Below are 57671 nucleotides of genomic sequence, written 5' to 3' on the forward strand. Positions count from 1 at the left end.
GCTATCGTAGAACGGGAAGATTTTCTCGGTGGTATTCTAATGCAATGCATCCATGCTGGTTTTGGGCTTAAGGTGTTTAAAGAGGAACTTACGGGCCCCGAATTTGCCGAGCGTTTTATAGAAGCGGTCCTGCAGTCCTCGATTGCAGTGTACCTTGGAACCACCGTCACCAAACTGGTACCCTGGACCGCAACCAACGGAGGAGGGGATCTGGGACGGGAACAGGAAAAGGGTGTTTCCACATCTCCATTTCCTCGCTGGGAACTCTTCTGTGTGTCCCCCGAGGTCGGGGTGTTTCGGATTCTTACCCGGGCGGTGGTTCTTGCCATGGGATGCCGGGAACGGAACCGGGGCAATATTCGGATTCCGGGCTCTCGCCCCGCGGGGATTTACACCGCCGGCCTGGCCCAGCGGCTTGTAAACATCGAAGGCTACATTCCGGGCCGAAACATCGTTATCATCGGTTCTGGGGATATCGGGCTTATCATGGCCCGTCGCATGAGCTGGATCGGCTGTACTGTCCAGGCGGTGGTTGAAATCATGCCCTATCCCTCGGGCCTTACCCGGAATATCGTCCAGTGCCTTGATGACTTTGGCATTCCTCTCTACCTTTCTTCTCAGGTAACTAACATTTTTGGGAACCATAGGGTGGAAGGAGTGGAAGTTACCCCCATGGAACGGGGGGTTCTGATACGGGAAAAGGCCTTTCGTCTTTCCTGCGATACGGTACTGCTCTCGGTGGGCCTTGTGCCAGAAAATGAGCTTTCTCGCACGGCGGGAGTAGAACTCCATCCTTCCACGGGAGGTCCTGTGGTGGATTCCCGCTTGATGACCAATTTGCCCGGCATCTTTGCCTGTGGTAATGTACTCCACGTACATGACCTTGTGGACTGGGTCACCGAAGAAGCATCTTTCTGTGGAAAGCAGGTAACCCAGTGGCTAGCAGGAAAGATGGTGCTGCGGCAAGTTCCCTGCCGGGCCGGGGCGAATGTTCGTTCGGTAACGCCGAATAAATTGAATGTGGAAGAGGACAATCCCCTCTATCTTCGTTCGATGATAGTGGCCAACGAAACGGATCTGGAGGTTCGCCTGGATAATCGGGTCATCAAGCGGATTCAGAAGAGTCATGTGCAACCTTCGGAGATGATTACCCTTTCGCTGGGGAAAAAAGAGTTGGAGGGGGTCCGGGAGGATTCGGTGGTGGAACTTGCCCTCCTTCCACATCAATAAATGGGGAGGTGGCAAACCGGTTCTCGCGGTAGTAAGCCGCTTCCTTTTGTGGGGTACCATGAAAACCGTCAATAAAATAGGAAACAACGCGAGATATGAAGTTACTGTTCCCCAAGGGAGGAGATATCTATGAAAGAGTTTACCTGCATTGTCTGTCCCCAGGGATGTCACCTGGTGATTCAAGAGGATGCGGAGGGGCGCCTTCTTGTATCAGGGAATCGCTGTCCCCGGGGGGCTCTCTATGCTCAGGAAGAACTTACAATGCCTAAACGTCTAGTAACCGCCACGTGCCGTCTAGAACGAAGGTCCCAGGATGTTTCAGGGGAAAAGCCCGCGGTACGGAAAGAGAACTTGCCCCCTCTGTCTCGTTTGCTCCTGGAAAAGGGGATGCGGCCGGGGCTTTGCATGCCCCAGCGGCTTCCTGTACGGACGACAGCGCCCTGTCCGCGGGAACATATCCCCGAACTCCTTAAGGATATCTACGCCCTTTCGGTGACCCCGCCGGTATGCCGGGGCCAGGTGCTCCTGCGCAATTGGCGAAACCTGGGGATAGACGTAATCGCAAGCCGTACCGTACAATAATCCTATGAACCAGGCAGAAATAGACGCATTTTGGCAAAACTATGCTCGGTCGTTAGGAGAACCAATTTTGGCCCATAGCCTGGGCTGTTATGTACAGGGATGGTTCGAAGGGCAAGTCCCCCTTCGGGGTCCCCTGTGGGGGCTCCTCATGGTAACAAAAGGAAAACTCCACTTCCATCATTTTCCCCAGGAAAGCTGGCTGGATTTCCTTAACCGAGCCTCAGGCACAAAAAACCCCTCGAGCCAGGAAATTGTGTTTACCCTGGAGCGAAAGAATATCCTCTCAGTGGAGTATTATCGCCCCCAATCCTGGTGGGCCCGTCTTTTTTCGAGTGCTCCCCCCTATCTTCGCATTGTGTACGGCGACGAAACGGGAAAGGAACAAACCCTTGTTATCGAGGTAGATAAAGGGGCAGAGCCCCTGGTAACGCTCCTTCGTCCTTCCGCATCGTCGTAAACCTCAAAGGCATGGAACGCCTTGCCGCAGATACCGATACCTTACCGGCCATCCTGGATTATCCTTATAGGTAGATGATGCGGGCGGTAGTGAGTACTTCGGGACCCTGTTCGGTAAGGAGAATATCGTTTTCAAGACGGCAGCCCCCCTGTTTAGGGTCGTACAGTCCCGGCTCAATGGTGAAGATCATGCCGGGGTGAAGGACCCACTCGTTATCGGCCCGGCTGCGAAGCGCGGGGCCCTCATGGGCTTCCAGGCCGATACCATGGCCCAACGCATGGGGCATGAGCTTTTTGTTCTTTTCGAAGAAGTTGTCCACCGCCAGGGCCACAAGGCGGCTTTCTACCCCCGGCTTTATGAGGGAAAGGGCGAGATTATAGGCCTTTTCTACGAGGGAGAGCATTCGTTTTTGAGAGGGAGAAAGGGGCTCCCGGGCGATGGTTAGGGTTACGTCGGTGGTGTAGCCTTGGTAGGATAGGCCAAAGTCCAGAATGGAAAGTCCCGGTTCGGCAAAAGCCTCGGCAGTAAAGGTAGGAAAGGCGTGAATTCCCCAACTTCGTCGGGGCCCTGCGGCCAGGGTTTCAAAGCCGGTGCCTTCACAACCGGCCCGGCGGGCTTCCGCTTCTATAAAAAGGGCCACCTCGATTTCGGTCCTCAGGGAGCCTTCTTTCAATTTGGTTTCCAGTAGATCGATGAGGTGGTTTGTAATCCGGGCCGCTTCTCGATACAGGGCAATTTCCTCTTCATCCTTTATGGCCCGCAGGTGTTGCACCTCCTCAGCGGCTCCTCCCTCCCGGCAAACCACGTCATAATCCTGAAGAGCCTCGATAAACCGCAAGAATTGCGGATAGGCTGTTACCGGCGGGATCTCGATGCGGGATCCGTAGGGAATCTGGAGCCCGCTGGTTATGGCTTTAATAGCCCGGAGGGGGTGGCGTTCAAATTCGGTATACGGAATGATTTTATCGGCCTGGGCATACGAAGAAGCCATGTTGATATCCCAGGGTACCAGCACAGCCTCCCGATCTACCGATAAGAAAAGCAGCGCATCCCCTGGCTGACCGGTAAGATATCGAATTGAAGGATCTCGCCGCCCTTCGGTATCTTCAAACATCACGAGGGCAATCCCTTCCCGGGCCATCCAGTCATACACATAATTTCGCCGTTTTTCGTAGGCCTGCGTATTCATAGAGATTTTCCTTTTCGCTGTAATGTTTCGTAGTAGAGTTCTTCAAACTGGCCGGCTATGGTGTTCCAATCATAATGAGAAAACACATAGGCCTGCCCCTGTTCTGCCCGGTACCGTAATTCCCGGGGATTGCGAAGAGCCTGGGCTAATTGATCTGCCAACGCCGGGGGATCCCGTGGGGGTACCAGGTAGCCACCCTGACTCTTTCGGACCACTTCGTTTACCCCGGGAATATCGGAAACGATGACGGGGGTCCCCATCGCAAGGGCTTCCAATTGCACGATCCCAAAGGCCTCGAGTCGCACAAAGGAGGGAAGTACCAGCACTGCCGCTCGTTTATAATAGTGTAACAGCTCGTTATCTTCGACCTTACCGGCAAAATAAACCTGCTTTTCAAGATCGTAGGTGTGGACCAGCAATTTTAAACTGAGAAGATCCTCCCCGGTGCCTACAATCGTGAGCGTAAAGGATTCGCCCGCATCCCGCAGTAGTTTTGCCGCCTCAATAAGGAACACCAGGCCCTTAGATGCCACAAGACGCCCCACATATAGGATTTCCCGTTCATTCCTCTGAATTTTCTGGATCTCCGGCTGTTCCAGGGCCTTGCGAAATCGTTCCCCATGGATACCCAGGGGGATTACCCGATACGGATAGTTCCGCAGGAGGGGAGAGGTTTCTGCGTATGAGTGGGTCGTCGCCACGATTTGGTCTACCTTTTTCAGGTGAATTTCGGTGGTTTTCCGAAAATAGGTGTCTAATAGATATTTTGATTTGCCGGGGAGTTTAAAAACCCCAAGTTGTTCAGGAATCTCGATATCACAATGATAGGTGAGAACGTGGGGAATTTTTTTGATTCGGGAGACCTGATTGGTAAAATAAAAGGGCGGAGCATGGGAATGCATGATATCCTGTCGACGGAGTTGGGATTCAGGAAGCCATGCGAGGTAGGGGCTATAGAAGGGTCCCCAGAGGGAGGGAACCCGTACTACCCGTACCGGTTCAGTTTCATATTTCCCAGCAGGGCCTGGGTAATGGGAAAATATGGTGACCTCGTGGCCCCGTTTTGCAAGGGCGTGGGAGAGATCATGCACATACCGTTCGGTTCCCCCCTTATGAGGAAAGTAGTACGAAGAAAGCATCGCAATCTTTAAAGGGTTCATCATAGGCACCTCATTATGTTTTCAAAAAAGGGGAAGTGCTTTTTCTTTGTTGATGCGTCCCCCAGATCTTTTTCGATACAATAGGAAAAAAAGAAGCCCGAAGAATACGTGGAGATAGTATGTGGCAAAACGCCATATCAGGATAGCCACGGTGGTTGCCGCAGGGTTATTATTCATCCCTGAAAAAACCCACACATAAGAGCCTTCGATACTTCCACTGGCTCCTGGGGTGGGAACATAGTATACCACGAGATTAATGATTACGAAGGTAATCATAATATGCACATAGGATGTGTGAATAGGGGTAATCCGATGAAGCACATAGGCAAGAGAAAAGGCCTGGAGGGCTAGGTTCAGAAAGCCAAGAAAAATATCTAAGAGCATTACCAACAGTTTTTCTGACCAGAGAAAGGCCACTTCGGTTCTGAGGGTCTTGGTCCATTGGGAAAGAAGTTCTCCCCAGTTATCTTTCCGGCTCAGTTTCCCAATCAACCGTCCAAAACGGGTGTGTTCCAGACGGATAATGACCTGGCTCAACATGTCCGGTCGAATCAAAGAGAAGAGAATAAAGAAACTGGAAAAGATGGTTACTCCAAAACCTATAAAGAGGGGTTCCCGGCCAATGTGCATGGAATTAATGAGTCCGAGGGCAGTAGGTATACTCAAAAGAAATATTCCGAAGCAGGTAAAAAGAAACTCCACGTAGCGGGACAATACTACATTGGTGGCCCGACTACTATCGATACCAATACTGGTAAGGTGCATGATCTGGAAGGGCTGTCCCCCAGAAGCAAAGGGGGTGATGTTGGAAAAGAGAATACTAATCACACTGTTGTAAAAACATTCCCCGAAGGTAAGGCGATCGCCAAATTGGCGGAGCACCACATACAGCCGCAATGAATCGATAAAATAGATAAGGAAATAGGAAACAAAGGGCACTAAAATCACCACAATGTTTATTTTTCTAAGGGTTTCATAAATCGTATCGGCATCCATGAAGAAGGCAATGCCCAGGTTAACACAGAGCCCAATGACAATGGCGAGTCCAATGGGTTTTGCAAATGAAAAGGTACTTTTATCGGACATGATGCTGTAGTATAGTAATCCCGCTGGATAATTGCAAGAAAGCCCTATATATCGGGAGGGGCCCTGCCGCCTCCTAAGAGGGATTGCCCAGGCAATTCCAGCGACTAAAACCCAAAAACAAAGGGTATACCCTACAGGGGAGGTATGAATCATGATACGGCGTCGAGACGAGATGCGCTTAGAACTCAAAGAGCGGATGCGGGATGGAGAGGGAACGGTAAGCCTGTTGCACTTAGTCGAAGGAAGTACCATGAAGAATGCCCGGCTCCTCTCGGAAGTAACTATCCCTCCAGGAGCCTCTATCGGGGAACATCGACACGATGCGGAAACAGAGTACTATATCATCCTGGAAGGGGAGGGGACCGTTATCGATAATGGTGTCCCCCAGACGGTCCATGCGGGTGACGTGGTGATTACCGGCGACGGGGCAAGTCACAGCATAAAAAACACCGGGGCTGTCCCCCTCAAGCTGCTCGCGGTGATAATTACCTACTGAGCAACGCCTGGATCATATCCATTCGGTAGCAAGAAACCGTTCTATTTCTTTCAAAAGGTCCGAATGGCTATCCACGCAGGGAAGGTCTTCGCAACTGGTGCGGATAGCCTCGGGGGCCCGGAAGAGGCAGCCCCGGTGGGCTTCGCGGATCATGGCTAAATCATTGTACGAGTCACCGGCGGCGAAGACCTGCATGTTAATGCTTTTCAGCGCCCGAACGGCCTCTCGTTTGCCGTTCTGCTGGCGGAGCCGGTAATCGGTAACGGTTCCGTCGGGGGCCACCACGAGGCTATTGCAGAATAACGTAGGGTAGCCTAGTTTTGCCATGAGGGGCCGGGCAAATTCTTCAAAGGTATCGGAAAGGATGATAAGCTGGGTCTGTTCCCGCAGGGCCTGGACAAATTCAATGGCCCCCGGCAGGGGATCCATGGTGCCAATCACCCGCTGGATGTCCTGAAGCCGTAGGCCCCGTTCTTTCAATAAGGAAAGGCGAAAGCGCATCAGTTTATCGTAGTCCGGCTCATCCCGGGTGGTTCGACGTAATTCGGGGATGCCGGTGGCTTCCGAGAAGGCTATCCATATTTCGGGAACGAGGACCCCTTCTAAATCAAGACAGACCAGGTGCATGGAAGGCTCCTTTACCTTTACAGAGGGTATTTATTTCTTAGTGATCCGGTCAAAGCCACAATACGGGACGAGCCGTCTCGGAATACGAACTGAACCGTCGGCCTCCTGGAAATTTTCGAGGATTGCGATGATGGCCCGGCTTATGGCAATGGCGGTTCCGTTGAGCATATGGACATACTTGTTCTTGCCATCGTCATCCTTGTATTTAATGTTGAGCCGCCGGGCCTGGTAATCGGTACAGTTAGAGGTAGAGGTAATCTCTCCCCATTCGCCACCATTACGGCCAGGCATCCAGGCTTCCAGGTCCCATTTGCGGTAGGCCGGTGCTCCGAGGTCTCCGGTACAGGTATCTACCACCCGGAAGGGTATTTCGAGGCCCGCGAAGATTTCTTCTTCTATGCTTCGCAGTTCTTCGTGCATCCGATCCGACTCTTCCGGAAGGCAGTAAATGAACATTTCCACCTTGGTAAATTGATGGACCCGATACAACCCCTTGGAAAATTGCCCCGCCGCTCCTGCTTCCCGCCGAAAGCAGTGGGAAAGCCCTGCCATGCGCAGGGGAAGCTGTTCTTTTGGGAGAATGGTCCCCGAATAGTAGCCCCCCAGGGTAATTTCGGCGGTTCCTACGAGGCAGGTTCCTTCTCCTTCCAGGGTGTATACGTTGGATTCAGAGCCCCGGGGGTTAAACCCTATACCTTCAAGAATTTCTTCTTTCGCAATATCGGGGGTAATGAAGGGAGTAAAACCTTTTTGTTGCAGGATATCCAGGGCATACCGAATAAGCCCCAGTTCAAGAAATACCCCCTCATTCTTTAAATAATAGAATTTGGTACCTGACACTTTCGTGGCCGTATCAAAATCGATGATATCAAGTTCCTGGCCAAGCTGTACGTGATCCTTCGGGGGAAAATCGAAGCGAGTAGGCTCGCCAACCCGTTTTATTTCCAGGTTATCCTTATCTTCTTTCCCGATGGGAGCCGCCGGATGGGCCATGTTGGGAATCCGGCGTGCTTCGGTTTCCAGTTCCTCTTCTGTTTTTTGAAGTTCCGCTTCCATGGCGGCAATGGCATCTTTTAATTTTTTCCCTTCCTCGATGAGGGTCTGCCGTTCCTCAGGGCTGAGTTTCCCCTTCATTGCCTGAGCATTGGCGTTCCGTTTTTGTTGCAAATTCTGAAGTTCCGTTACCAGGTTAGTGCGACGATCGTAAAGGGCGACCACCCGATCCGCGTCGGCCTTCATGTTTCGATTGATAATATTCTGCTTAACCGCATCCAGGTTATCTTTGATGAATTTATAGTCCAGCATGGAACCTAGTGTACCCCTAAAGACGGCGGCTTCACAAGAGGGCAGATGAAAATCGTATTTCTCCACTTACAAAACTCTGGGGTATCCCATCGAAAGAACGGAGCAGGAGTGCCCCGTCGGGGCTCACCCCTTCCAGGATTCCTTCCACGGCAGGGCCCGTATCGGGAAGGCCAGGGACAAAGCTGACTATCTCTCCCCGTTTATAGAGGCGCCGTTCTACTTCTCGTTGCCAGGATGCCTCGGGAGACAGCACCTCTTTTAGTGCTTCCAGAATGCGGGAAAGAATGCTGTTTCGGTCAAGGGCTAAGGGAGTGGCTGAGGTTCCCGTCTGCATGTCCTGGATGATAGCAAGACTCGTGGCCCGGGATGCCAGTTCTGGGGGAAAGTCGCGCTGATGGATGTTAAGGCCAATGCCAATTAAAAGAGCGGTTCCCGCCCCTTCACAGAGAATCCCACAGACCTTTTTATCCTGTAGTATGACATCATTGGGCCACTTAATGTACACCGGGATGGATACGTATGGTTCGATTGCCCGGGCTACTGCGAGGCCGACCCGGATGCTAGCGGCGGGAGGAAAATCGGTAAGGCTCTGATACTGAAGAATAATCGTACAGAGGAGATTTTCTCCGGGGGGGGCTTGCCAGGAACGGCCCTGCCCTCGTCCCCTGCCGGCAGACTGATAATCGGTGAGCACCACTGTCCCGTTAGGGGTTCCTGCTGCAACGAGCCGACGGGCCTCGTCCTGGGTGCTAGAAGTTTCTCGTAGATAGTACACGGGACCCCCGAAAGGGTTGGACAACGGTATAAGTTCCATGATGGAGTTACCATATCGGTGGCGCCAATCGCGGTCAAGGTATGATAGGTGGTATAGCACATCGAATCAGAAAAATTGAAGTACCCCTGAAAGGACCCTTTAATCATATCTTAACAATGAATTGTTTCTCTTGCTCTAGGAAAATATCTGCCACCTATGAGATACTCTCTTACACGTAAGGATGGTAAGATATGAGGGAGCACAATCGTAATTTCCATTCAGGGCGTTTTATTGCGCTCATGATAAGTCTTATAGCTGTCATTCTTTGCGGGGCGGTGATGAAGGTTACTACCCCTGTTCTTGTGCCGCTGGTAGTAGCAATCCTCCTTTCCTTCGCTTTGGAACCGTTGGTCCAACTCCTTGAGAAAATTCGTGTTCCCCGTCTTGTGGCGATACTCGTTGGGATTATTAGTGTGGCTGGAGTGTTTTACTTGTTTGGTGTTATTCTTATTTCAAGTGCCAGTACTATTTCCCGGGTATATCCCAAATACGAAAGACGGTTTCTGGAAATATATGCCTCTATCGCGGGGCTGTTGGGGCTTCCCTTTGATGCGGAAAAAAGTTTTTTGATGAACCTCTGGAGCCAATTAGGAATTCGCTCCCTGGTGGGTGATATGGCACTCAAGCTTTCCAGTATCCTGGTCTCATTCCTTTCTAACCTCATATTGGTAATGATTTTTGTGATTTTTTTTATGGCCGAATCGGCCCACTTTTTTCATAAAGTGGAACTGGCTTTTATGGGGAAAGTAGAGGGGAAAATAAAAAAAATGACCACCACTATTATTAACCAGGTAAGTCGTTACCTGTTTATAAAGTTTTGTGTTTCCCTTGCAACGGGTGTATTCGTTGCCATAGGTCTGTATTTCATCGGGGTAGATTTTGCCTTTCTTTGGGGGGTCATATCTTTTGTTCTAAATTTTATTCCTACCATTGGGAGCATTCTAGCCAGTGTGGGGGCGAGTGTCTTTTCGCTTATCCAATTTTGGCCAGAACCGGCTCCGGTTATCGGAACCATAGCAGTAATGGTAGGCGTAAATACCATTATTGGTAATGGATTAGAGCCAAAAATCCAGGGAGATAATTTAGGCCTTTCTCCCCTCGTTGTGGTAAGTTCCCTTACCATATGGGGCTGGTTGTGGGGTTTTGCGGGACTTGTGCTGGCGGTACCCCTGACGGTGATAGTAAAGATAGTCTGTGATCATGTTCCTCTGCTTGAACCGATCTCTATTATCTTAGGATCATATCGAGAAGTGGGGGATAGAGGGAATAAAGGAACTTCCTCAGACACTCCTGCGGAGGTTGTGTCAAAGATAGAAGAGAAAAAGACTCCCGATCTTAGGGTATAAAAAGATCTTGGAAAATATTGCTGGAGAGAGTGGGGTGGTTTAAGTAATTTTTTGAAATATAAAAATCTAGTCTTAAAATAAATTTTCTTCTCTTAACCTCGTTGCAGCAGAGAATTCACGAGGGAAGGTATCTGTGAGCACCACACCATAGGAGTACGGGAAATGATTGCGTTTTTAGGAAAACCGTCGTATTATGGAAGTAACGCAATCGATTGCGTTACGGAAAGAGGAGAGCTCTTCTACAAAAGTAGATCGGAAAGGGCGGAGCTTTGAAAAAAATAGAAAAGAAAGGCCCGACGGAACAAAGGAAGGAGACCTTTGTAGAAGGATGCCCCTCGTATTACAAAGTAAAGGGAGAAAGCTATGGGAAGTGTCAATAATCCAGTATTGAGGGGGTTTCATCCGGATCCATCCATTTTGTACCATGATGGCTGGTTTTATATTGCCAATTCCACCTTTGAATGGTTTGGCGGGGTAGAAATAAGCCGTTCCCGGGATCTTTCCTCCTGGGAACCGGTAGGGCGGGCTCTAACCCGGAAGAGCCAGCTTGACATGTGGGGAAATCCCCCCTCCGGTGGCATCTGGGCCCCCTGTTTGTCCTGGGACGATGGGCTTTTCTGGCTTATATATACGGATGTAAAAACCTGGAATCAAGGTCCTTTTAAGGATGTACACAACTATCTGGTTACGGCTCCCTCGGTGGAAGGTCCCTGGTCAGAGCCGGTGTATCTTAACAGTTCGGGGTTTGATCCCTCTCTTTTCCATGATGATGATGGGAAAAAGTGGCTCGTAAACATGGAATGGGATTATCGAGAACAGGGGACCCGGCAGTTTTCGGGGATCCTCCTTCAGGAACTGGACCCCAAGACGAAGCAACTGGTGGGGCCGGTATATAAAATCTGGAAAGGCACAGAAATAGGGCTTGTAGAAGGGCCTCATCTCTATAAAAAAGATGGATGGTACTATCTTGTGTGTGCTGAAGGGGGAACCGAGTATGACCATGCGGTGAGTGTGGCCCGCTCCCGCTCTATTACAGGCCCCTATGAAACCCATCCCGACAATCCTCTCTGCACTTCCCGGGGGAAGCCGGATCTTGCCCTTCAGAAGGCGGGGCATGGAAGTCTGTGCCAGGCTCCTGGGGGAGAGTGGTTTTTAGCCTTTCTTGTGGGACGCCCTTTGCCGGGGACCCGACGCTGTGTCCTTGGCCGGGAAACGGCCATCGCTCCCATCATCTGGAAAAACGACTGGCCCTATCTTTCCAATGGAAGCCGCTATCCAGAACTTTCCTTCGAGGTTCCCTGGGAGACAAAACCGAGGACTCCCCAGCGGCTTCTGTACACCTTTGAAACGCCGGAGGGACAGCGGCTTTTTAAGCGGGACTTCATGAGTCTCCGGATTCCCGCAGAGGGAGTACTTTATTCTTTTACGGATCGCCCTGGCTATCTTCGTTTGTTTGGAAAGGAATCCCCTGTTTCCCGGCATACCCAGTGTGTGTGTGCCCGGCGGCAAGAGTCCTTTGTGTTCGAAGCCGAAACGGCCCTGGAAGCATCCTTTACCTCTTTCCAGCATATGGCGGGCCTTATGTACCGCTACGATGAGGAGAACTGGTACTACCTCAGGGTCAGTTATGATGAAGAGAAAAAATGCCCTGTCCTTGGCCTTTTGTGTATGGATAATGGGGAGTTTTCTATGCCCACAGGGGATATTGCCATTCCTTCTGGAATTGTGTATATGAAAGTTTCGGTTAACCATAAAGAAACCCGTTTCTATTGGTCCAGTGACGGTCATGAGTGGAAAACCCTTGGACCGGTTCTTGATGCTTCTATTATGTCCGATGAGTATGGAGGTTTGGGATTTACCGGTGCCTTTGTGGGGCTTGCCTGCCAGGATCTCCAGCGCCAGCGTCAATGGGTAGATGTGCGGTATTTTAAATACGAGGAATTTGAGTAAGCATGGTCACTATTTATGACATTGCAAGACGTTTGGGGGTATCCCCCCCTACCGTCTCAAAGGCCTTAAACAACCAACCAGACATTAGTGAGGAAACTAAAAAGAGGGTTCGGCAACTGGCGGAAGAATTAGGATATACTCCCAATTCTTCTGCCCGGGGCCTTATTACTAAAAAGACCTGGCTTATCGGGATGATTTATGAGGAGGATCACCTGGGGGTGGGGGTGGAGCATCCTCTATTCTCGGGGATTATGAACGCTTTTAAAAATAAAATTGAACAAGAAGGATACGAACTCTTGTTTATTTCAAAAAATCTGGGAGATCAGCAGCTTTCGTATCTTGAACATTGTCGCTACCGCCGGGTAGATGGGGTGCTCGTTCTTAATGGAAATTCGGAGAATCTTGAAATCAAGCGGGTTATTCACAGTTCTATTCCCGTTGTTTCGGCAAATATTGTTTTCCCCAATGTCTGTACGGTGACTTCTGATAATGTTACTCCCTCCCGCGAGGTGGTGCGCTACCTCTATAATCTTGGGCATCGACGGATTGCCCATATTTCGGGGCCTCTGGATTACTATGCCTCCGCGGCGGTGGAACGTCTTGAAGGATATAAGCTTGGCTTAAAAGATGTGGGGCTTGATTATGATCCTGCCCTGGTTATCCATGCCACCCACTGGAATGTGACAGGGGGCTACCGGGCAATGGAGTCCTTTTTACACGCCCAGGTTCCCTTTACGGCGATTTATTGTGGGGGAGATGTTCTTGCGCTGGGGGTTATGAAATACTGCCAGGATCATGGGATCTCTATCCCCGAGGCTTTTTCCCTTGTAGGTTTTGATGATTATGAGTGGGCGTCCTATAGTCATCCGCCCCTTACGACTTTCCGGCAAAATCGAAAAGCCATTGGGGAAGCTGCGGCGGAGTCGCTTATCAAAAAGATCAATGGAGAAAATCTCCCCCATCGTATTCTGTTACCAGTGGAATTTATCGAACGCCAATCCTGTAAAAAAATTTAAGCCGTCAACCCCAAAAAATCACAGAAAAATGTTTGACAAATTTCAGAAACAGGTCTACCATAATCTCAATACGCAATCGATTGCGTATTGAGATTATGGTAGTATAGTGAAGGAGGATGACATGAAAAAGCTACTCTTAGCTTTGGTCGCGGTTTCGCTCCTCGTGCTCGGGTGTGCGAAAGGACAGGGGGCCGGCAAGGCGGAGCCCAAACAGCTCGTCGTATGGTCCTTTACGGACGAAGTAAAGAACATGATTGATAAATACTATGGTCCGGCACATCCCGATGTAAAGACCGAATATTCTCTTACCCCCACCGATCAGTTCCCCAACAAATTGGACCCCGTTCTTGCTTCTGGTCAGGGTGCTCCTGATGTATTTGCTCTGGAAGCGGCCTTTGTTCGCAAGTACATCGAGTCGGGACTCCTGCTTGATATTACCGATGTGGCAGAAGAAGTAAAATCCAAGATGTATGAATACCCCATTAAGGTAGGAACCTATAATGGTAAGGTCTACGGACTTTCCTGGCAGGTAACGCCCGGTGCTCTGTTCTATCGCCGAAGCCTTGCGAAAAAATATCTTGGTACCGATGATCCCGCCAAGGTTCAGGAATATTTTGCCAACCTTAACAAGTTCCTCGAAACTGCGGAGCTCTTAAAACAAAAATCCAAAGGTACCTGTGTGGTAGTTTCCTCCATCGGTGACCTCTTTAAACCCTTCCAGGGCGCCCGCAAACAGCCGTGGGTAGTAGATGGAAAACTCGTTATTGATCCCGCCATGTTGGCCTATATGGATATTGCGAAGACCCTCAAAGATAAGGGATATGAAGGTCGGGTTGGTCAGTGGTCAGAAGGATGGTTCGCCGGTATGAAGGGTGAGTTGAAGAATGAAAAGGGTCAGCTCATTGAGGTCTTCTCCTACTTCCTGCCTACCTGGGGACTCCACTATGTCTTAAAGACCAATGCTCCTGATACCAAGGGTGACTGGGCAATGATCCAGGGTCCCGCTTCGTACTTCTGGGGTGGTACCTGGCTTGCGGCTTATAAGGGTACCAAATCCCCCAACCTGGCAAAGGAATTTATTAAATACCTTGCAACGAGCGATGAATTCCTGACCAAGTGGGCAAAGGATACGGGGGACATGGTCTCCAATAAGAATGTGGTCAATGCGATTAAAGACACCTATTCTGAAGAGTTCCTGGGTGGGCAGAATCACTATGCGGCCTTTGCAAGCATGGTGGATCCCATTGATGGAAGCCTCATGCAGGGTACCGATCAGGCTATCGAATCGCTCTTTAATGAAGCTGTTACCGCCTACATAAATGGAGAAAAGACGAAAGAAAAGGCCCTCGAAGACTTTAAAGCCCAGGTTAAGAACACCTTAGGAATCGATAGCTAGTAAAGTTTATGGGATGCCCGATGTGCGTCGGGCATCCTTTTTTAGTATGTGTATCAACACGAGAGGGGGCGGGTGTGAGAAAACCAACCGGTATTGAGCGCCGATTAAACAAATATGGATATATTTTTGTTTTACCTTTTATATTGACCTATGCCACTTTTCAATTGTGGCCCACGGTTTATACTTTTTTAATTGGTTTTAGTGATTTAAAGGGTTTACGCTCCGATTTTACTTTAATTGGGTTAGCAAACTTCAAGAAACTGGTAGGTGATAAGTATTTCTGGGAATCAATTCAGAATACGTTTATCATGTGGACCTTTAACTTTATTCCACAGCTTGGTATTGCCCTTTTATTTGCCCTGTGGTTTACCGATGATAGTCTTCGTCTTAAGTATAAGGGGCTTTTTCGGACGATTTTTTATTTGCCAAACCTTTTAAGTGCCGCCTCGGTGGCAATGCTCTATCGAAGCCTTTTTGGATATCCGAACGGGCCCATTAATCTTTTTTTAACCCGGATGGGGTTTTGGGCAACCCGGGTGGCAGAAAATGGAGAAACAATAAAAGAAGCTTTTAATTTCTTTAGAAGCGTGCCTGTTTCTCGGGGTATAGTTTCCTATATCCAGTGGTGGTTGTGGACAGGGCATACCCTTATCATGTTAATGGCCGGTATTACCAGTATCAATCCTTCTATTTTTGAATCCGCCATGATTGACGGGGCGAATAAAACCCAGCGAGCCTGGTATATTACGTTGCCTCTTTTGCGGCCTATGATGCTCTATCTTTTGGTAACCTCGATGATCGGGGGAATGCAGCTTTTTGAAATTCCTTTCTTGCTAACCGATATGCGAGGTGCACCGGATTATAAGATCCGAACGATGATGGTGTATTTTTATAACATTACATTCCAGGGAGCCAATGATTATGCCTATGGAGCGGCTATCTCGATAGGTATATTTATCATAACCATTATTCTGGCACTGGCTATTTACTTTTTTATGCTGGAACGGGGAAAACAAGCCCATACTGTGGAGGGTGAAAAATGAAACCAAATTACCGTTTGCGAGGTGCCTTTACCAGAAATGCTATCTATCTTTTTATGTTTATTATTACCCTCTTGGTAATTATACCTATCTACCTAATGCTCATTAATGCGACGCGGAGCAATGCCCAGATTAATGAAGGCATTTCTTTTATCCCGGGGAATAATACGATAAATAACTGGAAAAATCTAACCAATCGCAATTTCCAGATTAGCCAGGGGTTTGGTAACAGCCTTTTCCTTGCGGTAACCACGAGTATATTAACTATTTATTTCTCTGCTCTCACCGCCTACGCCTTGCATGTGTATAATTTTAAAGGGAAGGCCTTTATCTGGGGACTCATACTCCTCGTGATGATGCTTCCTGCTTCTCTTCCTTTCATCGGCTTTTATCAATTTGTGGCTCGACTCAAACTGCTCAATAGTTACATTCCTCTTGTGTTGCCAGCTATTGCAGCCCCGGCGGTAGTGTTTTTTATTCGTCAGTATCTGGCATCGGTCCTTTCTTTTGAGCTTATTGATGCGGCCCGCATCGATGGGGCCGGGGAGTTTTATACCTTTAATATGGTCATTCTGCCGGTAATCAAGCCGGCCCTGGCAACCCAGGCAATTTTTAGCTTTATTGGGTCCTGGAACAATTTTATGACTCCCTTTGTCCTTCTTTCTAATCCTAAAAAATATACCCTGCCAATGCTGGTTCAAATGTTGCGAGGAGATATTTACCGTACTGAATATGGGTCTATTTACCTTGGGATTACGGTGTCCCTTGTACCGATTATCATTTTCTATGCTTTTATGTCCCAGTATATCATTGCGGGTATTACGATGGGGAGCTTGAAAGAATAAAAAAGGAACGGTTCATGGGCATGCTGCGTTGGTTGCGATGGGGAGTTGCTTGTGTTGCTTGTATAGCTTTCCTTGTGGGATGTGCTTCTACAGAGTCCAAGACACCGGTGGAGCGCCATGGGGCGCTCCGCGTAGAAGGCACTTTTCTCCTGAATGAACAGGGGAAGAAGATCCAACTGCGGGGAATTAGTTCTCATGGTCTCCAATGGTATGGGCGTTATGCCAATAAGGCTGTTTTGCAATGGTTGCGGGATGATTGGCATATCGATGTCTGGCGGGCGGCCCTCTACCTTACCGAAGGAGGCTACATTCAGAATCGCGCCCTGAAACAACGGGTAATCGATTCTATAGAGGCGGCCCGGGATCTGGGGCTATATGTGGTGGTCGATTGGCACGTCCTGCGGGAGGGAACGCCCCAGGCATATAAGAAGGATGCCCTAGAATTTTTTACTGAGATTGCTGCTACCTATGGGCATCTTCCTAATCTTATCTATGAAATATGTAACGAACCCAATGGGAAGGACGTCACTTGGAGCGGGGTGATAAAGCCCTATGCGGAAGAAGTAATCGCCCGAATCCGACAGTATGATCCGGATAACCTTATTATTGTAGGAACCCCTACCTGGAGTCAGGATGTGGATGTGGCTGCAGAGGATCCTATCACGGGCTGGTCCAACATCATGTATACCCTTCATTTTTATGCGGGAAGCCACGGAAAAGAGTTGCGGGATAAGGCAGAACGGGCTCTAGCTAAGGGATTACCCATTTTTGTTACCGAATGGGGCACTACTTTAGCAAGTGGTCATGAGGGGCCCTTTATCAAGGAAAGCGAAGAATGGCTTTCCTTTTTAAAGCGGCACTCTATTTCCTGGATTAATTGGTCTTTGAACAATAAAGGGGAAGATTCGGGACTTTTGGTGTACAACGCCGATCGGGAAGGGAAGGGTACCTGGAAAGAAGAAGACCTTTCTCCCTCGGGAAAATTCATACGAAAAATTTTGCGAAAGCGCCCATAGGCATGGGATCACCCGGTTTTGTTCACGGTGATGTGCGGCCTAGACATGAGTTCTTGAAAAAGCCCCCTCTATAAGGGAAGGGGCATGAGAGGCCCTCTTTCAAAAAGTCCTGAGGGATAGAAAGGGCTGTGCAAGCAACGGGCCCCTATTGCTTCAGGGATTAGTTTCTTGATAATTGCTTTCATACTTTGATCTTTGTTTTGACGGAGGGGGCTCTCTGTTTACAGAACATGCCCCCCTCTTTTTCTTGACCCCCATATGCCTGCCATGGTATGCTAAGAAGTATCGTCATGGAGGAGGGGACCTCCTATTCTTTTGTATCTCATAAACGGAGTTCGCCTTGTTTCTCAAAAGCCTGGAAATATTTGGTTTTAAATCCTTTGCAGATAGGACCCGCATCGAGTTTTCCGATGGAATCACGGCCCTGCTAGGCCCCAATGGTTGTGGTAAATCCAACGTGGTGGATGCCATCAAGTGGGTGCTGGGGGAACAAACCTCCAAGTCCCTGCGGGCCGAGAAAATGGAAGATGTCATTTTCAATGGGACAGAACATCGAAAACCCCTAAATGTGGCAGAGGTGACCATTACGCTGGCAAACGAGACAGGGGTGCTCCCCCTGGATGTGCCGGAAATCCAGATCAAACGACGGCTGTATCGGTCCGGTGAAAGCGAATACTACATCAATTCGGCGCCGGTAAAGCTCAAGGATATCCGGGAACTCTTCTGGGATACGGGGGTAGGCAAGGCGGCCTACTCGGTGATGGAACAGGGTAAGATCGATCAGATCCTTTCTTCAAAACCCGAGGAACGGCGGTATCTTTTTGAAGAGGCGGCGGGTATTACCCGCTACAAGGTCCGGGGAGCCGAGGCAGAACGGAAGCTCGAAAAGACCGAAGAAAACATGCGCCAGGTAGAAGGTATCTTGGGAGAAGTTAAGCGTTCCTACGATACCTTGAAAGTTCAAGCTGAAAAGACCTTACTGTACCGAAAACTTAAAGAAGAAATCTTTCAATATGAACTGGACATTCAACTGCTCCGGTTGCGACAGTTTATCAACGAGCGGGAAAGCAAAAAAGAGGCTGTGACAGAAACGACCCGTCAACGGGATGCACTTCAGGCAGAGTTGGATGCTATAAATCGGGCCCTGGAAGAAAACATGGATATGGTAAATTCCATGGAAGCCCAATTGGTACAGCATCAGAAAGAACTCTATGGTCTTGCGGTAGAAAAAAATGCAAAAGAAAAAGAAGCCCGGCTTCTTGCGGAGCAACGACAGCAAATTCTTGCAAAGATTACTCAGAACGAAGGACGGGAACGGGCTATTCAACTTAAAATAGAAGAGCTTTCTGATGATGCTCAGGAGCAGGATGGGGTTGTGCGGGACCTCCGAAAGCGCCTCGAAGAAATCGAAAAAAATATCACGACCTTTGAAGAAAATATTCAGCTTGCATCCCATCATATTGGAGAAAATGAAGAAGAGGTGCGCCGTTCGCAGGAAGCGATTCGATCCCATGAAGAAGAACGGCTCCGTCTGGAACAGGATCTCACGGCCTTAACCGATGATATTGTCCGGGCCCTGGATGAAGGACTCAAAGGGGCAGGCTATTCGGTGGCTGAACGGCGTCGCCTGGAAGAAGCTCTTGATGGAACCCTTAAAAAACTCAAAACCCATATAGAGGGGAAAAAACATATATTCCAGGATATGGTGCGCATGCTTACTGGCTATTCCCAGGGAACCCTGTCCTTATCTCCTCAGGATGGAGCGGCCATCGCCAAAACCCTGGAAGGGGCCTCTACAGATACAGAACAGGATGTAGCGGAGCTGGTCCAGCTTTTTGATGCTTACAAGAGGCTTACGCCAACCTTTATCGATGATTTTTTAGCCCCCGAAGGGATTATTACCCGAAAACGTCAACTGGATGAAAAAATAGGGGTCCTTAAGAGCCGGATTCAGGATCTTCAGAAAAAGATTGAAGACCTGCGGAAGGAAAATGATGGTCTGGGACTCAAAATCGAAGAATACCGAAAAACCCTGGAAGAACTCCGGCTAAGCCGGGTGCGCATGAGTACCCAGGCACAGGCGGCAGAGGAACAGGCCCGGCTCATCCGACGGGAACTGGCCGGTCAGGAGGGGCTTCTTAAGACAGTTCAGGATGAACTTTTCCTGGACCGAAAACGGCGGGATGAGATTCTTGAGCAACTGGAAGATGTGGAAGCGGATATCGCCGATATAGAGCGGCGGGGGCGCACCCTGGCAGAAGAACTGGATGCCCTGGAAAAAGATATCGCCCGGCGAAATGGAGATGTGGCGGGTAAGCAGGAACTGATAAAGAAAAAGGTTGCCGAGAAGGGGAAGATCCAGCAAAACCTGGAAAAGCAGCACCTCGAGCTTGCCCAGCTTGAAACGGAAATAAAGAATCTCCTGGATAACTTCCGGGAAACCCATTCCCGGGACCTTCTGGAATTTGAAGAGCGGATGTATACCATTACAGCTCCTCAGGCAGAACTGCGGGAGAAACTGGCCGGAGCGCGGAATGCTCTCAAAGAGCTTGGCCAGGTAAACCTGATGGCGCCAGAGGAATTCCAGGAAGTAAAAGAGCGCTACGATTTCTTAAGCAATCAGCTTGCGGATCTTGCCCGGGCCCGGGAGGACCTAGAACGGATTACCGCGGAAATCCGTTCTGAATCGTCGGAGCTCTTCCTTGCCACGTATAACCGCATCAAAAAGAACTTTCACAACATGTTCCGCCGTCTTTTTGGCGGTGGTCGGGCGGAACTCCGTCTTTCGGATCCCCACCATGTGCTTCAGTCGGGTATCGAAATATATGCTCAGCCGCCGGGGAAAAAACTCGAGAATATCAATCTCCTTTCGGGGGGTGAAAAATCCATGACGGCGGTGGCCCTGCTGTTTGCTACCTACATGGTCAAGCCTTCTCCCTTCTGTTTTCTGGACGAAATCGATGCGGCCCTGGATGAACAGAATGTGACCCGCTTTGTTCAGCTTTTAAAAGAGTTTGGCAGTACGAGTCAATTTATCGTAATTACCCATAATAAGAAAACCGTCACCGGAGCCAATACCCTTTTGGGGGTTACCATGGAAGAATCGGGGGTGACCAAGGTAATATCGGTGCGTCTGGAAAATGAAGAGGCCCGCCATCATCCCCGAGAAACCTTTGAGGAAACAGAATCCTTTGAAGAAGAAGATGTGGAAGAAGAGGTTGGTATGGAACTACCTCCGGGGATTGATGATCCTAGTAAAGTACGGGAAGAGGATCTTCGGCCCATTCGAGCTTCCAGGAATACCGTAGCGGAAAATGAGGGGCGGTGATACTATAGGAGTAATGAAAAGGTATTGGAACATATTCCCTCTTCTTATGGCGGGTGTTCTGGCCTGTAAGACGGTGCCCCCTGCCTCGCAAGAATCCCCTGGAGAAAAAGCGGAAGCCCCTTCCCCACAAGAGGTTTCTGTTTCTGCAGAGGCTAAGGCCCCTGGCCCAGAATCAGCCCTGGAAACACAGAAAACAGCTGGCCCGGACCTTTCTGAGGCCCCTCTTTTTTTAGGAGACCCCCCCATTCTGGTGGGGGAAGTGCCATCCCCGCCGGCATTCCCCGAACCTTCTGCCCCTCTGAAAATACCGGCAGAATCTCAGACTGCAGTAGTTACAGATAAAACCGCTTCTTCCCTGACCGGCGAAGAGCAAACAGGAAAATCCCTTTCTCAAGATTCTTCGGGGACATCCCCACGCCAGGAACGGCCCGCCGAAACAAAACCGCCGGCTTCTTCAACTTCATCAACGGAACAGAAGAAAACAACCACGCCGCCGGTGCTTAAACCCACCGAACCGGTGGTGGCTGAACAGAAAACTGAATCCCCTGCCTCGCCCCTTCAAAGTCTTCCTGAACCTGCGGTTCGGGGGGAAGGGGCACTCCCTGAAGCGCTTTCCTATTCCCGATCGGTGCGAGCCCTGGTAGGACAGCTTGTGGAAGTTCCTTTTCAGGGGGGTGGATGGATTTATTTGGGAGAAGTGGCGGGGCGGCGGGGGCTTGTCTACGATTCACGGCGAACCGATCCGGAGGGCCAGACCTTTATTTTTCGAGCCGAAAATGTGGGGCTCTATAGCCTGAAATTTTTTCGTCAGGATTTCTTGCAGGATTATGTGATAAATGATTATGTGCGGGTGGAGGTTATCCAGAACCCCGAAATAACTGAAACCGGCGGATTTCGCCTTGCCCCTGATCGGGGAAGGGTGGTAGCCGAACCACGCTGGCCCCCCCGCTCTGTAGCTGCTGCCCCGGCGGCGGCCCCGGAATCGTCGAAGGGAACTGGGGACCAATCGGCAAGCCCCATTTCTTCTTCCACAAAAGGAGAGCAGGGGGACAATACCTCTGCCTTCTCCCCGGTGCCACCAGCAAATACCGGAACTTCAGCGCCTGCTTCATCAGGAACTGCCGGTGGTTCGGCGAATGTTTCCCCCGGGGCCGCCGCCGGAACCTCTTCTGCTTCACAGGGGGCTGTCCCTGCGGCAACGGGAGGCTCTGGACCTGCGCCGGGTGGGGCCCCTTCAGGGACCACTACGACGGGTGCGGGGGCCCAGAATCTACGTACTTCGGGGGGTCAGGCTACATCGACTGCTCCAGGCCTCTCTGCAGTTTCTGGTGGGACTCCTTCGGGCCTTTCTGCGCTTTCTGGTGTTTCTCCCGCATCCTCGACGCTCCCTGAAAATACGAGCCTGGAGGCGTTGCTTCGCCAGGCTCGGGATGCCTACGAGAAAAACCAATATGCCGCAGCTCTGGATCTACTCAATCAGATGTATGATTCGTATCCCGCGGGAACGGACGAAGCCCTCTGGCTTATGGGCCAGATCTTTGAAACCCAGGGGCCTCAGCGGGACATAAAAAAAGCCTACGATGCCTATAAACGGCTCCTTGAGGAATTCCCCACCAGTAGCCGCTATGACGAGGCTCAACGGCGGGTACGTTACATTGAACGGTTTTACTTTAACATTCGCTAGAATGGGGTGTCCGATTCTATGAAAAAAACAGGTCCAGCCATTGGGGTTCTCCTCGTAGTACTTTCTATTTCCTATCTTTACGCTAAGAGCCCCTCATCCCAGCGGCAAGACCTGTATCGGGTGAATAAAGAGAACATAAGCTTTTCTTCCCAGGTGGTTTTAAGCCGCTGCCTGCCGGCCTTTGTGGAAGAAGTAGTTGATGGAGATACCATCAAGGTACGGCTTAGCGGTTCCATTCCCCGTTCCCTGAAGGCTCGAGAAACCATCCGGCTTCTGGGGATTGATGCGCCCGAAACAGAAAGCTCCCCCCGGCCGGTGGGTTTCTTTGGGGAAGAAGCAAAAAAATATGCTCGTCGCCTGTTATTACAGCAGCGGGTGTTTCTTGCCTTTGACTGGGATTTGCGGGATCGGTATGGCCGATTGCTGGCCTATGTGTACCTTCCTGACGGACGCTGTGTGAACAAACTGCTTATCGAAGAAGGATACGCCTATGCCTATACCCGCTATCCCTTTCAATTCTTAGAGGAATTTCGGCAGGCCCAAAATATTGCCCGATCTCAAAAACGGGGACTCTGGGCCAGCGCTTCCCCGAAAAATTAAATCTGAAGCCGCTCCCGGTGATGATAGGCGGCGGCCCGCAGTTCCTTTACCTGTTCGTCCTTAAGGTAGTCTTCAAAGTTCATCATCCGATCGATATAGGTTCCATCGGGGAGAAGCTCTATAATCCGGTTTGCAATGGAGGTGATGAACTCGTGATCGTGGGTGTTGAACAGGAGAACCCCCTGGAAATCCACGAGCCCTTCGTTGAGGGATGTGATGGCCTCAAGATCCAGATGATTGGTAGGCTCGTCAAGGATAAGAACGTTCGCCCCGGAAAGCATCATCCTGGCTAAGAGACAGCGGACCTTTTCTCCCCCAGAAAGTACCCGGACAGGTTTTAGTGCCTCATCCCCAGAAAAGAGCATCCTTCCCAAGAAACTACGGACATAGGTTTCGTCCTGGTCCGGGGAAAACTGTTTAAGCCAATCGGTGATGGAAAGGTCCGTGTCAAAATAGCGCCCATGTTCCCGGGGAAAGTAGGAAAAACTCACCGTTTGTCCCCAGGCGATGTCCCCCGATTGAGGGACAAGTTCCCCCGCCAGAATATCAAAAAGGGCCGTTTTTGCCTGATGCTGGAGCCCTACAAAGGCGATCTTATCTTCCCGGTGCACCGTCAGCGAAAAGTTTTTAAGAAGCACCGTTCCATCGGGAGCCGTATAGTTCAGTTTTTCTATCCGAAGTACATTGTTGCCGATTTCCCGGTTTGGTTTAAAGGCCACGTAGGGGAATTTTCGAGTAGTAACCGGAATTGAGTCCAATTCCAGCTTTTCAAGGACCTTTTTACGACTTGTGGCCTGACGGCTTTTCGAGGCATTGCTTGCAAAGCGTTGGATGAACTCTTTAAGTTCCCGGGCCTTTTCTTCGTTCTTTTTCTGCTGCTCCCGGGCTTGTCGCTGGAGAATCTGGCTCATCTTATACCAGAAATCGTAGTTCCCCGCATACATGGTAATCCGCCCATAATCAATATCGCAGATATGGGTACAGACTGTATTAAGAAAGTGACGATCGTGGGAAACCACAATCACAGTGTTGGGAAATTCGATCAGAAATTCTTCGAGCCACTCGATGGATTCAAGATCTAGACCGTTGGTGGGCTCATCCAGGAGAAGGATATCGGGATTCCCAAAGAGGGCCTGCGCCAGGAGGACCCGTACCTTTTGGGCTTCGTCAAGTTCGCTCATCATCTTGCCCTGGGCCTCTTCTTCAAGGCCCAGGCCGGAAAGAAGCTGACTTGCCTGGGCTTCCGCTTCCCAACCCCCCAGTTCTGCAAATTCCGCTTCCAGTTCCCCCGCCCTAAGGCCCTCTTCGTCGGTGAGGTGTTCTTTGGAATAGAGAGCTTCCCGTTCTTTAGCCACCGCATATAAGCGGGGATAGCCCATGAGAACCGTGTCCATCACCGAATAGGATTCAAAGGCAAAGTGGTCCTGCTGGAGCACGGCAATCCGCTCGCCCGGAGTTATGGATATTTCTCCCCTGTCGGCTTCGATTTCTCCCGAGAGAACCTTCAGAAAGGTAGATTTTCCCGCCCCATTGGCCCCAATGATGCCATAGCAGTTGCCGGGGGTAAATTTTAAATTTACTTCTTTAAAGAGGACCCGTTCCCCAAAGGCAACCCGTAAATCTGTTATGGTAATCACAACTATCGTTCTCCTTTAAAAAATGCAATGAGCCGGGAAATAAAGCCACCCTTTTGTTTTGTTTTTTCCGGCGTGCTCCCTTGTGCAGGACTGGGCGTCGCCTGTTCAAGTCGGCCTTTCCCTCGATTCTCTGGTGGTAGAGGGGCCACCTTCCCTTTGGGACCATATTTCTGGCGATAAAAGGCCATCCGTTCCTCAAAGGTCATGGTGCTGAGATCGGGTCGCCGATTCTCCTGTGGTTTTTTCCCGGGCCTGGCAGAGGACTTAGCAGAAAGTGAGGCGGTTTTAGCTGTCCGCTGGGGAGAGCGTTCCCTTTTCCCCTGGGGAGTCCCCGATGTTCTCTTCTTACCGGAGGCTCCTCCGGCAGATGCCCCCTGGTGATCCGGGGTTCTTCCTACTGCCGCATCTACGGCGAGCTTTGCCAGAGACGGTCCTTCTTCGTTCGTTCTGTTCCTTTTTGTTTTTGTCCCGGCCGATTCTTTCCGGGGCCCCCGACGGGAATCGCCTTTTTCCCGGCGTCGTAACGGTCGATGGCGACGCTGATCCCTGTCAGGGGATTCATCATAGGTGTCCACGGGGATGTACTGGCCTTCGCTGGCGTCGGGGATAAACATCTCTTCGCTGGCCATTTCGGCGGGAATCCGGTTATGCAGGTATTTTTCGATCGCCGGGAGCTCATAGGCATCCGATTCGCCCACCAGGCTGATGGCCACACCCTGCCGCCCTGCCCGGGCAGTACGGCCAATGCGGTGAACGTAGTTCTCTGCGTCCTGGGGAAGTTCGTAGTTAATCACCATGGCCAGGTTATCGATATCAAGACCGCGGGCCGCTACGTCGGTGGCAACTAAATAGCGCAGTTTGCCGCTTTTTATATCGTTGATAATCTGAAGCCGCTTTGTCTGGGGCAGGTCGCCAATAATAAACTCACAGTCATACCCATTAATCCGAAGTCGCTTGGCTACCACCTCTGCAAGACGTTTGGTGTTGCAAAAGATAATCACACTCTCGGGATTCCGCTCTTTAAGAATCCAGAGGAGGAGCTTCATTTTGTCATCGCTGCTTACATGGTACAGCTTTTGTTCAATAGTATCGAGGGTCACCTGCTCCGGTTCAATCTGGATTTCTACGGGGTCCTGGGTGTATTCCCAGGCGAGGTTCTTTACCCACAGGTTAAGGGTAGCGCTGAACAGCATGGTCTGGCGTCGTTCCGTAGGGGGAAGCACCTTATTCAGGCGGCGGAGGTCGGGGTAAAAGCCCATGTCGAACATGCGGTCCGCCTCGTCCAGGACGAGGAAGGCCACATCGCTCAGATTCATATGGCGGGAGTCTACCAGGTCTAGAATTCGGCCGGGAGTTCCAATGATGATCTGTACCGAATCTCGCAACATCTGGTACTGCTTGCCGTAGCCCACACCCCCAAAGAAGCTTCCCATCTTAATGGGTAAGTAGCGACCAATACTTTTGGCTTCTTCTTCTACCTGAACTGCCAGTTCCCGGGTGGGAACCATGATAAGGGCTTTTTTACCTGCCACCAGGGGCTCTGTCATGAGCCGTTGAAAAATAACGATAAGATAGGCCGCGGTTTTCCCAGTACCTGTCTGGGATTGTACGTATAAATCGTGTCCTCCAAAGGCGTTTTTGAGCACCTCTTCCTGAACAGGCATGCAGGTAACATACCCGGTTTCCGCGATTCCCCGTTGGAGGTCGGGGTGCAGTGAAAATTCTGTAAATTCCATGTCTGGTATAGTTATACCGTTTTTGGGGCCCTATGAAAAGGGATAGGCGAGTAAAATATCACCCCTCAGCACAACCCTTGCTCTGCCGTTGGGATTAGATTGAAACCAGACTGGGCCGCAGGGCGCCCTTTTGTTAGGATTGCACAGGGGGACCGAAAGCATCATAATTAATCTGGTACATACACCTGTGTAATGGTATTGCGGCAAAGGAGAAAAGAACGATGGCGACTCCCATTACTCCCCTGGCATGGATTACCGCGGCGGATATGGGGTTAGGGCATAAAAGGGCAGCCTGGCCCCTGGCTCCTTTTGGCAAAGGAGGGGTTCTTATTGCAGGAAGCGATGCGGATACGGACAGGGAAGAAATGGCCCTCTGGAACCGGCTCCGTCATACCTACGAAGCCCTTTCCCGAATAAAATCCTGGCCCCTCGTGGGTAACGCCCTTTTTGGAATTATGGATTCCCTCATGTCGATCCCCCAGGCCTATCCGTTCCGGGATCTTTCTAAACCAACGATTCAAACATCCCTGGTGGATAACCTTATTAAAAAGGGACTCTGTAGATCTTTTTTAAGGAAAGTTGAGGAAGAGAAGCTCCCTATTGTGAGCACCTTTTATGCCCAGGCTCTGGCCGCCGAACGGGCAGGGCTCAAGCGGATCTACTGTGTGATCTGCGATGCGGATATTAACCGGGTATGGGTCGCCTCCCATCCTGCCGAAAGTCGCATAGAATACTTTGTTCCCTGTGGACGGGCCCTGCGGCGGCTTAAGCAGTATGGGGTCCCCGACGAACGGATCTACATGACCGGTTTCCCCCTGCCCCTGGAACTTATTGGGAATGAGGATCTTTCCATATTGAAAAAAGATCTGGCCCGGCGCCTGGTGCGCCTTGATCCAACCAATCGTTTCTGGCCATTGCATCACCATTCGGTAGAACATTTCCTGGACTGTTCCCGGGATCAGCTTACGGAGGAAGAAGGGGCTCCCCTCACGGTTACCTTTGCGGTCGGCGGAGCCGGTGCCCAGCGGGAGATTGGCGCCGCTATCCTTGAGTCCCTGGCTCCCCGGATTGTTCGGGGGGAGTTCCGGCTTAACCTGGTGGCGGGTAAGCGCCCCGAGGTGGCCCAGTATTTTTATGAAAGGCTCGATGATGTTGGCCGGCGATACCGGGGACTTGCGGGGGGTGTGCAGGTTATCCATGATCCCAGTGACGATGGGTATTTCCGCGTCTTTGCGGAGACCCTCCATAGGACCGATGTGTTGTGGACCAAACCGAGTGAACTTTCCTTCTATACGGGACTGGGACTCCCCATTATTATGGCCCCTCCCATTGGCTCCCAGGAAGAACATAACCGGGAGTGGCTTTTAGAAATCCAGGGGGGCTGTGATCAAAAGGATCCTCCCTACACCCATGAATGGCTCTGGGACCTGTGGCAAGAGGGCCGCTTGGCCGAAATGGCCTGGGATGGTTTTTTGAAGGCCCGAAAATATGGGACCTACAAAATCGTGGAAATTCTTAAAACCGGTACCATGGTGCGGGAGTCGAGCCCTCTCAAGCGATAAGGAATGCCAGAATGGAAAAAAAGAAGCATATCCTCATCGGTATGATTGAGGTGGGCTATGGGCACCGGGGGCCCGCTCTGGTGCTGCAGAACGCCCTGATCGATCGGTATGGTCCCCAGGTTTTGGTGGATGTGCTTGATATGGTCCATGCCGTCGGGGCCCTGGATGATGATCGCCGCATCAAGGGGGCCTGGGATTTTTCTATCCCGCATCCGGTGGTGGTGCGCCTATCTTACCGCGCCATGGAAACCCTGTATCCCGCCGTTTCTGTGGTATTACGCTGTGCCATGCCCCAGTTTTTCTCCCGAACCCTGGAGTACCTCCGTCTTCAGCCGCCGGACCTCGTGGTGGCTACCCATCCTATGGTGCTCCGGGCCGTGGCATGGGCTCGAAGAAAGGGAGGATTTTCCTTTCCGGTGGTGGCCCTGGTGGTGGATCCCTTGAACGCCTATGCCCTTTGGGCGGATCCTGCGGTAGATCTCTTTTTGGTACATTCTGAATGGGCCCGGGCCGATTTGCTTCGCCGGGGAATTGCTCCCGACCGAATTGGTCTTGTCCCCTATCCCCTCTTGCCTGCCATGAAATCTTCAGAAAAGGGACGGGATGAGCTGTGTTCCCTGTATGGTGTTGGGGCCGACGGTAAGCCGGTGGTGCTCGTAACGAGCGGGGCCCAGGGCCTGGGACGGGTCTACGGTTTTGTGGAACGGGCCTATGAAGAAAATCTTCCCTTCGATTTTTTGGTGGTCACCGGGAAAAACCAGGCCCTTTTTCAGCGGATGCAGGCCCTGGCCACCCGTCCTCGGAAGGGACGTCTTGTGCCCCTCGGACAGGTTTCCTGCATGGAAGATCTCTATACCCTCTGTGATGTGGTAACGGGGAAGGTAGGGGCCGCTACCTGCATGGAAACCCTGTATCACCAGCGGCCTTTTTTGTGTACCGAATGGGTAGCCCAGAATGATTACCGTCTGCTTAAATTCCTGAAAGAGGAGAATCTGGGCTGTTACGCCCCCCGCTATACTTCTTTTGTTCAGTTCTTGCAAGAGGAACGATGGCATTCATGTAAGAAAAGCTCCATTGTTTTTTCAAATTCTGGTATACTGGAGGCACTGGCTTCTCTCGTGGAGGAGGGCGGTAGCTTAGAGTAATCGGAGGAACCGCTTATGATCTTTGTGGATCGTCCTGATGGAAAACGGGTAAAAAAACTGAATCCTTTCCAAAAAATTCTCCCCTATGTGATGCGGGGACGTAACGAAGCGGCAGTGTATTTTTCAATGGATATTGATATTGAACCGGCCCTCCGGATGGTGCGGGATCTCAACAATGTCCAGGGGGAAAAGAAGTTTGGCCTGTTTCATGTGGTTATTGCGGCAATTGTTCGGGTGCTCGAAGAAAAACCTCTTATGAATCGATTTGTGATGGGACGACATATCTATGAGCGCAACTACCGATCTATTTCTTTTATTGTGAAAAAACAGCTCACCGAGGATGCCCGGGAAACGGACGCGAAGATCTTTTTTGATGAAGGGGAAAATTTTTTCACCGTCGCCCAAAAGGTTGATGAGGCCATTGCCCGGGCCCAGAGCGAAGAACTCAGCCCAGACGAGAAGGAAATGTATTTCCTTGCCTCTATCCCCGGCGGCTATCGGATTGCGACAGCGATATTCCGTCTCCTTGATCGTCTGAATATCGCGCCAGGGGGGATGATTAAAAGCGATCCCCTGTATACGTCGGTGTATGTGGCTAACCTGGCAAGCCTTAATCTGGATGCGCCCTTCCATCACCTGTATGAATGGGGAAGCGCCTCGGTCTTTGTGGTCATGGGACGGATAGAGCGGCGAAAGGTCCAGAGGAAGGACGGAACCGAGGCCCTACACCGCTGGATGAACTTTAAAATAACGGTGGATGAACGGATTGGGGAGGGGCTGTATTTTGCCCGGGTTTTAGAACTCTTTAAACGAATCATGGCAAACCCCACGGTCCTTCTGGAAAAGGATGTGCGGCAAGAAGAAGTTCTTCAGAGTGCTCCACAGCCCGATGCGGTGCCGGTGGTGTTTTAAGGGGGATAGCAAGATATCATTGTGGTTTATAAAAGGGCTTTTCTCTTTTTGATGGGGTGCGAATTACTATGGACCGGCGCGGTATGGTACCTGCCGGTCCTCCAACGATAGTTGCTTTTTTACTTGATCTCAATTTTCCGCGGCTTGGCCGATTCTTTGGTGTGCAGGGTAAGCTGCAGTACTCCGTCGGTCATGACCGCTTCGATTTTTTCCCGATCGATGGTGTCATCGATGATAAAACGTTTGTGGTATTCTCCGCTATGGCGTTCCCGGATCAGGTAGGTTCCTTCGACGGGTGTTTCGGCGGGTTTCCCGTGGATCACCAGTTCGTTCTTTTCAACGCTTACTTCAATGCCCTCTTTATCCACGCCGGGCATTTCAAGACGGACAATGACCAGCCCATTTTCTTCGCAGATGCTGCAGGCCGGTTGAATGGGCTTATCCTTCTTGGGTTCATTTTTCTTTGTTTCTACCATGGTGTTCATAGGTTCCTCCTCTCTCATTGTTATTTGACCTGAACGGCGATCTGGCGGGGCTTGAGTTCTTCTTTTTTGCCGATGGTGACCGTCAGCACCCCGTTCTTTAGCTCCGCCTTAACCTTTTCAGGATCCGCCGCATTGGGAAGAGAAATAGTTCTCCGGAACGATCCTTCCCAGGTTTCCTTGCGGAAGAAACGTTTCTTTTCATCCTTCCCTTTCTTTTCCCCTTCCAGGGTAAGAACGTTGTTTTCGACGGTAAGGGAAATGTCCTTTTTATCGATACCGGGAAGATCTACATACAGATAGTAGGCGTCGGGTGTTTCTACAAGATCCATGGCCGGCGCTACTGCCCGGTCCAGCAGCCCCATGTTGTCCCAACCGCTGTCAAACCAGCGGTTCATCAGTTGCTGGAGTTGTTCCAGCTCTTCGATAGGATCCAGTTCATAGTTTCGTCGGCGAGGTATCAGATTCATAGAAACCTCCTTTCTATTCAGTAATATTGTATGCCCCCGTGGGCATACATGTTATAGCAATTAGCGTGCCAAACGTGTTTTTCTTTTTTTTGATCTACTATCTCATTGTGATTAAATGAGATAGATAAAACGCACCGTTTGTGGTATCTTTTAATTTTATGAAATTTCGTGTGTTCCTGGATAAAAATAACATGACTGTATCAATATGACGCTTACAATTGTGTCGTTATGACTCTTTATAAAAAAGAAAGTGAATGTGGAATGTTCCTTTTGTAGTCAGTGGCCGGAGTGGTGAGCATAATTGAGAATAATAGAGAAATTGGTTGGTGGTTCGACATTTTTGTTGATACTTCGACTATTTTGTTGTTATGGTTAAAGGGTTTTTACCATGATGAGGATATAACTTTCTATAATGCATAATGTTATTTTGTGTTTGAAAAAACCATAATTGGCCCGGTTTTTGCTATTTTTTCTTAGATATACGAAGGGCCTTCATTTTTTTGACAGGCCCTGGAAATGGTGCTCGAATCTTACTTTTTACCAGGGATGGTGTCTATGCATACAAAGAAGGTTATGGCCTGGTGGATGGTGTGGATTATCTTCTGTATGGGGCCCCTTATGGGACTCTCTGCGGGAGGCCAGGGGGAGGAGAAAAAAGAAAAAGCCGCAGGATTGGAAAACTGGTCGAGCGCTTTTGATATTTCTACCAAGAAACCGGGAACCTATAACATCTACGCGGAAGCCCAGGATTCGGCGGGGAACAAAAAGGTCGCAGGCCCTATCAACATTTATGTTGATCCTGCGTCGGATCTTCCTCAGGTTTCCATCGCCAATCCCCTTCCCCGTATGCATGTCACCGGGGACCTTAACATTGTGGGCACCTGCAGCGATGATGATGGGGTTCACGAAGTATATGTAAAAATCGATAACGGGGAATGGATTACCGCCAAGGGGAAAGAGTTCTGGTCGGTGTATATGCCCGCTGGTACCATACCCGATGGGCGGCGAAAGATTACGGTTAAGGGTATGGATATCAACGGCCTTGCGGGACCAGAAAAAACGGTGATTTTTGATATGGATCGCCAAAAACCGGTGATCACTATTGCGGCCCCCGCCGAAGGGGCCCTGCTTTCAGGAAAGATAGAAATTCGAGGAATAGCCACCGATGCGAACGAGGTCGTTAAAGTAGAATATTCTATTGATAATGGGAAGAATTATGTTCCCGCAAAGGGAAATTGGGACCGAAAAAAGGGAGAGTTTTCTTTTGTGGCTCCCATCGATACAAAAGTTATCCCTTCCGGGCCCACGGTGGTGCTGGTGCGGGCTACCGATGGCTGTGGCTCGGTAGGTATAAAGCCGGTTATTTTTGTGGTGGATAACAAACCCCCTGTGATAGAACTGGTCTATCCAAAGCAGGGCGAAGCGGTGGACCGACAGGTACGGTTCATGGGAAAGGTCCAGGATGATGTGGCCGTAGCGACGCTCACCTGGGCCATTGGAAAAGACTCGGGAGAGATCCCCCTTCGGGCGGGGGACCCCTACTGGAATGTTGCCTACACCCTGCCGGATTCAGTCCAGAAAGAACTGGAACTGGTGCTGACTGCGCGGGACACCATCGGAAATACCTCGAGCAAAAAATACCGAATTCCTATCGACCGGGAGCGGGATCTTCCCCGAATCAGTTTGATCCAGACCCGGCCGGCCCTCCTTTCTGGTCCGTCGGATGCAAGAAAAGGGAAGGGGCCGGAGAGCCGAACAGTCCGTACCGAAGGCTCTCTTTTTGTGTCCGGCCGGGTCCAGGACGATGATGGGGTGAAAGAACTACGGTACTGGCTTAATAAGGATTCGCCTACGGTGATCAGTACCACGGGGGCCTTTTCTGTAGAACTTGCAAACCTTGCCGTAGGGACCCATACCCTTTCCTTCCAGGCCGTTGATGTGCATGGAACCGTGGGACCAGTAACGACCCTTACCATCGAAGATGTGGGCCCCCCACCAACCCTATCGATAGAAGCGGTGGAGTTTGGGCGGGGCGGTAAAGATTCCCGTCGCGAGCCCTTTGTCCCGGGCATGGAACTTGCCCCCGATAGCCAGGCCTCCCTGGTGGTTAAACTAAGCGGTGGCTATAAAAACGAAAGTCTCTCCTATACCTTCGGGAATGAAAAAAGCCAGTCCCTTTCTGTAAAGGGAAACATCTCCGGACAGGTACTGGTGCCAGTTCCCGCCACAGGGCCCTTTGGAGTGATTCCTCTTCTGCTTGAAGTTACCGACGGTGCGGGCCGCAAGGGGACGCTAAAAACCCAGCTCTACCTTACTAACTATGGGGTTGTTCGGGGAGAGCCGGCCTTTGACTTTACCGACGAGCGGATCGATGAGGCGGGACGGGTAGTATTTGTCCCCGAAAAGGACGGTATGCCTCGACCCCTGGTAGGCCGGGCCATTGGCCGGGATCTGGTGTCGGTAAAACTGGTGCCCGATAGTTCCCTGTGCACGGTTCGTCTGCAGGATAACCGGGTATATATTGAAATGAAGGGCGAAGGGGTAAGCGGCCCCCACGTGGTGGTGGGTATCGATGGGCGGGGCCACGAAATTCGGTCCCAGGCCTTTACCTTTGTGGCCGATTGGCAGGGGCCTTCAATTACCCTGGAGGTACCGGCCAATTCCTTTGTGCGAACCCCTTCCTTTGTTGTAAAAGGAGCGGTAGAAGACCCGGCGGGTATTGTTGCCCTAAGGTACCAGATTCGGGACTCCCGCTTCCAGGTGGTGATGGAAGAGAATGTGCCCCTTACCGCCCCTTCTCAGAGAGGAAATGCCCCCCGGGATAGCGGCACTTCCCCCCAAAGGGTTCCCCTTGGACTTACGCTTCCCCTGGAAAAGCTTCCTGACGGTGCCTACTGGATACAACTTGTTGCCCGGGATGGTGGGGGGAATGTTTCAAGCCGGGGGATTGCGCTGTATAAAGATACCGAGGGGCCCCAGATTGAGTTAATTAGTCCAACCGGTGCGGTCTCCCTGCCGGTAGTGGCGGGAATAGTGCGGGATCCGGCGGGCCTTGCCGAGTTGTCCTACCGGGTGGATGAGGGGCCCTTCCAGAGCTTCCCCGCCGTAGAGGTCTTTGCGTTGCCCCTCCAGGTATTGGCGGAAGATGTCCCCCACCAGGTGCGGATCCGGGCGGTGGACCGGGCCGGTAACGAAACGGTTCTTACGGTTTCCAATGAGGTGCTCCGGGCGCTACGGCAGGGCCAGGGAACTCTTCCAGCCCCAGAAGGTTCCGGCGCCGCGGACGGAAAGGCTGGTTCCGCAAAAGGGGCTGTCCCCCGCTTCCAGATCCTGTATCCGAGCGGTACGGTCGGGAACCGAACCATCCTGCTCTTTACCGTAGAAAGTGGTGCCCCTTTAAGTGGGGTGAACTGGGCGGTGGGAAATAAGAAGGGGGCGCTTACCGCGGAAGACCTTCTTGTGGTGCGGGAAAATCTTTATGCCGGGGTGGTGGTTCTGGAAACCGCCCAGGGAAAAGCGGGCCCCCTTCCTATTCAGGTATCTGGAAAGGATACAACGGGGAAGAGTGGCTCTGCCACGGCCCAGGTTACCTTTGACCCTTCCATTGAAAAGCCCCTGCTTTCGCTGTATTCGATAGAGGCCGATGAAAGTTCCAGAGGTACTGGGGTAAGCCAGAACGGAACTCCCTCCGCCGGACCTTCCCTCGTGGCCCTTGCTACCTCTTCCTTTGGGATTGCCTCATATAAAGTAACTATAAACAAAGAGAGTCCCCAAACGATAGAAACCCCTGGTTTTGTGGAGTTGCCCCTGGCAAATCTTGCTGCCGGGAGTCACAGCATCACCGTGGTGGCCACCGACCTGAGCGGAAAAGAAACGGACCAGGCTCGACAGACCCTGCAACGGCGAGGGACCCCGCCGCTAATGCAGGAACTTGCGGTGGTCGCAAAGAATAGCAGGGTTCTGCTGGATGGAGCCGACGCACTACCCCTCGATAGCGGCATGGTACTGGAAGGGCTTGTCCGGGCACCCGAGGGCCTGAGCAAGGTGGAAGTGACGGTGCAGGAAGGTCCTCCATTACGGGGGACTATTAAGAAAGCCTCAAGCGGCGATTTTACCTTCCAGGTCCCTGTCCCCGGGAATCTTCCCTTTGATCGCACTGCCTGGAATATCCTCCTTACCGATGAAAAGGGAAACACCGCCCGCCGGCTTGTATCGTTGTATCGGATTTTCCCCGTTTCTAACCCACGACAATTCGATGGGGAAGGGATATATGGTGAGGATTCCCGGATCGACGCAGAAAAGACCACCCTTCGGTTTACCGATGAAAGGCCCCTCATTCTCCGTTTTGTGGGCCGCCCTATTCAGCAAATCCGTTTTGAACCAGCGACGGATCTCTTATCCATAGAATATACGGGGTCTCTCGTGACAGTTACGCCCCGAAAGAATGGAACATATCGGGGAAACCTGATAGTGAAAACCATCGATGGGGACAACATTCCCTGGGGAGTAAAGGACTACGTCCTTGCCTTCCAGTCTCCGGTGGTTCAAATCCAGCAACCCCAGGAAGATGGGTGGTACCGGAGCGACATCCCGCTTCTTTTTGAATATGACCAGGCTGAAAGGGTTAAAAAAATTACCTGGTCCCTCGATGGGGAGCGGTGGCAGGAAATTTCCCTCCTTCCAGAAAAAGCTAATCCTCGCCGTTACGGCGGAAATCTTCCCCTTAACGATGTGGCAACCCTTGGCGGGGCTGCCACCTCCTTCCTTCCCTCCGGCACGGGGGCGATAACGGTCTGGTTCCGATTCGAAAACGATGTGGGTCGTTTTGCGGAATTCTCTCGGACCATCAATATTGATACGGAAGTGCCCCAGGTGGTGCCAATACTGCCACCTTCAACCGATACGGTGAACGGTACCATTACGACGGCGGTAACGGTATCTGATAGCGGCCAGGTGGCCCGCATCGAATACAGCCCCGATGGCGGGACAAGCTGGCAGGTAATGGAGAATACCGCTTATGGGGTCGGTTCCTTTGATGCGAGCGCTAAAGGGGCGAGCCCTGATAAGGCTCAGTATCGGGTAACCGATCGGGCGGGGAATGTCACCCTTTACAAAGGAAATTTCCTGGTAGATGTCGGTCAGGACAAGCCGATCGTCTTGATTCAGTTGCCCGCAGAACAGGAAATTATCCGCAATGATTTTACCATCTCCGGGGCGGTCTTTGACGATGATGGCCTTGCGGCAATCCATTATCGGTTTGATAAAGGCCCCTTTGTTCGGCTTCCCTTAGAAGGGAACGGGTTTGTTATTCCAGTGTCCCTGGCGGATACGACCGATAACGAACATACGGTGGAGATCTTTGGAGAAGATATCTACGGGGTTACCTCTGATCCGGTAAAACGGACCTACCGAATTTCAAAAGAAGAACCCCGGGCTACGGTACTCAGCCCCAGTCTGGATACTACCGTCCGGGGGATCGTGACCATTAAGGGGTCCGCTTCGGATGCGAACGGCATTGCTACAGTGGAACTTTCCTTTGATAATGCCCTTACCTTTAACCAGGTGCTGGGAACCACCGAATGGACCTATCGACTGGATACCCGAATTCTGAAAGATGGACTCCACTCTCTCTATGTTCGGCCTACGGATAGATACGAAACCACGGGCTTTTTTGCGGGTCTCATTTCGGTGGACAACACCCCGCCGGAGCTTTCTCTTGATGTGCCGGTGGATATGAAAACCTATCGGGGAAAAATTCCCTTGAGTGGCCGGGTTTCGGATAATCAGGAACTTATGTCCTGCGAGGTCTATCTTTTTAATAAGGCCGCCCCTGAAACCCATCAGAAAAAGGTCTCCCTTCCGCTGGATCCTATTATTTCCACGGAGATTGATATAGGAAACCTTCCCGCCGGCGAGTATGGGCTTCGGATTACCGCCACCGACAAGGCGGGGAACCAGACCACGGTAAGCCGGGACATAAAATTGGATCCTTCCTACTTTGATGAGCAGATAGCCATTGCTACGCCGGTGCGGGGGGAGCGGGTCTCAGGAAAGTTGCGGGTTCAGGGATTTATTCGCAGTAGCCGCATTCCCAGCGGGGTGAGCCTTTACGTGGATGGGCTTGATGTCATCACCGTGGCTCCTAACAGCCTGGGCTGGTTTGCCATCGATGTTCCAACCGATCAGATTAAGTCAGGAACCCATACCCTCGTGGTTCGGTACATCAATCAAGAGGGAGCTACGATTAGTAGCGAGGAGGTCCCTATCGAATGGCTCCGCTCTGGTCCCTGGCTCCAGGCAAAGGCCTTTGCCTCCGGTGATTATGTGCCCGGTAGGCCCTGGCTCGAAGGGACGGCGGGCTGGTTTGTGCATCCCCAGGACCTGGAACGGGAAGAAGCGGATGACCAGGCCCTGGCGACTCGCCTTGCCCAGGAAAGTCCCCCTCAAAAGGTGGATGTAAAAAAACTGGCCCGAGAAAGGGCCCAGGGGCGCCAGGTACTGGCGGTGGAGGTAAGCCTCGATAACGGACGGTCCTTCCTCCCTGCCCAGGGAACGGATCGATGGAAGTTCCGTCTCCAGACCCAGGAGTATCCCGAAGGGCCCCTTCCCCTGGTAATCCGGGCCCGGTTTAAGAATGGAGACATGGCGGTTTCAAAACTTCTCTTAAATCTTGATAAGACGGCCCCCGAAATCAAGATGCTCTTCCCCGTAGAAGGAGGGCGTTACAACGAAAAGCTGCCGGTATATGGCATTGCCTCCGACGATGTCCAGCTTTCTTCGGTCCAGGTAGTGTTCCGCCGGGGCGATAAAGCGGGCTATGAGGTCCCCGCCTTCATTCAGGGGCTCTATATCGATGGGGGATACATGGGTGAAAGCCTTTACAATGTGGGATTGGGGCTCACCTTCTTCGATAACAACGTAAAACTTCAGGGGACCTTTGGCTATATTCCCCAGACCTATATGGGAGAAGAACAACGATTCTATGGAAATGTCTACAGTGGGAAGCTTCTGGCTAACGTGGCGGCCTTGCCCTTTAGTTATTTCTTTGGGCCCGACTGGAATTTCCTTTCAGCCCATGTGGCCCTAGGGGCAAAGTTTAGCTACTTCACCGAAACTTCGAGCGGCACCCCCCTGATGCTCAGCGCAGTGGTGGGCCAGTTGGAATTCCCCCACTTCACCCTTGAAAAATGGAGCTATTTTAGCAAGTTCTCCCTCTACACCGAGTTCCAGGCCTGGTTCATATCCGCTGAGGTGGAGGGGGGTATTAAAACCCGCCTTTCCTTTGGAGCAAGGACCAGCGTGTTTTAAAAGCTACGGGGGCCTTTGGGGAAAGGCCCCCTTTTTTCTTGGCGGGTGTATCCTCTGTCTTAAGGGTAACATCCCCTTGGCCCGGGCGCTCAGGTTTTCCCTGTGCTCGGGCTTTCCCTTTTTGGGCTTTGTTCCGAAGGACGTTGCGAACGAGGTGGTTTTCCTTACTTACAAAAAGTAGCCGCCCCCAGACTGTCAGGATAAAAACCTACTTATACAGCGCAGCACTTATGTAGAAGGCGGCACCCGTAGCAGGTCAGATGCTTTATGCCCGGAGGTTCTCTATAGCCAGGTTGATGGAGTGGCGGATTTCATCAATGGAGGTCCGCCTGAGAACTACGAGGCGGAAAATCGCCGCCTCGATAAGGCCGTAGAGCATGTCGTCGGCGGTTTTTACATTCACCGGTTTTAGCTCTCCCCGGCGAATTCCTTCGATAACAATGGTGGCCAGAATGTGACGGAGCCGAATCGTCCTGCGCCGGACCCGGTAATCCGTGTCGGTTCCGCTTTTGGAAAGGTACAGAAGGTAGTTTAGCACCACCGAAAGGAGGCGCCGATTTTCCTGGAGCCGATCCATGATAAGACCCAACACCTGTTTCAGCTTATCCGCCGCAGGAAGGCTCCCATCCTGCCGGACCCGTTTCAGGTCTTCTTCCACCGATGAAAGAAGCTGCTTAATACTGAAATTAAATATTTCCCGTTTGTTTTTAAAATAGAGATAGAGGGTGGTGCGGGTAATGCCACAGCGATCGGCTATCTTTTGAAAGGTCGTGTCTTCGAACCCCTCTTCTACAAAAACATCCAGGGCTCGCTCAAGAATTTCTTTCCGTCGTTTTTCATGTTCCACGATGATGGACATAGGATGCTCCTGTGTAAGGTTTTTTTACGTTTTCTGAAAAGCGGGGCGACTTGTTTTGATCCAGGGGAGCTTCCCGGGGCACCCCTTCCGGTAACGAATCGTACAGGTAGATAATCGAAGGAAGGGCCCCATTGGTGATTTTTCGTACCGAGGTTGCCCGGTAACCAAAATGGGATTCGAAACCGGGGTGGGTGGTAATCACCGCCAGTTTCCAGCCCGCAAAATGGGGAACCTGTTGCCCAAAGAGCCGGTACAGGGCCTCCGCTTCTTCTTGAGAGCCAAGCCGCTCCCCATAGGGGGGATTGGTAATCAGAAAACCCTGTTCTTCGCCGGATCGCAGTTCTTCGATGGAACAGCGCCGGAAGGTAGGAAGTTTTGCAGCGGATACCGTAGAAGGATGGTATTCTTCCCCGGGACGATGGATGAGCTGTAGGGCCCGTTCCAGGTTGTGCCGGGCCCCCTCCACGGCACTCTTATCCTTATCGCTTCCTTGGATATACAGAGGAATATCGGTGCGAATGGTTCCTTTCAGTTCTTTGCGAAGGGCCTCTTCTAAAGCGAGGTCCCCAAACGGAAGCTGAGAAAGGGCAAAGGTTTTTCCCAGGCCCGGCGGAACCTCCCAGGCATACAGGGCTGCCTCAATAAGGATAGTCCCTGATCCACAGAAGGGATCGTAGAGGGGAAATTTTCTGCGCCACCCCGAAAGAAGCACCAGCGCAGCCGCAGTGGTTTCCCGGAGGGGGGCCACACCCCCTTCCTGGCGGTATCCCCGTTTAAAAAGGGGCTCCCCCGTTATATCTAACAGGACCTGGACCTGATCCTTTTCCACATAGACCCGAAGACTTATCGGATCCCCCGTTTCTGGAAGGCGTCGGACCTTCCAGAGGGAACAAAGCCGGTCCACCAGGGCCTTATGCACCACCGACTGGATACTGGTGATGGCGGTCAACCGTGAATGGGCACTATGGACTTTTGAAACAACTATGGGCCTGTTTCGAGGGAGGTAGTTTTCCCAGGGTATGTTCCGGGCCCCTTCATAGAGGGCATCAAAGTCCTGGGCCTCATAGCGGCCTGCTTCAAGGAGGAGCCGATCCGCCGTACGCAGCATAAAAAGGGATCGATACATTCCCCCAAGATCTGTTTGATACCGCAGACGACCAGGATGGGAATCGGTAATGGAAAAGCCCAGTTTTCGCAATTCGTTGGCCAGGACCTTTTCTGCTCCGATTGCACAGAGGGCAATCACCGTAAACATAAACTATACAATAACAAGCTTTCAGCTTTTGTGCAATTGTCTGTTTAGATGGTACCTATCCTGGCTTTTTGAACGCCGGGGCTGGCATTTTTTTATTTGCAGAGTGGTTCCTCTGTCATGGGTACGGGAAATACCGCCTTTCCCTCAGGGCGATCGGTGCTTTCGCCGGGATGCCGGTACAGCCAGGTAAGCTCGTGTTTGTTGTAGGAAAGGTGCACCACGGTGCTTCCGGGAATCGCCGCAAAACGGGCGGTGGTTTCCATGTCCGGGTCTCCCTGCATTTTTATCGTACATACATAGTTTTTTGCAAGCCCCAGGGAAAGCCACTGTTCTATCCAGCCAAAAAGCCGGGGAGGGTAACAGATGACGTCGCTGAACACCCAGTCCACTGGTCCCAGGTCCTGGGGTTTTAACGTAAAGGCGTCGTGTTTCACGTACCGTACCAGGGGGTGCTCCATGAGGTGCGGTGCCAGGGGCGCCCGATCGATAGCAATGACCTGAGCGCCTAACCGGGTGAGCACCCAGGTCCACCCGCCGGGCGATGCCCCCGCATCAATGCAAAGATCCCCAGGGCCGGGCCAGGCCCCAAGGCGTACCAGGGCTTCCTGTAACTTAAGGTAGGCCCGGCTTGGGGGATCGATCTTGTTTTCTACAAATTGAATGGTTCCCCCCGGGAAGGGGCTTGTGGTGTGGGCCGATGCCAGAAGGGTATGCTCATCAAGAAGGGTCCAGGCCCCCATGGGCGCTGGGGGAACTACAAAAGGAAATTCCCGGGGCTTGTCCAGGGGAATATGGGGGAGTTGCTCCTGGATAAGCTGACCACGACGGAAGTTTCTAACAAGAAGGGGGGCCCAGTTGCGCTGGATGCTTTTAAGGAGGCGGGCCGCTTCGGAAATAGAGGTAAAATGGGCCATAAAGGGATTAAGCCAGATATTCTGGACCCAGAAGGCCTTTGTGGGGATCCTCCGGTAGTACAGGGGCCCCCACTGGTTGTCCCAGGAGCCCAGTTCCTTTTCAAGGTGATCCACAAATTCGGGGAGGGCCTGGTATACCCAGCCGGGAAGTTGTTCGATTGGCGATGCCATTAGGATGCTCCCGCAGAACTCGGGTGATTTTGTTTCCAGGCAAGATAATCCAGGTAGTGGAAAAAGCTTTTTCCCCGGGGAGAGCGGAGAATGTAGAACCCTACCTCAAAGGAGTCGTAACTTGCCAGGGACCAGCGAACTTCGGCGGTAAGTTCAAAGGGCTCAACGTTTGCCTGGCCTTCGGGAATGATCTCTATTTCGTGGATTTCTCCTACCGAAAGGGCTATGGCGGCGCTAAATTCCAGTCTACACCCGGTAATGGAAAGATCCTTTACGAAGGCTTCGCCCTGCAGAAGATTCTTAAGCCGTGCCTGGGCTATCGTAGGATATCGTGGAAAGGCCCGTTTATTCACCATACTCTATATTGTGCTGGTTCTCTCGTCTCCCGTCAATTCGGGGAAAGAAGACTTTCCTTGTTTCTGGACTCTCTAAAGAAATTCTTCATTCCATAGGTTAAACTTGAAGAAATTTCCCTATGGGTTATTAAAAGGTGTCCTTTTAATATGCCTTCTCTGTAATTATAACCCTTGCGTATCCTCTTTCTTTTTGTAATATTGATAGAAAGGGCGCTGCCCTCTACAAAAATCTTGGCCGAGATGAACGGAGGATCCCATGGATCGTGAAAGTAATCCGGGTAAACGGATACGAAAAATTCGAGAAACCAACGCAATTTCCCGGGAAGACCTGGCCGAACGGAGCCATATTCCGGTGGAATTGCTTAAGAAAATAGAGGAAGAAGACTATCTCCCCGACCTGGCCCCTCTTGTAAAAATCGCCCGGGCCCTGGGGGTTCGCCTGGGTACCTTGCTGGATGATTATGAAGAACTGGGACCCGTGGTCTGTAAAAAGGGAAGTTCCGAAGAGGTATTTCGGTTTACCGCTCGAAACGCCCAGAGTCCTGAGGGCCTTGTTTTTAATGCCCTTGCGGCCCATAAGGCGGGTCGGGCCATGGAACCCTTCCTTGTGGAAGTGCGGAAAGATGCCAATCCGGCCCTCTCGAGCCACGAAGGGGAGGAGTTCCTCTACGTTCTCGAAGGAGCCATAAAGGTAGAGTACGGTACCACCGCGTACAATCTTGAACAGGGGGACTCCATCTATTATGAATCTATCGTTCCCCATCGAGTCATAGCCCAGGGAGGAACCGCTCGTATCCTGGCGGTGCTCTACACGCCCCATTAAGGTTTAGACGACGAAGTGTTACAGCCCCTGAGCCAGAACCTGATGTGGGGGTAAAACTGCCGAAGGGGCTGTGTTGAAGGAACATAAGGAGGTGCCATGGAACTATTGGAAAAAACCCTGGGGGAGATGCTCCGCGAACAGGCCAGGCGATATCCCCATCGTGATTTTATCGTGTATTCAGATAGGGACCTTCATTTTACCTATAAAGAGTTTGATGAGCGGGTCGATCGTCTTGCCAGAGCCCTCTTGGCCCTGGGATTACGCAAGGGGGAACACCTGGGTATCTGGGCCACCAATGTGCCCGATTGGAACACCTTTCTTTTTGCCTGTGCCCGGATAGGGGTGGTGCTTGTTACCATCAACACAAATTATAAACTCCATGAACTGGAATACCTGGTGCGCCAGGCGGATCTCCGGGCCCTGGTTATTATTGATGGGTACCGGGACTCGGATTATGTCCAGATGGTCTACGAACTGGTGCCAGAACTTAAAAGCTGTGAACGGGGCTACCTGCGTTCTCAGCGGTTTCCTGAATTGCGCTATGTGATATATCTGGGACAGGAAAAGCATCGGGGTATGTATTCCTTGCCGGAATTGTTTCTTTTAGGGAGTCATGTGGCCAATGCAGAACTGGCCAGAGCGGAGGCGGCCTGCCAGGCCAGCGATGTGGTGAACATGCAGTACACCTCAGGGACCACGGGCTTTCCGAAGGGGGTTATGCTGACCCATCGGAATATTCTGAACAATGGCCTTGCCATTGGAGATTGCCAGCGTTTTACCGAACAGGATATCGTGTGCCTGCCGGTGCCCCTCTTCCATTGTTTTGGACTTGTCCTGGGGATGATGGCGGTGCTCACCCATGGAGCTGCGGCGGCGATCCTTGAAACCTTTGATCCCCTCATGGTGCTTGCCACGGTTCAAAAAGAAAAATGTACCGCCCTGTATGGAGTTCCGACGATGTTTATTGCGGAACTCAACCACCCCATGTTTTCCCTCTTCGATCTCCGAAGTCTGCGGACGGGGATTATGGCAGGCGCTCCCTGTCCCATGGAAATCATGAAACGGGTGATGAACGAGATGCATGCCACGGAAATCACCATCGCCTATGGGCTGACGGAAGCTTCGCCGGTCATGACCCAGACCCGGGTAGATGATCCTATCGAAGTAAAGGTGGGAACCGTCGGGCGGGAACTCCCGGGCATAGAGGTAACCGTCCGGGATCCCCACACGAACCAGGAGTGCCCTGTGGGAGTCCCGGGAGAACTCTGTTGCCGGGGCTACAATGTGATGAAGGGCTACTACAAGAATCCCGAAGCCACCGCCCAGGCAATCGATGCAGAGGGGTGGCTCCATTCGGGAGACCTGGGAGTGAAAGATCCGGACGGAAACTTCCGGGTAACGGGCCGCATTAAAGACATGATTATCCGGGGAGGGGAAAACATCTATCCCAAGGAGATAGAAGAATTCCTGTATACCATGCCGGGTATTCAGGATGTGCAGGTGGTAGGCATCGCCAGTGAAAAATACGGCGAAGAAGTAGGGGCCTTTATTATCAAAAAGCAGGGAGCCACCATTACCGAAGCGGACGTCCAGGATTTTTGTCGGGGCAAAATCAGCCGATTCAAAATTCCCAAGTATGTGTTCTTTGTGGATTCCTTCCCCATGACCGCCAACGGTAAAATTCAAAAGTATAAACTGAGGGAAATCGGTACTGCCCGGGTGCGGGAACTGGGTATTGCCACCTAGGGAAAAATCGGATACATTCCTTTCAATTTATGGTCAGGGAGGAATCATGGGAGAAAAACGAATAAACGGTAAAACGGTGATCCTGGGGCTCCAGCATACCTTTGTTATGTTTGGGGCTACCGTCCTGGTTCCCATTCTTACGGGATTGGATATTGGGGTAACCCTCTTTGCGGCGGGGATCGGAACGCTCCTGTTTCATGTGATAACAGGGTTCCAGGTCCCCGTTTTTTTAGGGAGTTCCTTTGCCTTTATCCCGGGCATTGTGGCGGTGGGGGCCTCCGAAGGACTTCCCTATGCGCTGGGGGGCATCGTTATTGCGGGGCTCCTGTATGTGGTGGTGGCCATCATCTTTAAGTTCTTTTCGGTGGAGCTGTTGCACAAAATTCTTCCTCCCCATGTCACGGGCCCGATGATAATCCTCATTGGTCTTATCCTTGCCCCCGTGGCAATCCAGAATGCCAATGGGACCAATTCAGAGGCCCTTAAGCAATTGATTGGTGAAAATGGTTGTTGGGCCCTGGCCCTTTTTACCTTTGCGGTGGGTGTTTTTGTAAAGATTGTGTTCCCTAAGCTGGGCTGGAAATTTACGGCGAACCTGCCCGTGCTTATTGCCCTCGCAGCGGGGTATCTTCTTTCGATTGCCCTGGGGTTGGTGGATTTTTCCAAGGTTTCTGCGGCTCCCTGGATTGGGATTCCTGCCTTTAGCCTGCCCAAATTTTCCCTCTCGGCTATCTCAGTGATGGTCCCCATCGCCATCGTAACAATGGTTGAACATTTTGGGGATATCCTGGCTATCGGTAATGTGGTGGGCAAAGACTTTATTGCTAAACCGGGGATCTACCGGACCTTAATCGGCGATGGTCTTGCCACCTCTGTGGCGGCCCTCATCGGGGGACCCGCCAACACCACCTATTCTGAGAATACCGGCGCGGTGGCCCTTACGGGCGCATTCGACCCGGTTATCATGCGGATTGCGGCATTTTTTGCGATCCTCCTTTCGTTGGTTCCCAAATTTACTGCCCTCATTGGCACTATCCCAGCGCCGGTAATCGGGGGAATTTCGATTCTGCTTTTTGGTATGATTTCTTCTATTGGTATTAAAAACATGATCGACGCCCGGGTAAACATGTCTAATCCTAAGGCGCTCATTATCACTGCCACCATGTTGGTGCTTGGCCTAGGCGGGGCAAGCTTTAATTTGGGACCGGTTCATCTCTCGGGGTTGGGACTGTCCGCCATCTTCGGTATAGTGCTCAACCTTATCCTGGTGCATAAAGACGCGGCCGAACTGGAAGAGAAACAGTAAGCCCCCAAGATTTGTGCCAAACATTCCCATATCATGGGATTAACAGGGCTCCCATTACCCCCTCGGAAGATATGGGAGGGGAGGGGCCATAAAATTATAGAAAAAATGAAGGGCCCTAGAAATGGATCCGGGTAGAAAGGGAATAGTATGAAAATCCTATACCATGAGAATTGTCAGGAGTTTCACCTACAAAATGAAGGGCTGAGCTATGTGCTGGCCATTCTTCCTAATGGGGAAGTAGGGCTTCGGTATATAGGATGTCCCCTCGATCCAGACCGAACCTATGGGTATCTGGAACGATACGAAGGACGGGGGATGGGAACCCACCAGGAGGGGCTCCCTTTTGAGTTTTGCCTCGACTGGGCCCGTCGGGAGTATCCCACGAGCGGCCGGGGTGACTACCGGCAAAGCGCCCTCGATGTAAGTACCCCTAAAGGGCAACCCCTTTTCCCGGAGCTCCGGTATGTTTCCCATGAAATTCAGGAAGGAAAACCGGAGCTTTTGGGCCTTCCTGTAAGTTATGCAGAAAAATCCTCCGACGCCATGACCCTTGTCCTTACCTGTATCGACGGGGCAATAGGAATCGAGGCCCGGCTTTTTTATACTATTTTTGGGGGCTTCCCGATTATTGCTCGCCGGGTAGAAATAAAAAACAAGGGTTCCCAAAGAGTGATGTTGCGGCGGGTCATGTCCTGTGCCTGTGATCTGGATGATAGCCGGTGGGTGTGGTATCAATTTTCGGGCGCCTGGGCCCGGGAACGGCAACCGTTCTGTACCCCCCTGAGGCCGGGAATCCAAGCTATTGGCAGTACCCGGGGTTCTTCCAGTGCCCAGCATAATCCTTCTTGTATCCTTGCCCGACCGGAAACCACCGAGGATCACGGTGAAGCGCTGGGGGTGCTCCTCTTATATTCGGGAAATCATTCCCTTGAAGTTGAAGTAGGTTCCCACGGCGATACCCGGATTGTGGCGGGGATTAACCCCTGGAACTTTTCCTGGACCCTTGTGCCGGAAGACCGCTTTGCCACGCCGGAGGTTCTTCTGGCCTACACGGCGGGCGGCCTGGGCGAACTTTCCCGGGCTTTTCATGGGATAATTCAGAACCACGTGGTGCGGGGCTTCTGGAAGAATCGAGAGCGGCCGATTTTGATTAACAACTGGGAAGCCACCTATTTTGACTTTACAGAGAAAAAACTCCTTTCTCTCGCCCAGGCCGCCCGCCGCCTTGGTATCGAGCTTTTTGTGCTGGACGATGGCTGGTTTGGCCGACGCAACGATGACCGCTCTTCCCTGGGGGACTGGTATCCGAATCCAGAAAAACTTCCCGATGGCATAGAGGGCCTTGCCCAAAAAATAGTGGACCTCGGCCTTCGCTTTGGCCTCTGGATAGAGCCGGAGATGGTAAACCCCGATAGTGACCTGTATCGGGCTCATCCGGATTGGGTGGTGGGTGCTCCCTGTACAAAGCGAACCCTGGGGCGGAATCAACTGGTCCTTGATATGGGCCGGCCCGAAGTGGTGGAGTACCTCTATGGGGTGATAGCGCAGCTTCTTCGTCGTTCGTCGATTAGTTACATTAAATGGGATATGAACCGCCATATCACCGAACCCCTGTCGGCGGCCCTTCCTCCTGAACGGCAGGGAGAATTCTTTCATCGGTATATTTTGGGGGTGTACGAACTGTATGATCGGCTTACCCGGGAGTTTCCCCAGGTGCTTTTTGAATCCTGCTCGAGTGGGGGCAACCGTTTTGATGGGGGCCTCTTTGCCTATGCTCCTCAGGCCTGGACCAGCGATGATACGGACGCGGTAGAACGGCTCTTTATCCAGTGGGGAACCAGCTATTTCTATCCTCCTTCCACCATGGGGGCCCATGTTTCGGCGGTACCGAACCATCAGGTAGGGCGGATCACTCCTTTGTGGAGTCGGGCCTTTGTGGCCTTTTTTGGCGCCTTTGGCTATGAACTGGATATCGAAAAGCTTTCTGAGGAAGAACAAGAGGCGTTGGCCCGGCAGGTGGCTTTTTATAAAGAATGGCGGGGGGTGTTTCAATTTGGCCGTTTTTATCGACTCCGGGGACCCTTCTGGACCGGTCCGGCGGCGAACTGGATGCCGGGAGGCGCCGGCGGGGCCTTCCATCTTCCCGATAATGAAATAGCCTGGATGAGCGTCTCGGCGGATCAACGGCGGGCGGTGGTGTTGTATTTTCAAATCCGCTCAAGCCCTAATCCTCCTATGACACGGCTTCCCCTCCGGGGGCTGGATGCCCGGCGTCTCTATCGGCTACGGGTATATCCGGCACGGCGGCTTGCGAAAGAATGGGGCCCTGAAGCGGCCATCCGGAACAACGAAGGACTCCGTCGCGGGGATGAACTCATGCAGGTGGGGCTTCTTTTTGGGGGTGATGGCTGGGCGGGAACAGGTCGGGGGGATTATGCCGCCTGGCTTGTAACTCTGGAAGCAGAATAAAAAGCCCCTCTTAGGGGCAGGCAGCGAAGCATCATTTCCTACCAGTGGCTCGGGGGGCTCAAAAGAATTTTTCCCAAGGATATAAAAAAGTATGCTATACTAACCTCATGGAAACTTCAAAAAAGCTGGTTTTGTTAGTTCTTATGGCCCTGATGCTGGTGGTCCTGAATTCGGACGGCCAGGTCATGGCTCCTACCCTGGCGATTATCGAAAAAGAATTTGGGGTTACCGATGCCACCGTGGGAGTGATGATGGGCCTCTTTACGGTGTTGGGAGCGGTGGTCTCCCTGCTGTGGGGCTACTTTGCCGATAAGGCAAGTCGGAAGCTTCTTTTTATTCTCTCGGTATTAATCGGAGAAATACCCTGTGCGCTTACCGCCCTTGCACCTAGTTGGCCCGTTTTTTTTGTGCTTCGGATCCTCACAGGAATTGGCATGGGAGCAGCTTTCCCTTTGGTGTTTTCTATTTTAGGAGATATCTTTGATGAACGGGAACGCCCCTGGGCCTCGGCGATTCTGACCGTTTCCTTTGGGTTGGGGAACATTGTTGGTGGTGTGTTGGGGGGCTATGTAGGATCCAGTGGTAACTGGCGCCTTCCCTTTGTACTGGCAGCCCTGCCGAACATTCCCCTGGTAGCCCTATTCTGGTTTCTGGTACCGGAGCCTAAGGCAGCGGCCAGTGAAGAAGCCACGAGGGCCCTTGTGGAAGCGGGCCTGGTGTATCCCAAACGGATCCGGCTTTCCGATTATACGGGGCTTTTTTCTATCAAAACAAACCTCAACCTGTTAATTCAGGGAATCGCAGGAACCATTCCCTGGGGTTCCTTTTTCTTTCTGCAGAAATTTCTTAACCTTAATAAGGGGCTTTCCATCACCGATGCTACCAACGTGTACCTGGTTTTTGGTCTGGGCATGGTGGTGGGAACCATCGTGGGGGGTATTTGGGGAGGAGCGGTTTTTAGAAAGAAGGATGCCCTCTTGCCCTTTTTCTGCGGGATTACCACCTTTGCTGGCTGTGCCCTGACGTTGGGGGTGGTGCTGTTGCCCCTGCCCTTGTGGGCTCTTATTCTCATGGGGTTTTCGGCGGCCTTTTTTGCAGCCATGACCGGTCCCAACATGCGGACCATGCTCCTGGACGTGAATGTGCCGGAACATCGGGGAGCGGTCTTTTCTATTTTCAACTTAACCGATAGCCTCGGGACCGGCTTTGGGCGCATGGTGGCAGGATTTATTTCAGATCTTTTAGGTCTTATGGCGAGTCTTGCCATTTCCGCATCCTTTTGGGTATTCTGTGGAGCAGTCCTTTTGGGGACCGTTTCTATTTTCCCCCGGGATCGCGCTTCCTGTAAGAAAACCCTTGAACGGGTTGCGGAGGAGATGAAAGCCCAGGCCCGCTCGTGAATCCAGGCTGGGCCTGGTTATATGAAAGCCCTTGCCGGCTTCTTAGGGGAAGGACGAAAGACCCCTTCCTCAGGTTGATGGAGGACGGGGAAGCCTGCAAGGGAGTCTCCGGAAGGAAGGGGCTTTTCGTGCGGTGGTCGGGGAGAGACCCTTCGCCTCATGGTTTGCCGGGGATAGGGCGAAAGGTTCGTTTCTTCCTCCAGCGGGAGAGAAAGGGCCTTTCTCAGGTGGTATGTCGGGGATAGGGCAAAAAGGGCTCCTCCGCCACTAATCTGGGAAAAGGGTCTTCCGTAGGTGGTAGCCAGGGGAATATAGCCAAAGAGTTGTGATGTTTCACAAAAATGAAAGGATGAGGGTATGCAGTATCGCGGGTTTCCAAAAATACCGAATAAATCTATTTCGGTGCTTGGCCTTGGTATGATGCGGCTCCCCGTGGTGGGAGGAGAAGGCAGCAAAATAGATGAAGATGCCGCAGAGCAGGTGTTTCTTACTGCGGTGGAAGGGGGGATCAATTACATTGATACGGCCTATCCCTACCATGGGGGGCACAGCGAAGGTTTTACGGGAAAGGTAATTCAAAAGCACAAGCGCCGGGATTCCCTGTATCTTGCCACCAAAAGTCCCATCTGGCTTGTGCAAGAGGCCCGGGATTGGGACCGTTATTTGAATGAGCAGCTTGAGCGGCTCAGGACGGACCATGTGGATTTCTATCTTTTCCATGCGATGAACCAGGAGCGCTGGGAAAAACTGCTGCGTCTTGGAGGCCTTGAATGGGCGGAACGGGCCCGGCGAGAGGGGCGGATCCGGCATATCGGTTTTTCGTTTCATGACCGATATGAGGTTTTTAAAACCATCGTGGATGGGTATGAGGGCTGGGAGTTCTGTCAAATCCAGTTAAATTACCTGGATACGGAGTACCAGGCCGGGCTTGCGGGGCTCCATTATGCGGCGCAACGGAATATTGGGGTAATCATTATGGAAGGGCTCCGGGGCGGTGCTCTGGCCCGGCTTCCTGCGGAGGCCGCCGCTTGTTTTGAGAGAACCGGCCAATCCCGGTCGGCGGTGGAGTGGGGGTTCCGTTTCTTGTTCGACATGCCTGAGGTCGTAACGGTTCTTTCGGGGATGGGAACGGTAGAGCAGGTAAAAGAAAACTGTCGTGTTGCGGAGGAGGCTCGTCCCCTCATCCTTTCAGAGGAAGAGAAAAAAGCCTACGCCGCTGCGGCCCAGGCAATTCGAGCCCGGATGCCTGTCCCCTGTACTTCCTGTGGGTACTGCCGTCCCTGTCCGCAGAATGTGGCAATTAATGAAATTTTTGGTATCTATAATTCGGCGGTCGCCTTTGAGCAGCCAGGGGAAGCCTTATGGTATAAGAAGGCCTATGTGGATGCGGGTACCGGTGCCGATGCCTGCGTCGCCTGTGGTGCCTGTCTTCCCAAATGTCCCCAGGGCATTGATATTATTACCCAGCTTCAGAATGCCCATCAGTACCTTATGAAGGCCCTTACAGGAGACAAGGGATAGGTCGTAACCGTCAATTTCTCCCCATCTTTTGCGCGCATACAGGAGCACCTATCTTGAAAGCCAATAGGAGCAATCAAGATGCAGTTACGGAAAGAAAAACGGATTTTTGCGCGTATGGGGTTTACGGATATGCGGAAGCACATTAATGGGCTTGCCGCATTAGTACAGAACCATCAAAACGAGGCTCCTTTTGATGGGAGTTACTACGTGTTCTGTGGTAAGTCGAGACGGCTCATCAAGATCCTCTATTGGGATGGGACCGGCTTTTGTCTGTGGACAAAACGCTTAGAACGGGACACGTTCCCGTGGTCGCCCATGAACGCAAAAAGCGGGGCCGAAAACCCAAGGCCGAACCACTGCCGATAAAGAACATCGTCTACGAACTGCATGATGAAGCACGGGCCTGTCCCTGCTATGGAAGTCCCCGGCCAGAGATTGGGGAAGAGCGGACCAGTGAATATGAGGTGATTCCCGCCCAGTAGGTGGGCTCCGGTAGGCTACCGAAACGGGAAGCCCTGTTACCGTATAACCTTGCCCTATCCAGCTATACCGCTAACGGGATGTAATTGACGGTTACGATTAACCGAAAATAGCATCCATAATTTTTATGACGATTAATAGCTAGCAAATCTTTCTTCACTTAGTTCACAAAGAGTAGTAAAAGAAGCCGATGAAAACTGAAAAAATGAAAATCGACAGTTATCATAATTTTCTTTCTCTAATCCTACCACAAGGTTAGCTACAAATTGAGAAAAGCTATCATCTTTTATTACCGAGCTTAAAGAGAGACCTCTACATTTTGCGTAAGACTCAAATACGGTCCAGCTTTTGAGTACTAGGTAAGGGTCATTGAAAGTTTTGGTTTTGAAGAGAAATTTTGAATAAAGAAGAGGATTGCGAATTTTGGAAATTACGTCAATATCTATTCCTACTTCGATTTTATTGCCTCCGACAGCAATTACATATTCTGATTGAGTATGGGATATATTAAATGAAATTGGGAAATTAGCAAGAAAAGGTTTTCCGTTTGGATCAATATGAAAATCGAGAAATTCCGTTGGTATTCTGGTATATTCTGATAGAACTTGATACAAAATCTGGCGTTGTAAAACAAAGCGGTAACGATTCTTCTCTTGTGGTATTAACGAAAATTTGTATTTATCGTAGGAACAAAGAGTCTGATACATAGCATAATCGAAAGATAAAGAATGTTGATTATCAATTTTATTGTCATTTAAATCAAAATAGAAAATAGTGGTTCCTGAATCAATAAAAAACATTCTGGCTTTACAATATTCATTAATAAGATCTTGCATTCCTGAATCCTGTAGGTAATCACTTCATAGCAGTAAGTATAAAATACTGTCATATAAGCACGGCTATCAAGATATAAGGAGCCATCCCAAATTTTGTGTAAACGGGAATTTTCATAGTGATACCCGATCACCGTAAAAGATACTACATTGATGCATTGCCATACCCCAGTCTCGGATAGGCATGGTCCATTTTTTAGATATATTTTGTAGTGCCATGAAGACAAGCTTCATCGCTGCCTCCGTCGTGGGAAAGCTTAAGCGGTTTCTTGTGATTTTCCGGATTGAGAAATTGAGTGACTCTATGGCATTGGTTGTATAGATTGCTTTGCGGATTGGTTCAGGGTACTTGAAAAAGGGAACGAGCTCTGGCCAGCGGTTGTTCCAGGTCCGGGAGATCAGGGGGTACTTGGTATTCCAGCGCTCCGCAAACTGCTGGAGTTCTTCCAGAGCCGCTTCTTCACTGGCTGCGGTGTACACCTTCTTCAGATCCGCAGCCACCGCCTTCCGGTCCTTGTAGGGGACAAACTTAAGGGAATTGCGGACCATGTGCACAATACAGAGTTGGATTTCTGTCTTGGGAAACACTGTCCTGATTGCTTCAGGAAACCCGCTGAGCCCATCAACGGCTGCAATCAAAATATCCTGGACACCCCGGTTTTTAAGCTCATTTAAGACCCGGAGCCAGAAGGCCGCCCCTTCTGCCTGGTCAATCCAGAGTCCCAGGAGTTCCTTTTTGCCCTCTAGATTGATTCCTAACGCAACATACAGGGCTTTTTTAGCCACTTTGCCGTCATCCCGCACATTGAGCATAAGGGCATCAAGAAACACGATTGGATACAGCGGATCAAGATTCCTGTTCCGCCAGCTATCTAGGAGTTCCTTTACTGAATCGGTTGCACGGCTTATGAGTTCCGGAGATACCTCGACTCCGTAGATCTCTTTAAGGTGGCCGCTTATTTCTCGGGTTGTCATTCCTCGGGCATACATGGACAGGATCTTGTCATCAAACCCTTTAAACTCCCTTTGGTGTTTCGGGATGATGGCTGGTTCAAAGGTTCCTTCCCGGTCTCGGGGAATCGCGATCTCAAGCGGGCCCTGATCGGTCCGTAGCGTCTTTTTAGTTTTACCATTGCGCCGGTTCTCGGTCTGCTTCTCACTCTGATCATGCTTTTCATAGCCCACATGCTCGGAGAGCTCGGCTTCCATTGCCCGCTCAATCAGCGCCTTGGTAAGCTGCTTTAACAATCCATCCGGACCGGTAATATCCTCCGGTCCCCGATACTCCTTTAAGAGTTCATCCAACACTTCTTTCGTAATGGCCATACCTACTCCTTCTTGTAGTATAGCCGTTTACACAAAATTTGTTACAGGCTCTATAGCGATGATATCCGCCTTTTTGCTCTGAGGAACAAAACTCTGCGGGAGGCTTTTGAAAACCATCCTGAGCGGTTCCCGAAGCGGGGCCCTAAGATGTGGAAAAGCAAGCGGGTCGTCTACCTCAATCCCTCCCCCGAAACGAAACGAGTGGTTTATCAGAGGATCGCCTAATCAGGTGACAACTTGACAAAGAGCGTTTCCTTGTGGTATTAAAAAAAACGTAATTTACGGGTCTCTTCAATTTTATTGATAATTTTGGGGGTAAATTAATGAAAGCGGTGGTGACTGGTGGTAGTAGAGGTATTGGAAGGGCTATTGTAGAAGAACTGGTACAGAATGGATATCACGTGACTTTTACTTATAATTCCCGAGAAAAAGAGGCTCATGAATTAGTTGAGATTTTAGGAGCCGATAAAGTTTGTGCTGTCAAGTGTGCTATCACAAATGAAGATGATATAAACCATCTGTATGAAATAGTATGTGGTAATGAAGAAGGTTCTATAGATCTGCTAGTTAATAATGCTGGTTTAACAAAGGATAATTTTTTTGCTCTCATGGATATAGACTCATTTAAGACAGTAGTAGATACCAACCTACTTGGCACTGTTCAAGTAACCAAACGCTTTATAAAAAAAATGGTTTCTCAGAAATCTGGTGTTATTATCAATATTTCATCCGTTGGAGGTATACTTGGACCGGAAGGACAAACAAATTACGCTGCAAGCAAAGCGGGATTAATTGCATTAACCAAATCTCTCGCGAGGGAAATGGGGAGATATAATATTCGGGTTCTTGCTGTTGCACCAGGATATGTAAAAACTGATATGTATGCAAAAATTCCAAACCATATAAAGTCAAAACAACTTGAAGCAGTGGCTTTGAAAAGACCCGCTGAGCCTTCGGAAATTGCTGCGGTTGTAGGATTCCTTGCAAGCCCGAAAGCATCATATATGACAGGTGTAACAGTAGTGGTTGATGGAGGACTTTCATGAATAATAGTAATTTTGAAGAGAATAAAACTATGTCTTTCACGGCAAGTCAGATTCAGCAAATGTTACCTCATAAGTATCCTTTTCTTCTTCTTGATGAAGCATATAACATTATTCCAGGGGAAAGTGGTAATGGGAAAAAATTATACACCCTGAACGAGTGGTTTTTTCAAGGACATTTCCCAAAAGAACCCATTGTCCCAGGGGTCCTTTTAGTAGAATCTTTAGCTCAACTTACTGCAATTGTGTATCTTTCAGAATCTCTTAATAAAGAGAAAAGTCAAGACATAAACATGGACTTATCACAATTTGCGTCTAGAGTGGGGTATTTAGTAAAGGTGAATGTAAAATTCATGAGTCCTGTCCGGCCTGGCACTGTTCTTGATATGTCCGTTAAGATAGTGAAAAAAGTTGGAAGTCTTTCTTTGGTAAATGTGAAAGCATTACAAGGAAGAACAATAGCAGTAGAAGGGGAACTTTCAGTTTCGGAAAAAGAAAATATTCAACTTTAATTACTAAGGAAGGAGTAAACACATGACAGAGAAAATTAAAGAAGCGCAACAGACAAATGAAAAACGGCAGGAGATATTAACAAGGATCAAAGAAGTACTCGTTCGACGACTCAATTTGGAAATAACTCCTGATAAGATTGATGATGATTCTCCTTTATTTGGAATGGGACTAGGACTCGATTCAATTGATTCTCTTGAACTTGTTGTTGGAATAGAAGAAGAATTTGGGATCTCTGTCCCTTCTGATAAATTGGAAGTATTTCTCTCTGTTAATACAGTAGCGGATTTCATTTTAGGAGTTGAGCGTCTCTCTTCGTACGAAGTAAAGTGCGATGAACAGTCCCTTGCCAGATACCCTTGGCTTAATGCGTATAAAGCACTTCGCGAGGGATGTCTCATGTATGATACCAACCCTGTCATTCTTGAAATACCAGAACAAGAAAATGCTCTCGATTTTATAAGTTGGCTTGTAGCGGGTAATGATATCGTTCTAGAACCAAACCGTGCCATGGTGGGACTTCTTCTTAATGAAAACGGCCGTATACTTGATATAATTGATATTCTCATGTTTGAAGAAAAATTCTGGTTTATTCTTTCCCCAGAAAATAAAGAAACCCTCTCTTGGATTCTTAGTAAGGCCGCTGATAAATCTATAAGTATTAATAATGTTTCAGAGACATATCATCAGGTAACCTGTGAAGGTCCCTATTCCTGGAAACTCGTAAAATCGTTTGCGGGTATCGAAGTAACAGGTCTTTCTTACCTTCATTTTATGTCTTGTCAATGGGAAGGTAATCCAGTCTTAATTTATCGAGCTGGTAGGACAAATGAATATGGTTTCCGTATGTTCCTTTCTCCTCATATAGCTGAAGGGTTTACTGCATATTTAATTAATGCTGTTTCAGAAATGTTTTTTCTCTATGAAAAGAATACTACTCTAATTAAAAATTGCCTTGTAACAGCACTCCAAGAAGTTCGTTTCCCGAGTTTAAATATAACTATTATGCCTGGATCATCGCCAGTTCCTAATGAAATTCGCTGGATGGTAAATACTCGAAAAAAAGATTTCATTGGACGTGAAGCTGTTCTTAATGATTTTTCCGAGTTTGATACAAGGATAGTTGCAGTTGTGGCCTTATCAAATGATGAAATTGATAAAGAGAAATTCGATGGCGCTGAGATCTTTGTTGATACAGAAAAAATTGGGGATATAGTTATTTCTAATTATTCACCATGTCTTAATCGCTGGTTTGGTTATGGAGAATTCAAAAAAGAATTTGGTTATGTGGGTAATCGGAATTATTCAATGGTAAGCAAAGATGGTTCTGTTGTTCCTTTGATAACTGTTTCGACACCTCTTTTCCTGACAAAGAGTGCTCAAACACAAATGGAGTAGTATATATGGAAACATTAGACATTGTGGGGATGGGTGTAATTACAGTTGCAGGTTTGAATCTCCAAGAAAATTGGGAAACCCTATTGAAAGGGGAAAGCTGTATTCGAAAAGTTCGTGGGATCTGTACCGAAGGGCTTCAAACTAGCAACGCAGGACAAATATATCTTAGTGACAAGGAACTTCGAGATCTTGTTGTTGAAAAAATTGGGTATATAAAAAGTGATAAAAGACTTCCCTCAGAACGAGCGGAACTGTTATTGCTTCTTGCTTTTGAGGAAGCTAGAACAGATGCTATGATATCTCGGGAAGAATTACAACAAAAAAGAGTAGGAATTTTTGTGGGAACCTCTCTTTCAGGTTTTACGAGACTCGAAAAGGAATATCAAGAATATGGTCGAAAGAATTTTATTTCCCCGACGGCTTATCTTACCTATCCCTTACATGTGTGTGTTGATCGTCTTGCCTTTGAGTACTCGATAAGCGGACCTCGCTATCTTTTTTCCACTGCCTGTTCTGCTTCTCTTCATGCGGTGTTTATTGCAAAAGAGCTATTCAGTCGAGATTTGATAGATATTGCAGTGGTAGGTGGAGCTGAACCATTAAGTCTTATGTCTCTGGCCGGTTTTAGTTCTTTAAAGTCCCTTGCAGAGGGAAAGTGTTCTCCTTATAGTGTCACGGAAATGGGTATTAGTATCGGTGAAGGAGCAGGAGTTCTTATTCTTAAAAAGAATCAGAATAATCCGAAATATGGAAGCATTATTAACGTTGCTGGTTCCTCGGATGCTTATCATCCCACAGCATCAAACCCTACGGGAGAAACTATTCGGATTTGTATTGAAAAA

46 protein-coding genes (2 of these 46 cut by a window edge) are annotated in these 57671 nt (G+C 50.5%); 30 read left to right on the forward strand and 16 right to left on the reverse strand.

Annotated elements, in window-relative coordinates; all coding sequences use genetic code 11:
• The 3 genes from C5O22_RS02645 to C5O22_RS02655 form a co-directional block, all read left to right on the forward strand.
• Positions 1 to 1230: the 3' portion of an NAD(P)/FAD-dependent oxidoreductase gene (locus tag C5O22_RS02645; protein WP_132779648.1), read on the forward strand. The gene continues 93 nt to the left of window position 1, outside the view; only the last 1230 of its 1323 coding nucleotides appear in the window; its start codon lies off the left edge, out of view; its stop codon occupies positions 1228 to 1230.
• A gap of 129 nt (positions 1231 to 1359) precedes the next feature.
• Positions 1360 to 1812, forward strand: a complete 453-nt coding sequence (locus tag C5O22_RS13445) for a DUF1667 domain-containing protein (RefSeq protein WP_165910373.1) — start codon at positions 1360 to 1362, stop codon at positions 1810 to 1812.
• Between the two features lie 4 nt (positions 1813 to 1816).
• Positions 1817 to 2269 carry a hypothetical protein gene (locus C5O22_RS02655; protein ID WP_132779649.1) on the forward strand — a complete coding sequence of 151 codons (453 nt, stop codon included), beginning with the start codon at positions 1817 to 1819 and terminating at the stop codon, positions 2267 to 2269.
• A gap of 64 nt (positions 2270 to 2333) precedes the next feature.
• On the opposite strand, the gene C5O22_RS02660 is transcribed toward C5O22_RS02655, so the two are convergent.
• The 3 genes from C5O22_RS02660 to C5O22_RS02670 are packed head-to-tail and all read right to left on the reverse strand — an operon-like array spanning position 2334 to position 5704.
• On the reverse strand, positions 2334 to 3458 hold the full coding sequence (locus tag C5O22_RS02660) for a M24 family metallopeptidase (RefSeq protein ID WP_132779650.1): 1125 nt from the start codon (positions 3456 to 3458) through the stop codon (positions 2334 to 2336).
• Positions 3455 to 4621: a glycosyltransferase family 4 protein gene (locus C5O22_RS02665; protein WP_132779651.1), complete on the reverse strand. Its 1167-nt coding sequence runs from the start codon at positions 4619 to 4621 to the stop codon at positions 3455 to 3457. Before C5O22_RS02665 ends, C5O22_RS02660 begins: the two co-directional genes overlap by 4 nt.
• An 18-nt stretch (positions 4622 to 4639) precedes the next feature.
• Positions 4640 to 5704 carry a lysylphosphatidylglycerol synthase transmembrane domain-containing protein gene (locus C5O22_RS02670; protein WP_165910374.1) on the reverse strand — a complete coding sequence of 355 codons (1065 nt, stop codon included), beginning with the start codon at positions 5702 to 5704 and terminating at the stop codon, positions 4640 to 4642.
• A 151-nt stretch (positions 5705 to 5855) separates the two neighbouring features.
• Here C5O22_RS02670 and C5O22_RS02675 point away from each other — a divergent pair, with 151 nt between their 5' ends.
• Entirely contained in the window at positions 5856 to 6200 is a 345-nt protein-coding gene (locus C5O22_RS02675) for a cupin domain-containing protein (RefSeq protein ID WP_132779653.1), read from the forward strand.
• Between the two features lie 12 nt (positions 6201 to 6212).
• Here C5O22_RS02675 and thrH read toward each other — a convergent pair whose 3' ends face one another.
• Genes thrH through C5O22_RS02690 form a run of 3 tightly spaced genes read right to left on the reverse strand, consistent with a single transcriptional unit; the run spans position 6213 to position 8907 of the window.
• A complete protein-coding gene (gene thrH, locus C5O22_RS02680; RefSeq protein ID WP_132779654.1) occupies positions 6213 to 6827 on the reverse strand; it encodes a bifunctional phosphoserine phosphatase/homoserine phosphotransferase ThrH in 615 nt (204 codons plus the stop codon).
• 30 nt (positions 6828 to 6857) lie between these two features.
• Entirely contained in the window at positions 6858 to 8132 is a 1275-nt protein-coding gene (gene serS / locus C5O22_RS02685; RefSeq protein WP_132779655.1) for a serine--tRNA ligase, read from the reverse strand.
• A 31-nt stretch (positions 8133 to 8163) separates the two neighbouring features.
• Positions 8164 to 8907 carry a biotin--[acetyl-CoA-carboxylase] ligase gene (locus C5O22_RS02690; RefSeq protein WP_165910375.1) on the reverse strand — a complete coding sequence of 248 codons (744 nt, stop codon included), beginning with the start codon at positions 8905 to 8907 and terminating at the stop codon, positions 8164 to 8166.
• Between the two features lie 230 nt (positions 8908 to 9137).
• On the opposite strand from C5O22_RS02690, the gene C5O22_RS02695 reads away from it, so the two are divergent.
• From C5O22_RS02695 to C5O22_RS02740, 10 genes are all read left to right on the forward strand, one after another.
• Positions 9138 to 10292: an AI-2E family transporter gene (locus C5O22_RS02695; protein ID WP_132779657.1), complete on the forward strand. Its 1155-nt coding sequence runs from the start codon at positions 9138 to 9140 to the stop codon at positions 10290 to 10292.
• A gap of 363 nt (positions 10293 to 10655) precedes the next feature.
• The gene (locus C5O22_RS02700) at positions 10656 to 12242 is read left to right on the forward strand and encodes a glycoside hydrolase family 43 protein (protein WP_132779658.1); all 1587 of its coding nucleotides are present in this window, start codon (positions 10656 to 10658) and stop codon (positions 12240 to 12242) included.
• 2 nt (positions 12243 to 12244) lie between these two features.
• A complete protein-coding gene (locus C5O22_RS02705) occupies positions 12245 to 13258 on the forward strand; it encodes a LacI family DNA-binding transcriptional regulator (RefSeq protein ID WP_132779659.1) in 1014 nt (337 codons plus the stop codon).
• Between the two features lie 121 nt (positions 13259 to 13379).
• The gene (locus tag C5O22_RS02710) at positions 13380 to 14654 is read left to right on the forward strand and encodes an ABC transporter substrate-binding protein (protein ID WP_132779660.1); all 1275 of its coding nucleotides are present in this window, start codon (positions 13380 to 13382) and stop codon (positions 14652 to 14654) included.
• A 74-nt stretch (positions 14655 to 14728) separates the two neighbouring features.
• Entirely contained in the window at positions 14729 to 15697 is a 969-nt protein-coding gene (locus tag C5O22_RS02715; RefSeq protein ID WP_132779661.1) for a carbohydrate ABC transporter permease, read from the forward strand.
• Positions 15694 to 16539 (forward strand): carbohydrate ABC transporter permease, encoded by an 846-nt coding sequence (locus C5O22_RS02720; RefSeq protein WP_132779662.1) that lies wholly within the window; start codon positions 15694 to 15696, stop codon positions 16537 to 16539. The genes C5O22_RS02715 and C5O22_RS02720 overlap by 4 nt, the downstream gene beginning before the upstream one ends.
• Positions 16540 to 16553: 14 nt before the next feature.
• Positions 16554 to 17555, forward strand: a complete 1002-nt coding sequence (locus tag C5O22_RS02725; RefSeq protein WP_132779663.1) for a glycoside hydrolase family 5 protein — start codon at positions 16554 to 16556, stop codon at positions 17553 to 17555.
• 340 nt (positions 17556 to 17895) lie between these two features.
• Positions 17896 to 20883, forward strand: coding sequence for a chromosome segregation SMC family protein (locus C5O22_RS02730; protein ID WP_132779664.1), 2988 nt, complete (start codon positions 17896 to 17898; stop codon positions 20881 to 20883).
• Between the two features lie 13 nt (positions 20884 to 20896).
• Positions 20897 to 22567, forward strand: coding sequence for a tetratricopeptide repeat protein (locus C5O22_RS02735; protein WP_165910376.1), 1671 nt, complete (start codon positions 20897 to 20899; stop codon positions 22565 to 22567).
• A gap of 18 nt (positions 22568 to 22585) precedes the next feature.
• Positions 22586 to 23167, forward strand: a complete 582-nt coding sequence (locus tag C5O22_RS02740; RefSeq protein WP_132779666.1) for a thermonuclease family protein — start codon at positions 22586 to 22588, stop codon at positions 23165 to 23167.
• Here C5O22_RS02740 and C5O22_RS02745 read toward each other — a convergent pair.
• Both C5O22_RS02745 and C5O22_RS02750 read right to left on the reverse strand, forming a co-directional pair.
• The gene (locus C5O22_RS02745; protein ID WP_132779667.1) at positions 23164 to 24804 is read right to left on the reverse strand and encodes an ABC-F family ATP-binding cassette domain-containing protein; all 1641 of its coding nucleotides are present in this window, start codon (positions 24802 to 24804) and stop codon (positions 23164 to 23166) included. The two genes, C5O22_RS02740 and C5O22_RS02745, sit on opposite strands and share 4 nt — an antisense overlap.
• A 2-nt stretch (positions 24805 to 24806) precedes the next feature.
• On the reverse strand, positions 24807 to 26540 hold the full coding sequence (locus C5O22_RS02750; RefSeq protein WP_132779668.1) for a DEAD/DEAH box helicase: 1734 nt from the start codon (positions 26538 to 26540) through the stop codon (positions 24807 to 24809).
• A gap of 221 nt (positions 26541 to 26761) precedes the next feature.
• Between C5O22_RS02750 and C5O22_RS02755 the strand changes: the two genes are divergently transcribed.
• Genes C5O22_RS02755 through C5O22_RS02765 form a run of 3 tightly spaced genes read left to right on the forward strand, consistent with a single transcriptional unit; the run spans position 26762 to position 30159 of the window.
• Positions 26762 to 28102, forward strand: coding sequence for a DUF6938 domain-containing protein (locus C5O22_RS02755; protein WP_132779669.1), 1341 nt, complete (start codon positions 26762 to 26764; stop codon positions 28100 to 28102).
• A gap of 11 nt (positions 28103 to 28113) precedes the next feature.
• Entirely contained in the window at positions 28114 to 29247 is a 1134-nt protein-coding gene (locus tag C5O22_RS02760; RefSeq protein ID WP_132779670.1) for an MGDG synthase family glycosyltransferase, read from the forward strand.
• A gap of 15 nt (positions 29248 to 29262) precedes the next feature.
• On the forward strand, positions 29263 to 30159 hold the full coding sequence (locus C5O22_RS02765; RefSeq protein ID WP_132779671.1) for a hypothetical protein: 897 nt from the start codon (positions 29263 to 29265) through the stop codon (positions 30157 to 30159).
• 119 nt (positions 30160 to 30278) lie between these two features.
• On the opposite strand, the gene C5O22_RS02770 is transcribed toward C5O22_RS02765, so the two are convergent.
• Both C5O22_RS02770 and C5O22_RS02775 read right to left on the reverse strand, forming a co-directional pair.
• Complete coding sequence (locus C5O22_RS02770) at positions 30279 to 30644, reverse strand: Hsp20/alpha crystallin family protein (protein ID WP_132779672.1); 366 nt, start codon at positions 30642 to 30644, stop codon at positions 30279 to 30281.
• 20 nt (positions 30645 to 30664) lie between these two features.
• Complete coding sequence (locus C5O22_RS02775; protein ID WP_132779673.1) at positions 30665 to 31111, reverse strand: Hsp20/alpha crystallin family protein; 447 nt, start codon at positions 31109 to 31111, stop codon at positions 30665 to 30667.
• 555 nt (positions 31112 to 31666) lie between these two features.
• Here C5O22_RS02775 and C5O22_RS02780 point away from each other — a divergent pair.
• Complete coding sequence (locus C5O22_RS02780) at positions 31667 to 38419, forward strand: Ig-like domain-containing protein (RefSeq protein WP_165910377.1); 6753 nt, start codon at positions 31667 to 31669, stop codon at positions 38417 to 38419.
• Positions 38420 to 38684: 265 nt separating this feature from the next.
• Here C5O22_RS02780 and C5O22_RS02785 read toward each other — a convergent pair whose 3' ends face one another.
• The 4 genes from C5O22_RS02785 to C5O22_RS02800 all read right to left on the reverse strand — a co-directional run bounded on the left by C5O22_RS02785 (position 38685) and on the right by C5O22_RS02800 (position 41974).
• Positions 38685 to 39278: a TetR/AcrR family transcriptional regulator gene (locus C5O22_RS02785; RefSeq protein ID WP_132779675.1), complete on the reverse strand. Its 594-nt coding sequence runs from the start codon at positions 39276 to 39278 to the stop codon at positions 38685 to 38687.
• Positions 39256 to 40533, reverse strand: a complete 1278-nt coding sequence (locus tag C5O22_RS02790; RefSeq protein ID WP_132779676.1) for a THUMP domain-containing class I SAM-dependent RNA methyltransferase — start codon at positions 40531 to 40533, stop codon at positions 39256 to 39258. The genes C5O22_RS02785 and C5O22_RS02790 overlap by 23 nt, the downstream gene beginning before the upstream one ends.
• Positions 40534 to 40625: 92 nt before the next feature.
• Complete coding sequence (locus tag C5O22_RS02795; protein ID WP_132779677.1) at positions 40626 to 41618, reverse strand: SAM-dependent methyltransferase; 993 nt, start codon at positions 41616 to 41618, stop codon at positions 40626 to 40628.
• Entirely contained in the window at positions 41618 to 41974 is a 357-nt protein-coding gene (locus tag C5O22_RS02800) for a PilZ domain-containing protein (protein ID WP_132779678.1), read from the reverse strand. Before C5O22_RS02800 ends, C5O22_RS02795 begins: the two co-directional genes overlap by 1 nt.
• Positions 41975 to 42230: 256 nt before the next feature.
• On the opposite strand from C5O22_RS02800, the gene C5O22_RS02805 reads away from it, so the two are divergent.
• From C5O22_RS02805 to C5O22_RS13450, 8 genes are all read left to right on the forward strand, one after another.
• On the forward strand, positions 42231 to 42797 hold the full coding sequence (locus C5O22_RS02805) for a helix-turn-helix domain-containing protein (protein WP_132779679.1): 567 nt from the start codon (positions 42231 to 42233) through the stop codon (positions 42795 to 42797).
• Positions 42798 to 42893: 96 nt separating this feature from the next.
• Positions 42894 to 44543 carry an AMP-binding protein gene (locus tag C5O22_RS02810; RefSeq protein WP_132779680.1) on the forward strand — a complete coding sequence of 550 codons (1650 nt, stop codon included), beginning with the start codon at positions 42894 to 42896 and terminating at the stop codon, positions 44541 to 44543.
• A 46-nt stretch (positions 44544 to 44589) separates the two neighbouring features.
• Positions 44590 to 45849: a uracil-xanthine permease family protein gene (locus C5O22_RS02815; RefSeq protein WP_132779681.1), complete on the forward strand. Its 1260-nt coding sequence runs from the start codon at positions 44590 to 44592 to the stop codon at positions 45847 to 45849.
• A gap of 147 nt (positions 45850 to 45996) precedes the next feature.
• Positions 45997 to 48318, forward strand: a complete 2322-nt coding sequence (locus tag C5O22_RS02820) for an alpha-galactosidase (RefSeq protein WP_132779682.1) — start codon at positions 45997 to 45999, stop codon at positions 48316 to 48318.
• 107 nt (positions 48319 to 48425) lie between these two features.
• Complete coding sequence (locus tag C5O22_RS02825) at positions 48426 to 49718, forward strand: MFS transporter (RefSeq protein ID WP_132779683.1); 1293 nt, start codon at positions 48426 to 48428, stop codon at positions 49716 to 49718.
• A 357-nt stretch (positions 49719 to 50075) separates the two neighbouring features.
• Positions 50076 to 51239, forward strand: a complete 1164-nt coding sequence (locus C5O22_RS02830) for an aldo/keto reductase (protein WP_132779684.1) — start codon at positions 50076 to 50078, stop codon at positions 51237 to 51239.
• Between the two features lie 129 nt (positions 51240 to 51368).
• Positions 51369 to 51605: an IS66 family insertion sequence element accessory protein TnpB gene (gene tnpB / locus C5O22_RS13790; protein ID WP_486389484.1), complete on the forward strand. Its 237-nt coding sequence runs from the start codon at positions 51369 to 51371 to the stop codon at positions 51603 to 51605.
• A complete protein-coding gene (locus C5O22_RS13450; RefSeq protein ID WP_165910370.1) occupies positions 51512 to 51721 on the forward strand; it encodes a hypothetical protein in 210 nt (69 codons plus the stop codon). The genes tnpB and C5O22_RS13450 overlap by 94 nt, the downstream gene beginning before the upstream one ends.
• A gap of 132 nt (positions 51722 to 51853) precedes the next feature.
• On the opposite strand, the gene C5O22_RS02840 is transcribed toward C5O22_RS13450, so the two are convergent.
• Together C5O22_RS02840 and C5O22_RS02845 are read right to left on the reverse strand one after the other, a co-directional pair.
• Positions 51854 to 52555, reverse strand: a complete 702-nt coding sequence (locus tag C5O22_RS02840) for a 4'-phosphopantetheinyl transferase family protein (protein ID WP_132779686.1) — start codon at positions 52553 to 52555, stop codon at positions 51854 to 51856.
• A 111-nt stretch (positions 52556 to 52666) separates the two neighbouring features.
• A complete protein-coding gene (locus C5O22_RS02845) occupies positions 52667 to 53878 on the reverse strand; it encodes an IS256 family transposase (RefSeq protein WP_132779687.1) in 1212 nt (403 codons plus the stop codon).
• 323 nt (positions 53879 to 54201) lie between these two features.
• Here C5O22_RS02845 and fabG point away from each other — a divergent pair, with 323 nt between their 5' ends.
• The 4 genes in view from fabG to C5O22_RS02865 are tightly spaced (at most 22 nt apart) and all read left to right on the forward strand, a layout consistent with a single transcriptional unit that may run on beyond the window.
• Positions 54202 to 54924, forward strand: a complete 723-nt coding sequence (gene fabG, locus C5O22_RS02850) for a 3-oxoacyl-ACP reductase FabG (RefSeq protein ID WP_132779688.1) — start codon at positions 54202 to 54204, stop codon at positions 54922 to 54924.
• Positions 54921 to 55433: a 3-hydroxyacyl-ACP dehydratase FabZ gene (fabZ, locus tag C5O22_RS02855; RefSeq protein ID WP_132779689.1), complete on the forward strand. Its 513-nt coding sequence runs from the start codon at positions 54921 to 54923 to the stop codon at positions 55431 to 55433. Before fabG ends, fabZ begins: the two co-directional genes overlap by 4 nt.
• A 22-nt stretch (positions 55434 to 55455) precedes the next feature.
• Positions 55456 to 56829 (forward strand): phosphopantetheine-binding protein, encoded by a 1374-nt coding sequence (locus C5O22_RS02860; protein ID WP_132779690.1) that lies wholly within the window; start codon positions 55456 to 55458, stop codon positions 56827 to 56829.
• Positions 56830 to 56834: 5 nt separating this feature from the next.
• Positions 56835 to 57671, forward strand: the start of a protein-coding gene (locus C5O22_RS02865; RefSeq protein WP_132779691.1) for a beta-ketoacyl synthase N-terminal-like domain-containing protein. It continues 1614 nt past the right edge of the window; 837 of the gene's 2451 nt are visible here — the first part of the coding sequence; it begins with the start codon at positions 56835 to 56837; the stop codon falls past the right edge of the window.

The organism is Treponema sp. J25 (assembly GCF_004343725.1).
Taxonomy (GTDB): domain Bacteria; phylum Spirochaetota; class Spirochaetia; order Treponematales; family Breznakiellaceae; genus J25.

Excerpts from the sequence above, each read along its gene's own strand:
- C5O22_RS02845 (WP_132779687.1), bottom strand. The coding sequence starts at position 53,878 with ATGGCCATTACGAAAGAAGTGTTGGATGAACTCTTAAAGGAGTATCGG.
- C5O22_RS02810 (WP_132779680.1), top strand. The coding sequence starts at position 42,894 with ATGGAACTATTGGAAAAAACCCTGGGGGAGATGCTCCGCGAACAGGCC.
- C5O22_RS02740 (WP_132779666.1), top strand. The coding sequence starts at position 22,586 with ATGAAAAAAACAGGTCCAGCCATTGGGGTTCTCCTCGTAGTACTTTCT.
- C5O22_RS02765 (WP_132779671.1), top strand. The coding sequence starts at position 29,263 with ATGATCTTTGTGGATCGTCCTGATGGAAAACGGGTAAAAAAACTGAAT.
- C5O22_RS02695 (WP_132779657.1), top strand. The coding sequence starts at position 9,138 with ATGAGGGAGCACAATCGTAATTTCCATTCAGGGCGTTTTATTGCGCTC.
- C5O22_RS02755 (WP_132779669.1), top strand. The coding sequence starts at position 26,762 with ATGGCGACTCCCATTACTCCCCTGGCATGGATTACCGCGGCGGATATG.
- C5O22_RS02675 (WP_132779653.1), top strand. The coding sequence starts at position 5,856 with ATGATACGGCGTCGAGACGAGATGCGCTTAGAACTCAAAGAGCGGATG.
- fabZ (WP_132779689.1), top strand. The coding sequence starts at position 54,921 with ATGAATAATAGTAATTTTGAAGAGAATAAAACTATGTCTTTCACGGCA.
- C5O22_RS02805 (WP_132779679.1), top strand. The coding sequence starts at position 42,231 with ATGGATCGTGAAAGTAATCCGGGTAAACGGATACGAAAAATTCGAGAA.
- C5O22_RS02770 (WP_132779672.1), bottom strand. The coding sequence starts at position 30,644 with ATGAACACCATGGTAGAAACAAAGAAAAATGAACCCAAGAAGGATAAG.
- serS (WP_132779655.1), bottom strand. The coding sequence starts at position 8,132 with ATGCTGGACTATAAATTCATCAAAGATAACCTGGATGCGGTTAAGCAG.
- fabG (WP_132779688.1), top strand. The coding sequence starts at position 54,202 with ATGAAAGCGGTGGTGACTGGTGGTAGTAGAGGTATTGGAAGGGCTATT.
- C5O22_RS02665 (WP_132779651.1), bottom strand. The coding sequence starts at position 4,621 with ATGATGAACCCTTTAAAGATTGCGATGCTTTCTTCGTACTACTTTCCT.
- C5O22_RS02700 (WP_132779658.1), top strand. The coding sequence starts at position 10,656 with ATGGGAAGTGTCAATAATCCAGTATTGAGGGGGTTTCATCCGGATCCA.
- C5O22_RS02800 (WP_132779678.1), bottom strand. The coding sequence starts at position 41,974 with ATGGTGAATAAACGGGCCTTTCCACGATATCCTACGATAGCCCAGGCA.
- C5O22_RS02820 (WP_132779682.1), top strand. The coding sequence starts at position 45,997 with ATGAAAATCCTATACCATGAGAATTGTCAGGAGTTTCACCTACAAAAT.
- C5O22_RS13445 (WP_165910373.1), top strand. The coding sequence starts at position 1,360 with ATGAAAGAGTTTACCTGCATTGTCTGTCCCCAGGGATGTCACCTGGTG.
- C5O22_RS02860 (WP_132779690.1), top strand. The coding sequence starts at position 55,456 with ATGACAGAGAAAATTAAAGAAGCGCAACAGACAAATGAAAAACGGCAG.
- C5O22_RS02795 (WP_132779677.1), bottom strand. The coding sequence starts at position 41,618 with ATGGCATCGCCAATCGAACAACTTCCCGGCTGGGTATACCAGGCCCTC.
- thrH (WP_132779654.1), bottom strand. The coding sequence starts at position 6,827 with ATGCACCTGGTCTGTCTTGATTTAGAAGGGGTCCTCGTTCCCGAAATA.
- C5O22_RS02710 (WP_132779660.1), top strand. The coding sequence starts at position 13,380 with ATGAAAAAGCTACTCTTAGCTTTGGTCGCGGTTTCGCTCCTCGTGCTC.
- C5O22_RS02815 (WP_132779681.1), top strand. The coding sequence starts at position 44,590 with ATGGGAGAAAAACGAATAAACGGTAAAACGGTGATCCTGGGGCTCCAG.
- C5O22_RS02705 (WP_132779659.1), top strand. The coding sequence starts at position 12,245 with ATGGTCACTATTTATGACATTGCAAGACGTTTGGGGGTATCCCCCCCT.
- C5O22_RS02655 (WP_132779649.1), top strand. The coding sequence starts at position 1,817 with ATGAACCAGGCAGAAATAGACGCATTTTGGCAAAACTATGCTCGGTCG.
- C5O22_RS02750 (WP_132779668.1), bottom strand. The coding sequence starts at position 26,540 with ATGGAATTTACAGAATTTTCACTGCACCCCGACCTCCAACGGGGAATC.
- C5O22_RS02785 (WP_132779675.1), bottom strand. The coding sequence starts at position 39,278 with ATGTCCATCATCGTGGAACATGAAAAACGACGGAAAGAAATTCTTGAG.
- C5O22_RS02760 (WP_132779670.1), top strand. The coding sequence starts at position 28,114 with ATGGAAAAAAAGAAGCATATCCTCATCGGTATGATTGAGGTGGGCTAT.
- C5O22_RS02790 (WP_132779676.1), bottom strand. The coding sequence starts at position 40,533 with ATGTTTACGGTGATTGCCCTCTGTGCAATCGGAGCAGAAAAGGTCCTG.
- C5O22_RS02720 (WP_132779662.1), top strand. The coding sequence starts at position 15,694 with ATGAAACCAAATTACCGTTTGCGAGGTGCCTTTACCAGAAATGCTATC.
- C5O22_RS02830 (WP_132779684.1), top strand. The coding sequence starts at position 50,076 with ATGCAGTATCGCGGGTTTCCAAAAATACCGAATAAATCTATTTCGGTG.
- C5O22_RS02825 (WP_132779683.1), top strand. The coding sequence starts at position 48,426 with ATGGAAACTTCAAAAAAGCTGGTTTTGTTAGTTCTTATGGCCCTGATG.
- tnpB (WP_486389484.1), top strand. The coding sequence starts at position 51,369 with ATGCGGAAGCACATTAATGGGCTTGCCGCATTAGTACAGAACCATCAA.
- C5O22_RS02670 (WP_165910374.1), bottom strand. The coding sequence starts at position 5,704 with ATGTCCGATAAAAGTACCTTTTCATTTGCAAAACCCATTGGACTCGCC.
- C5O22_RS02725 (WP_132779663.1), top strand. The coding sequence starts at position 16,554 with ATGGGCATGCTGCGTTGGTTGCGATGGGGAGTTGCTTGTGTTGCTTGT.
- C5O22_RS02840 (WP_132779686.1), bottom strand. The coding sequence starts at position 52,555 with ATGCAAGATCTTATTAATGAATATTGTAAAGCCAGAATGTTTTTTATT.
- C5O22_RS02660 (WP_132779650.1), bottom strand. The coding sequence starts at position 3,458 with ATGAATACGCAGGCCTACGAAAAACGGCGAAATTATGTGTATGACTGG.
- C5O22_RS02775 (WP_132779673.1), bottom strand. The coding sequence starts at position 31,111 with ATGAATCTGATACCTCGCCGACGAAACTATGAACTGGATCCTATCGAA.
- C5O22_RS02735 (WP_165910376.1), top strand. The coding sequence starts at position 20,897 with ATGAAAAGGTATTGGAACATATTCCCTCTTCTTATGGCGGGTGTTCTG.
- C5O22_RS02780 (WP_165910377.1), top strand. The coding sequence starts at position 31,667 with ATGCATACAAAGAAGGTTATGGCCTGGTGGATGGTGTGGATTATCTTC.